Here is a 56707-nt window from a genome sequence, read left to right as displayed (position 1 = left end):
CAGGCTCGGTACCGGCGCCAAGCTCGCCGCGGCCGTCCAGTCCGGCAGCATCGACGTCGCCGGGGGCGTGATGACCGACGCGTTCAACCTGTACAAGATCAACAACGAGGCGCGTGTGATCGGCTCCCTCGTCGACGCCTACTACGTCGACATCATCGTCGGCTCGGGGATCCCGAGCGCCGGCGACTCCGCGCCGCTGGCCGAGCGGATCCAGGCCCTGCGCGGCAAGAAGATCGGCATGACCGGGCCGGGCAGCGGCACCGAGGCGCTGGTGAACTACCTGTTCAAGCAGGCGAACTTGGACCCCAAGAGGGACGGGACCCTGGTCAACCTCGGCGCCGACGCGTCCGCCGCGATCGGTGCGCTTAAGGCCGGCCGGGTCGACGCCCTGTCGTTCTTCCAGCCGATCGGGCAGCAGGCCGTGGCGACCGGTGTCGGTCGTGTCTACATCTCGCCCGCTCGCGGTGACGTCCCTGCTCTCAAGGACGTCATCCACGGTGCCCTCTTCACCACCCAGGACGTCATTGACCGAAAGGGCAAGGCCGTCGCCGCGTTCCTGCGCGCCATCGCCAAGGCCGAGCAGACCATCAACGGCGACCCGGCAAAGGCCAGCGAACTGCTGCAGCAGTACCAGAAGACGATGAACGCCCAGACGGTACAGGCACTCGTGCCGGTCCTCCAGGCGGAGATCCCGGAGGCCCCGACACCCACCGAGGCCAATTACAACGTCTCGGCGGACTTCCACCGGCAGACCGGCCTGGTGCCTACCACGCCCCCGTTTGCCGAAATCATTCCGTCGCAGTGGGTCGCCTCCGCGCTCAAGGGCTGAGAAAGAACCAGGCGCCTTCGTGCCGACCGGACCCCTCGCAAGGGTCCGGTCGGCACGGAGAGCCGGAACCAAGATCGATTTCGAGTTGGCGCGGCGCGGCAGGGATGTGCGCGTCGATCATGGGTACGGGCAACGACCGGCGTTGCGGGATTTTGCCGTGCTCGGACTCGTCCGTACCGAAGGGCGTTATCAAGATCGGCGGCATGAACGTGCGTCGGATGAGCACGTGGAAACGAGTGCGGGCACTCCACATCGGACTGATGCGGGCTCCCGCTCCCTTTCCCGCGATGATCGTGCGCGAGGTTTCATCGTCGAAGCGAAGATCACCATCGAACGCCTACACGAGGCGACCGACTCCGCATTGGATGACGGCTCCCGCGGGCCGCTGCGCAATGCATCGCCCATGTATTGACGAAAGAAGGGCACGAATGAAGTCGGTGCGTGCACCGGGGCGCAGCGATGATGTCGTCGCGTCCCTTCGCAAGGTGGTCGACGGGGATGTCGACGACTCCGAACGCCGCCAGGCCGAGTACTCCACGGACGCGTCGAACTACCGGGTGCCCCCACGGGTGGTGGTGGCCCCGCGCGACAGCGACGACGCGCTGGCGGCCCTGGACGTGGCCCGCCGCCTCGGAGTGCCGGTCACGGCCCGCGGCGCGGGGACGTCGGTGGCGGGCAACGCAATCGGCACCGGGATGGTGCTGGACTTCTCCCGGCACATGGACCGGATCATCGCGCTCGACGCCGACGCCCGCACCGCCGTGGTCCAACCGGGTGTTGTCATGTCCTCCCTGCAAGCCGCGGCCGCTCCCCACGGACTTCGCTTCGGCCCGGACCCATCGACCCAGAACCGGGCGACTCTGGGCGGGATGATCGGGAACAACGCGTGCGGCCCGCACGCCGTCGCCTACGGGCGCACGGCCGACAACATCGTCTCACTCGATGTCGTCGACGGCACCGGGCGTCGATTCCACGCCGGCGCAGGCACGCTGGAGCCGGTCGCGGGCCTGGACGCCCTGGTGCGCGCGAACCTGGCGACGATCCGCACCGCGCTGGGCCGCTTCGGCCGGCAGGTCTCCGGCTACTCCCTCGAGCACCTACTGCCCGAGAACGGCCGCGACCTGGCCAAGATGCTCGTGGGGACTGAGGGCACCCTGGTCACGGTCCTGCAGGCCACGGTGAACCTCGTGCCCGCGCCGGCCGCCCCGGTCGTCGTCGCGCTGGGATACCCGGACATGCCGACGGCCGCCGACGCCGTCCCCGCGCTTCTGGCCCACCGGCCCCTGGCGATCGAGGGCATGGACGCCCGCCTGGTCGAGGTTGTGCGCCGCCACCGCGGAGCGGGCGCGGTGCCACAGCTGCCCGCCGGTGGCGGGTGGCTGCTCGTGGAAGTCGGCGCCGAGGCCGGTGAGCGCGTCGACGACGTGCTAGCCCGAGCGCGCGCGCTGGCCGCCGACGCCGGCACCGACGCGGTGCGGGTGGTGCCCGCAGGAACCGAGGCGACGGCGCTGTGGCGCATCCGGGCCGACGGCGCGGGTCTGGGCGGGCGGACCCCGAGCGGGGCACCGGCGTGGCCGGGCTGGGAGGACGCTGCCGTCCCACCTGAGCGGCTGGGGGACTACCTGCGCGACTTCACCGCCCTGATGGCTGACCGTGGCGTAGACGGGCTGCTGTACGGGCACTTCGGCGATGGCTGCGTGCACGTGCGCCTGGACCTACCGCTGGAGACACCCGCCGGGATCGGGCCGTCCCGGGCGTTCCTCGAAGCGGCCGCGGACCTCGTCGCCTCCTACGGCGGGTCACTGTCCGGCGAGCACGGAGACGGTCGGGCTCGCTCAGAGCTGCTGACGCGCATGTACGGCCCTGAGGTGATCGGCCTGTTCGGCAAGGTAAAAGCCCTGTTCGACCCGGAGAACGCGCTGAACCCGGGGATCGTGGTGGACCCGCGGCCCCTGGACGCGGACCTGCGCCGGCCCTTCGCGCGCCCGGCCTCGCCCCGGCAGGGATTCGCGTTCGCCGAGGACGGCGGGAACTTCACCACCGCGGTCCATCGCTGCACCGGGGTGGGCAAATGCCGGGCCGACAACACCGCCGCAGGCGGGTTCATGTGCCCCAGCTACCAGGCCACCCGGGACGAGAAGGACGTCACCCGCGGGCGCGCGCGGGTGCTGCAGGAGCTGACCAACGGCTCGCTGGTCACCGCCTGGGACTCCCCGACGGTGCTCGAATCCCTCGACCTGTGCCTGTCGTGCAAAGCGTGCTCGACGGACTGCCCCACCGGCACCGACATGGCCCGCTACAAGGCCGAGGTTCTCCACCGCGCCTACGCGGGCAAAATACGCCCGCGCAACCATTACATTCTTGGCCAGCTGCCCCGCTGGTCGTCGCTGGTCACCAAGGTCCCGGCCATAGCCAGGCTGGTCAACACAGTGCTGAGGGTCCGCCCGATCGCGAGGGCGGTGCTCACCGCGGGCGGGATGGACCCCCGCCGACAGATGGTCACCTTCGCCCAAGAACGCTTCTCCGCCTGGTTCAGGGAGCAGGGCCGCGCGACCATGCCCGATGGCGCGGCGCCCGCCGTCGCCAGGCCCGCGTCCTCCTCTCCGCCGCAGCCGGTGGTGCTGTGGGCGGACACGTTCTCCGACACGATGGACACCGCTGGGGCGCGTGCCACTGCCCGCGTGCTGCAGGAGGCCGGGTACACCGTGATCGTGCCCGAAGAATCCGCCTGCTGCGGGCTGACCTGGATCTCCACCGGCCAGCTCGACGGGGCGAAGAAGCGACTGACCCACCTGCTCTCCGTCCTGGCGCCTTACGCCGCCGGGGGGATCCCTGTCGTGGGCGTCGAACCCTCGTGCACCGCCGTGCTGCGCTCAGACATGGTCGACCTCCTCCCAGACGACCCCCGCGCCCCGACACTCGCAGCCGGCACCTACACCCTCGCCGAGCTGCTCACCGCCCCCGCGCCACTGGGCCCCGGACCCCGCTGGACCCCGCCGTCGCTGGCAGGCGTCGAGGTCGTCGCGCAGCCCCACTGCCACCACCACTCGGTCATGGGCTGGGAAGCCGACGCCGCCCTCCTGGCCCGGGCGGGCGCATCCGTGACCCGGCTGGCCGGGTGCTGCGGCCTGGCCGGCAACTTCGGCATGGAGGCCGGCCATTACGACACCTCCGTAGCCGTCGCCGAGAACGCCCTGCTGCCCGCCCTGAGCAATGCCGGGCCGGACACCGTGTACCTCGCGGACGGCTTCTCCTGCCGCACCCAGGCCGACCAGCTAGTCGGTCGCCCGGGCGTCCACCTCGCCGAACTCCTCGCTCGCGGCAACTACGGCTCTACGGCCGCTACGTGAGCTCCTGGTGCTGCGTCAGGAGGTGGCGGTGCTGCGGCGACAGGTCGCTCGGCCGCGGGTGGGACTGGGCTGACCGGGCGTGCTGGCCGGCCTGACATGGCTGCTGCGCCGCCGATTGTGGGACGGGTTGTTCGTTCGGCCGGGCACCCTGCTGCGCTGGCATCGGGATCTGGTCCGCCAGCGCTGGACCTATCCGAGCCGACGCGGCCGGCGACCGGTCACCGGGGAGATCCGCGGTCTGGTGTTGCGACTGGCCAGGGAGAATTCGACCTGGGGCTACCGCAGAATTCATGGCGAGCTGCGCCGGCTTGGCTACCGGGTGGTGCCAGTACCAACTGGGTCATCCTCAACCTGGCCGGGATCGATCCCGGCTCGGAAGCGGTCGGCGGTGACCTGGCGGCAGTTCCTAGGGGCCCAGGCGCAGGGCGTCCTGGCGGTGGACTTCTTCACCGTCGACACGGTGTTGCTGCGGCGGCTGTACGTGCTGTTCGCGGTCGAGGTGGGCAGCCGGTGGGTCCATGTGCTCGGCACCGCACATCCGGTGGAGGAGTGGGTGGTCCAGCAGGCCCGGAACCTGCTGATGGACCTTGGCGAGCGAGACGACCGGTTACGGTTCCTGCTCCGGGATCGCGACACGAAGTTCAGCGCCGTGTTCGACGCGGTCTTCGCCGCCGCAGGCATCGACGTCCTCACGACACCAGCGCGGGCACCGCGGGCCAACGCGTACGCGGAGCGCTGGGTCGGCACGGTACGCCGTGAACTGCTTGACCGCGTGCTGCTCTTCGGGCGTCGCCACCTCGAGTCGGTGGTAGCCGAATTCGTCGACCATGACAACTCGCACCGTCCACACCGTTCGTTGGCACAGGCACCGCCGCTCGGACCGGCCCAACCGCCGGTCGCCATCGCTGGCCGGCGGGTGCTGCGGCGTGATCGCCTCGGCGGCATGGTCGGCGAGTACTCGCAGGCCGCGTAGGCTGACCGACTTTCAGGCACCCACAGGGCATCGCCAGCCACCCTCCGCGCTGCTGGACCGCCTCGACGAAGACCGGCATGTTCGCAGCAGCGGTGTCCTCGGTGGCGCCGTCCCGGCAGCTTCCCAAAGTCGATCACGCCCGTCACCGCACTGCAGGCACCGACATCGCGGCCAAACAAATTGCTCAAGGCGGTAAACCGTACGCGCGCGGGATGCAACTTACGGATGACGACAAGCTCGCAGGCCTGCGGAAGTCGGCAGACATCCACGAAGAGCGGAGAGACGTGTGTCTCCTAGAACCTCCATTGTCGGATTTCGACGGACTCGCCTGGTTGCCGCAGTTCTCGCCTGCGCGCTGGCTGGCACAGCCGGTGCCGTCATCGCAGGACACGAACCAGCCGCCAACGCCAGCGAACAAAAGAACGGTGGCAAGCATCACCGGGTTGTAACGTCGCCGGACGCCCCGGCCGCGATAGGTCCGTACTCCCAGGCCATAGCTGTGGGAGACACCCTGTACCTGTCCGGCCAGCTTCCCATCGACCCGGTCACGAACAAGCTCCTGGCGAATGCGTCCATTGAGGACCAAACGCGCCAGGTCTTGAGGAACCTCGATGCGGTGCTGCGGGCCGGTGGAATGACCCTGGACAACGTCGTCAGCACCACGGTCTATGTGGCAGACCTCAATGAGTTCGCCCGCTTCAACACCGCGTACGCCGAGTTCTTCGGCAGTAAGCCGCCGGCCCGGGCCACCATCCAGGTGGCGCGGGTGCCGCAGGACGCCAAGGTCGAAATCTCCGCTATCGCAGTGCGATGACTCTACCTAGAAGGGGGACACAACTATGCTGAACACCGCCAACGCCCCAGTCCCTGGGGACACGCCGCCCCAGATTTCGCGTCGAGGCCTTCTCCAGTTCCTGGGCGCCGGCGCGGGCGCCGTCGCCGCGGGTGCGGCGGGGTTGAATTTCGCCGCCGCCTCTCCCGCGGCGGCATCCCCGCTGACCGCTGCCGGGTCGTCGTCGTTGCCCCTCGCGAACGACGCGAACTTCTGGCGCCAGGTCGAGAAGCTGTTCACCCTCAACAAGAAGGTCCTCTTCATGAACGTGGGGACAGTCGGCTCCCCACCCCGCGAGGTCCTTGACGCTCTCGACAAAACGAATCGGGACGTCGCCCGTGACGCCCTCTCCGCCTACAGCGACTTCGCCGACGTCCGGGCCGTCGCGGCTCGTGGATACGGCTGCGACGTGGACGAGCTCGTCATCTCGCACAACACCAGTGACGGCATGTCGAAGATCATCGCCGGGCTGAATCTGCGCGAGGGTGACGAAATCCTGACGACCAATCACGAGCACGGAGGCGGCCTCGTCCCGATGGGCATGGCCCGGGATCGGCACGGCGTTGTCATCCGGAAGGTGGCCCTGCCCGTGGGCAACGACCAGCGGGCTGAGGACTATGTGGAGCTGTTCCGCAAGGCGATTACCGCCAAGACCAAGGTCCTCCTGTTCTCCGCTCCGACGTACAAGACCGGGACGATGCTACCCATCCCGATGCTGGCCAAGCTCGCCCAGGAATATGGCCTGACCAGCGTTGTGGACGGAGCACATATCCCCGGGATGATGAACTACAGCTTCCACGAGCTAGGCGTGGACTTCCTCGCCGGCTCCGCCGCCAAGTGGCAGTGCGGTCCGGGCGGAACGGGCGTGCTGTATATCCGCAACAAGGTCCTGTCCCAGTACAACCCGAACCCCCTGCCAGAGTTCTGGCCGGTCGTGTCCAGCAGCTATCCGGCGGAAGGCGGCGTACCGCCCCGCTCGACGACCGACAAGGAGAGCTACAACATCGGCAGTTACCTCCAGTCTGTCGGCAACGGCAGCCTGGCCTTGAACACCGGAGTCAGGACCGTCTGCGAGGTGTGGGACCGCATCGGACGACAGCGCATCGAAGACCACGTCGTCGGCCTGTCGTCGTACCTCAAGGAACTCGTCGCCGAGCGGTGGGGGGTCCAATCGTTGTACTCCCCGAAGGACGACTCTCGCCTGGTCTGCGCCCTGACGTCGTTCAACCCGTTCCGCAATCGCACCGATGTGCTCAACGCGGACAAGTCGGCCGAGTTCGTCGCGCGGATGAGCGACGAGTACGGGATCACCATCCGTAACAGCGACTTCCCCGTCATCGGATCGGCCCAGTCGCATCGCCCCGTCCGCATCTCAACGCACCTGTTCCACCAGAGCCAGGACGTTGACCGGCTGGTCGACGCGGCATGGAAACTGTCCGGCAAGATGGCCTGACAGCGGCCACGAGGCAAGGGGCGAGCGTTCGCGACGTCAGCGGGCGCTCGCCCTGCCGTGCGTCGCCGGCCCGGTGGTGGGCCGCCATGGCGCCGAACCCAGGTCAGGGTATGATCACGACACCATCGAGCCCGACCTTGCTCCCGGGGGCCACCGGCTGGTCGTACGGCGTCGGTCTGGTGTGGTGGTGATTGCTGAGAGCCCACAGCCCGACCACATCAGCCAGGGCGAAGATCAGCAATGCCAAGATGACGGTGAGCAGCCGCCGGCGCCGTTCCCGCCGCTGCCATTCGCTGCGGGCGTTGGCATATGCATCCGGGGAAGTGACGGCTGTGGTCGCCAGCACCTGGAGGGTATCCCGCAGCCGGGTCTCGGTCTCGCCGATACTCATCGGGACGCGCCCATGAGCGTAGCCAGGGCGGCCATGCCCCGGAAGATGTGTGACTTCACCGCCCCAGTGCTGATGCCCATGGCGCCGGCGATGTCAGCCTCCCTCAGATCCAGCCAGTAGCGCAGCACCAGCGCCTCGCGCTGGCGCACCGGCAGCTGCCGTAGCGCCGCCACAACCGCTCGCTGACCCTCCCGCAGCAGCACGGACGATTCTGCCGAGTCCACGACGCTGGCCTGGCCGGGGGGCAGCTCGTCTCCGGCATGACGGCGACGCACCTGCAGATGCCGGACGTGCATACGGGCAAGGTTACACACGATTGACCTCAGGTACTGTGGCGCTGCCGCCGGATCACGCAGCCGGTACCAGCGTCGATGTAGCTCGCAGAACGCCTCCGAGACCAGGTCCTCGGCGTCGTGGTCGGCGCCCAGCAGGAAGGCAAGTCGGACGAGCTGGCCGTGCAGTGAGTCGAACAGGGCGATCATCGCGGCTTCGCGTTCCACATCGTGGATGTCGAGGCCGGGACCGTCCGCCAGCGGGCCGTCCGCCGGAAGCGGCACTCCTCGATGTTCCGCGCCGGCCGTGCCGGACGGGTTCGCTCCCGAGTCGTCGGGGTTAGGGCCGACAATCTCGGATTGCGCAGGCCGGTTGCGGCGATCTGAGGTGCCGTGGCGCTGCGTTCGATCGAGGTTCATGACTGCACCGAGCGCGAGGCGGCGGCCGGCAGCGTCCGCGTACTTCGGCGACCCACCGTCCGATCCAGCCCCCGGACGGGCCCCCATCGTCGCAACAGCAGCTCGGCCACGACGACGACAGCGAGGTTGACCGCGAGCCCAAGCAGCCCCGGATACAGCTGCGTGCTGACCGGCCCGAGGGACACCAGTACGGTCGGAGAGAACCCACCGTGGGCGACCATCGCAGTGCCCGCAATCATCCCGACGAACCAGCCGGTCAGCAGGGCTAACCGATGCGGTGCCCGGGATGCGAGGCCGAGGACCAGAGCAGGCAACGTCTGCAGGACCCACACCGCACCCAGCAAGTGAAGGTTGATGGCGTTCTGACCGTGAAGGCCCATGGCGAAGCCCAAGGCGCCAAGCTTCACGACCAGCGACACGACCCGGGCCACCTTGGTCTCCTGCTCCGCGGTCGCGGTCGGGTTGACATACTCCACATACACGTTGCGGGCGAACAGGGCCGAAGCCCCGATCGACATGACGGCGGCCGGTACCAGCGCCGCCACCACCAGGGCACCCAGCACGGCCCCGGACAGCCATGCAGGTGCCAGCTCGCGCACCAGCATCGGGACGGCGAGCTCGGCCCGTCCCGGCGGCGGCACGAGGCTCATGGCCAGCGCGGCCACGCCAAACACCGCGAACAGGCCCAGCAGGCCGGTCCAGCCCAGCAGCGTCACCGCCGATCGCCGAACGACGTCGTCGCTGCGGGCTGAGAACGCGACCATCAGCACATGCGGAAACGCGAACAGCGCCAAAGCTGACCCCAGCGCCAACGACACGTACGCAGGTCCCAGCGCTGGGTCCAGCACGACGCTCAAACCGCTGTCCCGCGCGGTGATTGTCCGCTCCGCCGCGGAGAACAGCTCCCCCGGTGAACCGACCCGGATCCACACGAGCGCCGCGATCGACACGGCGGACGCCGTGACCAGGACCGCCTTTCCAATGGAGACAGCACTGGGCACGCGCAGCCCGTGCCGGTAGGTCGAGACAGCAAGTACCGCAAACACGACGGTGAGCACCAGGTCTCCAACCACACCGCCGGACTCCACCCCGAGCACGCTGAGCACCGCCTGTATGCCCAGCAACTGCAGGGCGATGTACGGCATCGTGGCCAGAATCCCGGTGAGTGCCACCGCAAGCGCCAGCCCAGGGGAGCCGTACCTGCCGCGGATGAAGTCGGCCCCCGTCACGTAGCCGTGAGTGCGCGCGATGCCGGCCAGTCGTGGCAGGACCATGAAGGCCAACGCATAGACCACGACCGTGTACGTCAGGGCGTAGAAGCCGACACCGCCGGAGCTGAACACCAGCCCGGGAACGGCCAGGAACGTGTAGGCGGTGTAGATCGTGCCGCCCAGGACACACCACGTCAACAGGTGCCCGTGGCTGCGGTCGGCCAAGGCCCAGCCGGCCAGGTCGCGTCCCGCGGGCAAGCGGCGACCCCGGCCGCGGGAGGCCACGAGGGCGACCACGGACGCCGACAGGACCACGACCGCGGCGACCGCCGCTCTCACGTCCACTTCCCAAGGTCGGCGTGACAGCAGACTGCGAACTCTGCCATGTGCTGCTCCTCCCATGCCGCTGGCGGGGTCCAGACCCGATGCGGGTAAACCTTCTGGGTTCGGACCGCAACTGAGGTGGTGAGGGAGCAGCAGGGGAGGGACGCAGCAGAGGAAGCAAAGTGATCGAGAGCTAATTAACCAGCTCGAAACTTGAGAATCAAGTGTCAGAGGTGATGGGAGAGACGTATGAACCCAGGTGAGGCGGGCGAGATGGTGGCACCCACCGCACAGCGTGCCCGCGTCTGGGCCTGTCTACAGGCGGTCGCTCTGGCGCTGCCCATGCTGGGCGCGGTGGCCACACCGGTGTTCGCCCGCGCCGAACCGCGACTCTTCGGCGTGCCGTTCTTCCACTGGTACCAGCTCGCGTGGGTCCCCTTGACGGCAGCCTGCTTGGCCTGCGCCTACCTGGCCCATCGGCGTGCCAGGCGGGCGGGTCCGCACTGAGTCCGGCCACCGCGCGGCCCGCCCCGACCATCGCGCGCATCGCACCGATTACCCCCGCATCGACGAACAGGAGCAGAATGTGCCGGCGAAGCCGAGAGCTAGAGCCAAGGACAGCAGCCCGTGGAACTGGCTGTTGTTCGTCCCGATCGTGGTGCCGTTGACCACGCCCGTGTTCAACTCGGACGGACCGCGGCTGTTCGGGTTTCCGACCTTCTACTGGCTGCAACTCGCCTTCATCATCATCGGCGTCTCCACCACGACGGTGGTCTACCAGATGACGAAGAAGCGGGGTGAGCGCTGATGTGGCGCGACCATCTCACCGAGATCATCATCTTCTGCTTGCTGTTCCTGCTGGTCAGTGCCATGGGATTCGTGGCGGCCAGGTGGCGTGCACCCAAGGATATGGCCCACCTCGACGAGTGGGGGCTGGGCGGGCGCAGCTTCGGTGGCTGGATCACCTGGTTCCTGGTCGGCGGTGACCTCTACACGGCGTACACCTTCGTGGCGGTGCCGGCGCTGATGTTCGGCGCGGGCGCGGCCGGGTTCTTCGCTGTGCCCTACACGATCATCGTCTATCCACTGGTCTTCCTGGTGCTGGTGCGGCTCTGGTCGGTGTCGCACCGGCACGGCTTCGTCACCCCGGCGGATTTCGTCCGGACCCGGTTCGGCTCGCCAACGCTGGCCCTGCTGGTGGCGATCACCGGCATCGCCGCCACCATGCCGTACATCGCGCTGCAACTGGTCGGCATCGAAGCGGTGCTCAAGACGATGGGGGTGACCGGCGAGAGCACCATCGCCCGGCACCTTCCGATCATCATCGCGTTCGCGATCCTCGCCGCGTACACCTACAAGTCCGGCCTGCGGGCGCCGGCGCTGATCGCCTTCATCAAGGACATCCTGATCTACATCGTGATCCTGGTGGCGATCATCTATCTGCCGTACAAGCTGGGGGGTTGGGGGGAGATCTTCGACGCGGCGGACGCCAAGTTCGACACCAGCCAGAACGCCGGCGACGGGATCCTGCTCAACGCCAACAACCAGTGGCAGTACATCACCCTGGCGCTGGGCTCGGCCCTCGCGCTGTTCCTCTACCCGCACAGCCTAACCGGCGTGCTGGCCAGCAAGAACCGCAACGTAATCAAGCGCAACATGTCGGCGCTGCCGGCGTACACCCTGCTCCTGGGGCTGATCGCGCTGCTCGGCTACATGGCGATCGCGGCCGGGGTGACCCCGTTGCCGGGGGCCAAGGAGGGCTCGGTGGATAACAACACCGTCGTGCCGCTCCTGTTCGACCAGCAGTTCCCGAGCTGGTTCGCCGGCATCGCGTTCGCCGCAATCGGGATCGGCGCCCTCGTCCCCGCGGCGATCATGTCGATCGCGGCGGCGAACCTGTTCACCCGCAACATCTACAAGGAATACCTGCGGCGCGACGCCACCCCAGCGCAGGAGGCGAACGTCTCGAAGATCACCTCGCTGGTGGTGAAGGTCGGCGCCGTCGCCTGCATCGTCTTCCTCGACCCGCAGTTCTCCATCGACCTGCAACTGATCGGTGGCGTGATCATCCTGCAGACGTTGCCCGCGGTGGCGCTGGGCCTCTACACCCGCTGGTTCCACCGGGGCGCGCTGATCGCCGGCTGGGTCGCCGGGATGGGGCTGGGCATGTGGATGCTCTACCAGGTGGCCAGCCCCACCCGGAAGCACTTCGGTGGCTCGGCGTTCCCGCTGTCGGAGTTCGGCTTCGACACCACCAAGACGATCTACGTAGGCATCGTGGCCGTACTGGTCAACCTGCTGGTGGCGGTGCTCGGCACGCTGATCCTGCGGGCCACGAAGGTGGCCGACGGCGCCGACGGCACCACCACCGACGACTACCACGCCGACGAGGGCGACGCCCGGCTCGTCCCCGCGCCGCGTAGGGAGGCCGGCGTGGACGCGCCCGAACCGGTGGCCTAAACCGATCGCAGGCCCCCTCCCGACCGCCGCCGGTCGGGAGGGGGGCTCACTGATCGCATACGACCACTGACCAAACTTCGGACTTACCGTCTAGACGAACGGGGTCGGGGCAGGCTGCTGCGGGTCCAGCGAGCCGTGGGGTCTGTAGGTGTTGTACTCGATGCGCCAGTCTTCGGACAGCTTCCAGTCAAGTGGGCTGCGGCGTAGATCGAAGTCGGCTGAGCGGGTGCAGCTGTCGACGTTGCGGCGCGTCGGTGACCGATCAGTGGCGGGCCTCCGGTAGACGGTTCAGCGTCAGCTCACGGCAAGGTCGATGTATGCGGGGTCGTGGTCGGACCCGTCACCGCTGATCTGGGTGCGGCGCATCACGTGCGCGGCGGTGACGGTCAGGTCGGGGGTCGTCCAGATCTGGTCGTAGAGGGCGAAGGTGGTGACGCCCTTTGCCCGGTGCCGGTGTGTCCACATGGTGGGGGACAGGTCGGCGAACTTGTCGTCGATGAGGGTCCCGTTGCGGTTGGGGCCGGCGATCGTGGTGCCCCGTTGGATGTGTTCGGTGAGGTTCGCTTCTTGCAGGGCGGCGAGGGTCGCGGCCTCAGGGGCATCGTTGAAGTCGCCGGTGATCACAACGCGGCGGGTCAGCCGCTGTCGACGCAGGATCTTGGCGATCGCCGTGGCTTGGTCGCGGCGTCGTTCGGCAATAGCTTTTCGAGCGGCTGCGACCTCGGCGGGGCTGAGGGTGTGTTCGTCGGTGATGAAGTTGCTCTTGAGGTGGTTGACGAGCACGTGCAACGGCTTGCCGTCCGGGGCGGCGATCTCGGCTTGAAGGAGGTCGCGGCCGAACACCGGTTCTCCGGTGGGGTTGGGCCAAAACCGCCAGGAGCTGATGCGGGTGATCGGGTGGCGGGAGCAGATGGCAACGTCGATGCGGCGGGGGTCGTTGCCCTCTACGACGACCCGGTAGCGGTAGTCGATGCCCAGGGGGCGCAGGTCGTCGCGGTGGAACGTGTCAAGGGCGTCTTGGTCTTCGACTTCCTGCAGGCACAGCACGTCGGCGTTCAGGGCTGCGATGCGTCGGGCGATCCACGCCCGGGCTTTCGGGTCCTTGCCCTTCACGAGTCTGCCGCGGAAGGTGCGCAGAATCCCGCTCATGTGGGTGCCGTCAGGCAGGACCACCTCGACCACTGACGGTTGCTCGCTGCTCGGCCCGCCTGTTGCGTCCGGCGTAGCGTCGGTGGCGATCTCGGCGAGCGGGGGATTGGCCACGGTCCGGGAAAGCTCTGCCTGGAACGACCAGCGGGAGAACAGGTTGTTGGCGTTGAAAGTCGCGATCCTCACAGCTACCGCCCGCTTCCACTGTCCACGGATCGGCCCTTGGATGAGGTTGACGATACGGTCCGCCCGCCCAAGTGGGCAGCAACTATCAGCAAGCCGCCAGTCCTGGAGCCCGCCGGCCCCGCCTTGGTGACCCCGTCGGGAAGACGTAGAGGTCCGTCGGTGCCTTCAAGCCGCCGCCGATTCGGATCAGCTCATCGACTCTGGCCTCGGGGGTGCTACGAACGGCGGAGTGTCCCGTAGGCCCTGAGACCCCATTGCCTATTAACCGGCATTTGGGTGAAACTTGTATGCGTCTTACGGACCTCAACGGGCGGCACGCGACGAGCGCCAACGTCCGGAGAAGCTCGGCGCCCGAGCGGCTACAGGTATCGGCAGACCTGCTCGGGTGGGCAGGTGTCCGGTTCGGCGTCGGTGGCGGACTGGTGAAGCTGAGCCACGGTGGAGCGTAGGGCGTGCAGGTCGGCCAGCTGGGCGTCGATGGGCGTCGAGCCGTTGGGCGAGCAGTTGGCGTCCATGTCCGCAGGGGGCGTTGCCGGCGTCGCGGACGGCAAGGATGTCGCGGATCTGGGCGAGGGTGAATCCGGCGGCGCGACCGCGGCGGATGAAGTCGAGCCGCGCGAGCGCCCGGTCGTCGTAGTCGCGGTAGCCGTTCCCGCAACGTCCCGCAGGTGGGAGCAGGCCGCTGGCTTCGTAGAAGCGTAGCGTTTTGGTAGTGGTGCCGGTTTCCTGGGCGAGTTCCCCGATCCGCATTCGTGGCCTCCTGCCGTCGCGCCTTGACCTTCCCCTGCACTGGAAGGTCCAGTCTGGTACCGGTAGAGCCGTAACGGCCAAGCGGTGTGCGTCATGCCACCGGTCACCAGACGGAAAGGGGCTGTGATGACTGCAGCAGCAGAGCGCCAGCTGGCTGTTGAGCTTCGTTCCGTGCCCGAGTGTCCGAACCTTGGCCCTGCTCGGCAGGAGCTGCGCGCCGCGCTGGCCGACGTCGGGCTGCCGCTGGATGTTGTCACCGAGGTGGTGGGGGACTATCCGTCACCGTCGATCTTGATCAACGGTTTAGACGTGATGGGCAGCACCGGTGACGGGTCGGCGGCCTGTCGCCTGGACCTTCCCACAGGCGAGCGCATCCGTGCTGCCTTGCACCAGGCGATGCGCGCCGAACCCGCCACCGCCGCAGCCGAGTCGAGCCCGGTGGATTGCTGCGCGCAGCCGGGCAACGCTATCCGGGCCGACCGACCTCGCCGCGCCGAGCATCTGCCCGACCGGCTCCGGCAGGTGCACCAGACGATCCTCCGCCACTTCTCCACTACTGGAACCGTCCCCACGGACGCCGACATCCGCACTGCTTTCGGCGCCCCGGACCTGGACACCGCGAACGCGCTGCGCGAACTCGCCCGGGAAGACCTTGTCGCTGTCGACAGCGCCGGGCGTCTGGTCGCGGCCTACCCGTTCTCCCCAACGCCAACCCCGCACGTGGTCTCATTCGGCGATGTCGAGGTGTTCGCGATGTGCGCCATCGACGCGTTGGGCATGCCGTTCATGCTCGGCACCGACGCAACGATCACCTCCACTGATCCGCACACCGGCCAATCGGTCCGCGTGACCATCACCAACGGTGCCGCCACCTACGAGCCGGCCGAAGCGGTGGTCGTCTACGCAGCCACCGGAGACGCTGGTCGCTCCGCGGACACCTGCTGCTCCACCATCAGCTTCTTCACGAGCGCGCCCAACGCTCAAGCGTGGATCACCGCCCATCCCAACCTGGCCGCCACTGTTCTCGACCAGGACCAGGCCGTCACGCTCGGCCGCGACATCTTCGAACCGCTGCTCGCCTAAGGCCGACAGCACCATCGCCACCCGCCGCCGCCGGACCCGACACGAGGTGCATCGATGCAGGGCTCCGCGAGAAGTCAACAGTTCACCGCCACGGTCACCGGGGCCACACGCGGCCGTGTCCTGATCCCGGTCCCCTTCAACCCGGACACCGTCTGGGGAGCCAAGCCCGCCCACCACATTCGCGGCACCGTCAACGGCATCGGTGTACGTGCCGTGGTGGAACCAGCAGGCGATGTCTTCGGGTTCACCCTCGGCCCGGCCTGGCTACGGTGCTGCGGCTTGGCCGCCGGCGACACCGTCTCCGTGACTATCGAGCCGGAAGGCCCCCAACGCGGCGACCTCGCCGAAGACGTGGCCGCCGCGCTCGACGCGCAACCGCAAGCCGGCGCGTTCTTCGACTCGTTGGCTCAGTTCTACCGGCGCGCATACCTACGGCGGATCGACGCCACAAAACGCCAACCCGAGCAACGGCCCCAACGCATCGCCGAAATGATCGAACTCCTGAAAGCCGGGCACAAGGAACGCCCGTGCCCTTAGCAACCCGGATTGAGGGGTAGGGTCTGTCAAGAAAACGGTGTAACGCGGGTTGTTGAGGACTACTTGCGGGCTGCGGTGAGTCGGCCTTCGAAGGCCATCTCGACGGCGTTCAACGCTGGCTTCCAGCGCATCGTCCAGCGTTTGCGGCCTTGCCCGGTCGGGTCCAGGCTCATGACCGCGAGGTAGACACATTTGAGCGCGGCGGCCTCGTTGGGGAAGTGTCCGCGGGCGCGGACAGCTCGCCGGATCCGGGCGTTGACGCTCTCGATGGCGTTGGTGGAGCACACGACGGTGCGGATCTCGGCGTCGAAGAGCCTGTCGCAGAATGCCGATGGCTGGGCGGAGCAGGCTGGCTTGATCGCGCCGTCGGCCGGGGCTGGCCCCCGGGGCTGGCGCGTCAGGCTGCTGCGGTGTGGATTTTGCGGATGTTGTAAGCGGCGGCTGCGAGGTTCAGTTCGCTTCGGGCGGCCGCGATTCCTCGTCGGGAGAATCTGTCCAGGATGGTCTTGAGGGTTCCGATGCTGGGTTCGACGGTCGCGCCGCGTCTCTTGTAAGCCTTGGCGCCTCCAGGGGTCCTGAGTCGGTGAGCCATCGCCTCTCGTGTAGTCGCGCCAACAGGCGGCGGACCATCGGTAGGTGAACGCGACGCCGCCGTGGCCTGCTCGCGGCTCTTGCCCAGGGCGATGAGCCGGTCTGGTCCGGGCGCATTGAGGTTGCTGTTGCTGCAGTAGCCGGCGTCGGCCAGTACGACTCCGATCTGATGATCGGGCAACCCGGTTGCCTGGTGCACCGCAGCGGCAGCGGCGACCGCGGCGGTCATCATCGGCACGAACGATCCCATGTCGTTGGGGTTGCGGTTCACATCGACAGCAGCGATGACGTGGTCGCTGGTGACCGCGACCTGCGCGTTGTAACCCTGGAGGAACCCGCGACGGGTAGGCATCACCCGCGAGTCCGGATCGGTGATGTTCGCAACGGTCTTCGGCAGAGATTTTGCGGGAGCCTGGTGATTGCCAGCCGCGGTCGCCGCGGTTTCGGCTGCAGCGACGACCCGGCGGGCTCTCACGATCCGGGTGTGTTCTTCGGTCGGGACAGGCGGCGCACCCATCGGCTTCTTCCCCGCAGCGATCAACGCGGCCCTGCGGTCGAGCTTCGCTTGATGGTCGCGCAGTTCGCGCTCCAGATGCGCCCTCGCCTCAGCAAGCCGCAATGGCCCATCCGGGATCCGGCCGCGCACCGGCTGACCAGCTGCAGGCCCGCTGCGCGGGCCTGCTCGACCAGGCGGCTGACCAGCTCGGCGTCCACGCCGTCCGCCGGCTTACCTGCCGGGTTGCTCTTCTTCGCCACCGCAGAAGTATCCACGGCTATCGTCGTGTCGGACATCAGGTGCTGCTCCTTGATCAGGAGTTTCACCTTCTTCTTACAGACCCCTCGGACGCTGACATGTCCGCTCGTAACCGCAAGTAGCGGACGTGGTGTCGCCACCGGTGATGTTCGTAGGCGGTGTCAACGTCGATTTCCGCGACGAAGATGGGACTGACGGGGGCGTACGGGAGAGGTTGGGGCCGGTCAAGTTGCCCGGTCCACGCGGCGGGTAGAGGTTGCGGCCACGGGTGTGCCCCCGTCGGGTCGACGGGCATGAGCAGGCCAGCCAGTTCGGCGCGCTGTACCGGTCGTAGCGGGCTGGATCGGCCGGTGTAGCGGAGCCGTCCGTGCTGGTCGCAGCGGCCCAGCAGGAGGGTCTCGGGGTTGTTGATGCTGGGGGAGACGCCGCCGATGATGGCTTCGGTGGTGCGGTAGGCCCGGACTTTCCGCCAGCCACGCCGGCCCGGCTCGTAGCGCCCGTCGAGGCGTTTGATCACGACGCCCTCGATGCCCGCGGCGGTCCAGGTGGTCAACCATTCGGCGGCTTGGTCGAGGTCGGCGGTCTGTGGGGACAGGGTGAGTTGGGCGGGTGCGTCGGCGAGCAGTTGTGTGAGCAGGGCACGTCGTTCGTGCAGGGGTCGGTCCAGTAGTGGTCGGCCCGGTGGGGCGCTGAGCAGGTCGAAGACGACGTAGTGCGCGGGGTGGGGTCGGGCGATGTCGGGGAGCTGCGCGCCGGCGGTGATTCGTCGCTGCAGGTGGGCGAAGTTTGGTTCGTTCGCCTTCCCACACCACGAGCTCGCCGTCGAGGACGGCACCCGGCTCGACGGCTGCGGTGACGGCTCGGGTGATGTCGGGGAAGTAGGTGGTGATGTCCCGGCCGGCTCGGGACTGCAGGTACACGCCGTCGGGCCGGCGGAAGGCCAGTGCCCGCCAGCCGTCCCACTTCGGCTCGTAGGCCAGATCCGATGCCTCAGGGACAGCATCGACGGCTTTCGCCAGCATCGGCGTGAGCGGCGGACGCAGCCCTTCGGTGGTGCCGCCACGCCGGCGGGCCGGAGTCACCGCAAGACCGATCCACGACATCGAACTCGAATTTCGCTCACCTCCTCTCTCATGGTTGAGGCGCGCACAGGGGTGGCGCTGGAAGATGCCGAACGGTCGATGGCGGTAGCGGAACGAGAAGCAGGGCGAGGTCCCGCCGGGTGCGCCCAGCTCGTGTCTGCAGGCCAGCGAAGCGCTTCGAAGTTTCGTAGCTGCTTCCTCGCCTCTTCACAAACACGCCCTTCGATGGCCATGATCGTCAGAGACGGTTGCCGTCCACCCAGCCGAGGAGGCCCCCATGCGGGTAACCCAAGTCTCAGCCCGTTTCCCACGCGTCACGCGTTACGCCGCCGCAGTCGTCCTGGCCGCGCTCGCGGGCGCCGGTCTGGTCGGCGTCAGCGCGCAGCCGGCGTCGGCCACGCCTTCCGGGATCCCGTCGAAGGCGACGGCGCAGTCGCAGCTCAACGCCCTGACCGTGGCGGCGCAGGGCTCCACCAGCGGCTACTCGCGGGACCTGTTCCCGCACTGGATCACCATCAGCGGTAGCTGCAACACCCGCGAGCAGGTCCTCAAGCGCGACGGCACCTCCGTCGCCGTCGACAGCTCCTGCGCGGCGACCTCGGGCCGCTGGTACAGCCCGTACGACGGCGCGACCTGGACGGCGGCCTCCGACGTCGACATCGACCACGTCGTGCCCCTCGCGGAGGCGTGGCGCTCCGGCGCCAACTCCTGGACGACCAGCCGCCGGCAGAGCTTCGCCAACGACCTCACCCGCCCCCAACTGATCGCGGTGACGGACAACGTCAACCAGTCCAAGGGCGACCAGGACCCCTCCACCTGGCAGCCGTCCCTGTCGTCGTACCGGTGCACCTACAGCAAAATGTGGATCACCGTGAAGTACAGCTGGGGCTTGAAGCTGCAGTCGTCGGAGAAGTCCGCCCTGCAGAGCATGCTCAACACCTGCAGCTCCTGACACAGTCCCTCGGCCGGCGGGGCGTCCTTCAGAACGCTCCGCCGGCCGGACTATGCCTGCTGTGGCGAAGACGGTGCGCTGTCGCCAGCCTGCTTGCGCCACTGGCCGCCCGCGTCGGCGGCCAGGAGGCGCTTGACCATCGCCAGAGCATCCGCCTCCGTGTCGAACTCCCAGCGCAGCACCCGGCCGTTCTCGCTGTCGCCAGCGCGAGCGACGACCTTCCACCGGACCTCACGGGTCAGCCACACATCCCGGCGGCCCAAGCGCCCCCAGATGCCGTTCCACCAGCGTCCCGCCACGTCCTCCACCAGCGCATCGTACAAGTGTTCGATCGCCGGTGGGTGCGGGGTGGCGACGTCGCCAACCTTGAGAGCCTCACGTCAGCGTCGACTCCACGATCACCCGTGCCCACCAGCATGCCGCCGGCGCCCGGACCCGGCCGCAGGAGCAGAAGGAGCCGCCCGGCGGCGTCGAGGACGAACCCGCCGACCACGCCCTGGGTCGTTCCCGCGGCGGGCTGACCACCAAGCTGCACCTGGGCGGCGAGCAAGGCCAGAAACCATTCGCGGTGGTGGTGACCGGTGGGCAGCGCGGTGACAGCCCCCAGTTCACCCGGGTCCTGGCTCGTATCCGGGTGCCGCGGGCCGGGAGTGGGCGTCCGCGGACCCGCCCGGACCGGGTCCTGGCCGACAAGGCGTACAGCTCGGCCCTCAACCGCGAGCACCTGCGAAAGCGCGAGATCAAGGCGACGATCCCGATCAAGGACGACCAGGCCGCCAACAGGTGCAGGAAGGGGTCGAAGGGCGGTCGGGCACCGTCCTTCGACCCTGAGATCTACAAGCAGCGCCACGCCGTCGAGTGCGGCATCACTCGGCTCAAGCGCCACCGCGGCCTGGCCACCCGGTACGACAAGCTCGCAGTCCGCTACCAGGCGACCATCCACGTCGCCGCGATCAATGAGTGGCTGTAGCACTGCGAGCCATACCCACCGATTGGAGATGTGCCCGTAACGCCAGCGTGAGTTCGCTCTTGTGCTCGTCGCCCACGCGCAGTTCGCGTGAGGGATCCAGGTACCCGAACACCCCACCGCCACGCCGATCGTCAGGAAGATCGGCCATCCGCGGGACGACATGGAAGTGGACGTGGCTGACGCCTTCCTTCTCAGCGGACTGCACCACGTAGGTCTTCATGCACCCAGTCACCGTCCCCAACGCACGAGACAGGCGCACCTGCCAGGCGCCGAGGTCCGCAGCTTCGGCATCGGTCAAGTCGGCGATGGACGTGACATGCCTGCGTGGGATGAGGACCAGCCATCCGGGCAGTGCAGTGTCGATCGCATGCGCCACCCGCCAATACTCATCTGCAGCGATCCGCTCCCACTCCGGCAGCACGTCAAACCGGTCATTGTTGTCACACACCCAACAGTTCATGATCGGCACAGTAGACAACAGCGGGTCAATGCAAGAGCTCGACGACTTCTGAAACGCGACCTAGCCTAGGCCGGCGCGGAGCAGGCCACCGGGGCGGCGAGCCCGGTGCGGCGAGCCGCGCGACGCCGCCGAGCGCGGCGGTCAACCCACGTCTAAGTCGCATGACATGCCTCTTGATCAATGCGCCGGAGGCTAGCAGTTAACTTTGTTAAATGTGAATGCGCAGTAATCTGTCAGCACTTGGTTCACGGCGTGAAGCAGGCCGCCGGGGCGGCCGGGAGAGGATGGCGGCGGACGTGGACGCCAGACGCACCACCGTGCGCGACATGCGTCGTGCCAACCGGTCGGTCCTGCTGACCCGGATCTGGCTGGACGGCCCGCTGAGCCGCCCCGAGCTGGGGCAGTCCACGGCGCTGAGCCTGGCGAGCGTGAGCAACCTGGTCGGCGAGATGATCGCCGAGGGCCTGGTCGAGGAGGCCGGGTTGGTCGAGTCCGACGGTGGCCGCCCGCGGGTGCTGCTGCGGGTCGCCCCCGGCTACGGCTACCTGGTCGGAGCCGACGTCGGCGAGACCCGGGTGCAGGTCGAACTCTTCGACCTGGCGATGACCGCCCTCGCCAAGGCGGAGTACCCGATCGCCGCCGCCGAGCCCGACCCTCGGCAGGTCACCGGCCACCTGCTGCACGGTCTCACCGCGGTGATCGAGCAGGCCGGCATCGACCCGGCGGCGGTGCTCGGCTTCGGCGTCGCCGTGTCCGGCACCGTCGAGCGCGCCGCCGACGCCGTGGTGCACGCGCAGACCCTCGGCTGGGACGGCGTGCCACTCGGCGCCATGCTGCGCGCCGGCACTGACATCCCGGTGCACATCGACAACGGCGCGAAGACCCTCGGTCAGGCCGAGATGTGGTTCGGCGCGGGCCGCGACGTCCGGCACGCGGTCGTTGCCCTGGTCGGCTCCGGCGTCGGGGCCTGCGTGATGGCCGACGGCGTGGGCTACCGCGGCGCGCACAGCAGCGCCGGCGAGTGGGGGCACACCACCATCGTGTACGGGGGCCGCCGCTGCCGCTGCGGCAACCTCGGCTGCCTCGAGGCCTACGTCGGGGCGGAAGGGGTGCTCGACCGGTTCCGCCAGGCCAACCGCGGTCGCCCGGCGACCGGCGGCGACGAGGAGACCGCCTTCGGCGAACTGCTGCGCGCCACCAGCCGCACCGCCGCCAAGGTGCTCGACGAGACGGTCGGCTACCTCGGCGCCGGGGTGGCGAACCTGGTGAACCTGTTCAACCCCGAGCGGGTGGTGCTGGGCGGCTGGGCCGGCCTGGCCCTGGGCGAGCGCTACCTGCCGCAGATCCGCGAGGTCACCGCGCGGCACGCGCTGCGCCAGCCGTACGCCCAGACCTCGATCGAGCTGTGCCGGCTCGGACCGGACGCGGTCGCGATGGGCGCGGCCACCCTGCCAATGGCCCGGCTGCTGCGCGACGGCGGCGTGCCGCGCGAGCCGGCCGCCCGGGTGACCTTGGCGCCGGCGCGGCCGGCGCAGCGGCCCTGGTCGCGGACCCGCTGAGCCACCAGGCCCGCGGCGGGAGTGCCGCCGACCCGGCCCCGGTTCAGGACGGGAGGGCTTCTGCTGGGCCCACCTCGGCCTTGTCCGGCGGCAGCGGGCTCGCCCGTGGCGGTCACCACAAACGAGGCGAAATATCGACCGACCGCATCCTTGATGATTGTCACCCTGGACGGGCTGGCAGGCGGATGCCGGCCAGTGCGGCCGCCCGGGAGATCCCGAGCGGCCGCCCCGAGCGGCCGGGTCAGCGCTCCCCGCGTACCCGCCGGACGGTGTCGCGGTACCACTGCGCGCTGCGCTTCGGCGTACGCCGCTGGGTGTCGTAGTCCACCCGGACGATGCCGAACCGCTTGTCGTAGCCGTACGCCCACTCGAAGTTGTCCAGCAGCGACCAGGCGAAGTAGCCGCGCACGTCCGCGCCGGCCTGCCGGGCCCGGGCCACCGCCCGCAGGTGCTCGGTCAGGTACGCCACCCGGTCGTCATCGGCCACGAACCCGTCGGCATCCGGCTTGTCGTCGAAGGCCGCCCCGTTCTCGGTGATCACCAGCGGCACGCCCGGATAGTCCCGGTGCAGCCGGACCAGCAGCTCGGTGAAGGACTCCGGCACGATCTCCCAGTCCATCGCGGTGCGCGGCAGGTCCCGGCGGATCACCCGGCGCACCGGCTTGCCGTGCTCGTCCCGGTCCCGGCCCTGCTCGTCCACCCCGGAGTGGACCTGCCCGAAGTAGAAGTTCACGCCGAGCACGTCGATCGGGGCAGAGATGACCTCCAGGTCGCCCTCCTGCACCGGGACGCGGACCCCCTCGGCGGCCAGGTCGGCCACCACGTCCTGCGGGTAGGAGCCGCGGAACACCGGATCGAGGTAGAGCCGGTTACCCAGCCCGTCGGCGGCCCGGGCGGCGTCCCGGTCGGCCGCGCTGTCGGTGGCCGGGTCGGCGGTGGACAGGTTGACGGTCAGGCCAAGCTCGATCGGGGTGGCCGCCGCCGCACGCAGCCGCTGCACCGCCAGCCCGTGCCCGAGCAGCAGGTGGTGCGCCGCGGCGATCCCATCGCCCAGGTTCCGCCGGCCCGGGGCGTGGTTGCCGTACGCGTACCCGAGCATCGCCGAGCACCACGGCTCGTTCAGCGTGGTCCAGGTCTTCACCCGGTCGCCCAGGGCGCCAAAGACCAGCTCCGCGTAGTCGGCGAACCGGTAGGCGGTGTCCCGGTTCGGCCAGCCGCCCGCGTCCTCCAGCTCCTGCGGCAGGTCCCAGTGGTAGAGCGTCACCCACGGGTCGACCCCGCGGCCCAGCAGCTCGTCCACCAGGCGGTCGTAGAAGGCCAGTCCGGCCGGGTTGGCCGGCCCGCGCCCACCCGCCTGCACCCGCGGCCAGGCCACCGAGAAGCGGTAGGTGTCCAGGCCCAGGTCGGCGATGAGCGCGACGTCCTGCGGCATCCGGTGGTAGTGGTCGCAGGCCACGTCGCCGTGGTCGCCGTTGGCCACCGCCCCCGGGACCCGGCAGAAGGTGTCCCAGATCGACGGCGTCCGGCCGTCCTCGGCCACCGCGCCCTCGATCTGATACGACGAGGTCGCCACCCCCCACCGAAAGGTCGGCGGGAGGGTGTCGATCGGGTCGGCCTGCCCGGTGGTGGTCGGGCGGGTGAGGTCGGTGTCCATGGTTCTCCTCGCGGTTGCGGGTAGTTCGGTCGGACGAGGGAGGTCAGTGGGGGACCGGCGTGGCGCCGGGGTGCAGCCAGCAGGCGACGGCCCGGCCTGGGTCGCCGCCGGGTGCTCCCAGTGCCGGCACCTTCTTGTCGCACGGGTCGAACGCCTTCGGACAGCGCGGGTGAAACGCGCAGCCCTCCGGCATGGCCCGTAGGTCCGGCGGGGAGCCGGGGATGCCGGTCAGCTCGCGGCGCGGGCCGCGCAGCGCCGGGAAGGAGTGCAGCAACCCCTCGGTGTACGGGTGCAGGGCCTGCCCGTACAGCTGCGCGGCGGGCGCCTCCTCGACGATCCGGCCGCCGTACATGATGGCGATCCGGTCGGAGAACTCGACCAGCAGCGACAGGTCGTGGGTGATGAACAGCACCGCGAAGTCCAGCCGATCCCGCAGCTCGGCGAGCTGGCCGAGGATCTGCCGCTGCATCACCACGTCCAGCGCGGTGGTCGGCTCGTCCATGATGACCACCTGTGGCTCCAGCGCCAGCGCCATGGCGATCATGACCCGCTGCCGCATCCCGCCGGAGAGCTGATGCGGGTAGCTGTCCAGCCGGTCGGCGGCGATGCCGACCAGGCGGAGCAGGTCCCGGGCCCGGGCCAGCCGACTCGCCGCCGTGCTCCGCGGCTCGTGCGCCTTGATCACGTCGAGCAGCTGGGTGGAGACCTTGTGCACCGGGTTCAGCGAGTTCATCGCGCCCTGGAACACGATGGAGGTCTCCGCCCAGCGGAACTGCCGCAGCTGGGCCGGGCTGAGGGTCAGCACGTCGACCGGCGGGCCGTCGACCGGGTGGTAGACGACCTGGCCGCCGCTGACCACGCCGGGCGGCGGCAGCAGCCGGGTCAGCCCGTACGCCAGGGTGGACTTGCCGCTGCCGCTCTCCCCGGCCAGCCCCAGCACCTCGCCCCGGTGCAGGGTCAGGTCGACGTCGCGGACGGCGTGCACCGCCGCGTCGCCGAGCCCGTAGTCGACGCGCAGTCCACGGATCTCCAGCACCGGATCGCTCATCGCACAACGTCCTCTCGGGTGGTGGCAGCCCGTGGCGTCGGGACGGACGGGGTCGGGGCCAGCACGGGGGTGAAGCCGACCCGCATCCGCACGCTGCGGCCGTCGGCGGTGCGGATCCGGGTCCTGCCGGCGCTGCGCAGCCGGGGGCTGACGAACTCGTCGATGCCGAAGTTGATCAGGGCGAGGGCGGTGCCGAGCAGCGCGATGGCCAGCCCGGCCGGGACGAACCACCACCAGGCGCCCTGCGCGAGGGCCTGCTGGCCCTGGGCCCAGAACAGGATGGTGCCCCAGTTCCAGGACGAGATCGACGAGATGCCGATGAAGGCAAGGGTGATCTCCGACATGACGGCGAAGATGACGGTGCCGACGAAGCCGGACGCGATGATCGCGGTGAGGTTGGGCAGGATCTCGAACAGGATGATGCGCCACGTCCGCTCGCCGGTGGCCCGGGCCGCCTCGACGTAGTCGCGGCGCCGCAGGGACAATGTCTGGGCGCGCAGCACCCGGGCGCCCCACGCCCACGAGGTGCAGCCGATGATGAGCGCGACCAGGGTGTCGCTGGCCTGCTCGACGATCGACGTCACGATGATGATCAGCGGCAGCGCGGGGATGACCAGGAACACGTTGGACAGGGCCGACAGGCCCTCGTCGGCCGCGCCGCCGATGTAGCCGGCGGTCACGCCGATGAGGATGGACAGGATCGTCGCCAGCACGCCGGCGACCAGTCCCACCACCATGACGCTGCGCGCGCCGACCAGGATCTGGCTGAAGATGTCCTGACCGAGGTGGGTGGTGCCGAACCAGTGCCGCAGCGACGGCGCCTGGAGCACGTCGCCGCTGCGCGCGTCCGGGTTGTACGGCGCCACCCATGGCCCGATCACCGCGAAGAGGCAGTAGATGCCCAGGATGACCAGCCCCGTGGCGGCCTTGGCATTGGCGATGAACCGGAACCGGCGCCGCTTCGCCCGGCCCGGCGCGGCCGACGGCTGGGCCATCGCCCCCTGACCGGGGATGACCTGCTCGATGCTCGACGGTGAGATTGTCATCGCTCAGCTCTTTCGGGTCCGCGGGTCGAGAAGCAGGTACGCGACATCGGCGAGCAGGTTCGCCACCAGCACGGAGATCGTGATGATCAGGAAGATGCCCTGCATCAGCGGGTAGTCCTTGGCGCCAACGGCCTGGAAGAGCTGGTAGCCGAGCCCGGGGTAGGAGAAGACGATCTCCACCAGCAGCGTGCCACCGACGATGAACCCGAGCGACAGGGCGAAGCCCGAGACGTTGGGCAGTAGCGCGTTGCGGGCCGCGTAGCTGAGGGCGACCCGGCGCTCGGACAACCCCTTCGCGTGGGCGACCGTGATGTAGTCCTCCGAGGAGACGGTGACCATCATGTTGCGCATGCTGAGGATCCATCCGCTCATCGAGGAGACCAGGATGGTGGCGGCGGGCAGGATGCTGTGCTGGATCGCGCTCGGGATGAAGTACTGGTCGAACGCCGGCACCAGGCCCGCCTCGTAGCCGCCGGAGGACGGGAAGAAGCTTCCCGGGCCGGCGAACAGGGCGATGGCCACGAGGCCCAGCCAGAAGTACGGGATCGAGGACAGGAACGTGGTGGCCGGCAGCAGGCCGTCGACCCAGGAGCCGCGCCGCCAGCCGGCGCCGACGCCGAGCGCGGTGCCGAGGAGGAAGCTGATGATCGTGGTGATGCCGACCAGGCCGACCGTCCACGGCAGGCTGTCGCCGATCACCGTCGACACCGGCGCCGGGAAGAAGGTGAACGACAGCCCCAGGTCGCCGTGGAGGAGCTGTCCCCAGTAGTGCAGGTACTGCTCCCAGACGTTCTCGTTCGCGTCCAGCCCGAACAGCACGCGCAGCGACTCGATGGCGTCGGCGCTGATCCGGCCCTGGTTGCGCGAGATGAGGGACTGCACCGGGTCGCCCGGGACCAGCCGCGGGATGAAGAAGTTGAGCGTGATGGCCGCCCATGCGGTGAACAGGTAGAAGGCCGTGCGCTGCAGGAGGAATCTCATCGTGTCTCCCCCAGGGCGGCGGTGTCGTCCCGCTCGATCGCCGCCGGGGGCGGTGGCACGGCCGGGTCGGCGTCGGGCGCGGCGGAGCCGGGAGTGTCGGCGGCGACGGTGGCCGGGTCGTAGAGCCAGCAGGCCGCCCAGTGGTCGAGCCGGTCGCCGATGGTCAGCCGTGGCGGCAGGTCCACCGTGCAGCGCCGCATGGCGTGCGGGCACCGGGGGTGGAACCGGCAGCCGGCGGGCGGGGTGATCAGGCTCGGCGGTTCGCCCTGACCGCGGTCCTCCCCGGCGGCCGCGTCGACGCCGGCGCCGTCGCCGGTGATGCGCTCGGGGTCCGGCGCCGAATCGGTGAGCAGCCGGGTGTACGGGTGGGCCGGGTTCTGGGTGACGGTCTCGCTGTCGCCGCCCTCGACCATCCGGCCGGCGTACATCACGATCGTCTCGTCGGCGAAGTAGCGGGCCGAGGCGATGTCGTGCGTGATGTAGAGGATGGCGATGTTGAGCCGATCCTTGAGGTCCTGGAGCAGGTTGAGCACGCCGAGGCGGATCGACACGTCCAGCATGGAGACCGGCTCGTCGGCGAGGAGCACCTCCGGGTCGGCGCCGAGCGCCCGGGCGATGGCGACGCGCTGCCGCTGGCCGCCGGAGAGCTCGTGCGGGAAGGCGTCCAGGTAGCGCTCGGGCGGGGTGAGGCTGACCCGGGTGAGCAGCTTGCCGAGGGCCGCGTCCAGCTCCTCGGCGCCACGCCCGGCGTTGCCGTGGATCCGCAGCGACCGGGTGAGGTGGTAACGGACGGTGTGCACCGGGTTCAACGACGCGAACGGGTCCTGCAGGATCAACTGGACCCGCCGCACGTACGACCGGAACGGACGACCGCCGCGCACCCTGGTCGACGTGCCATGCAGGCGGAGGTCGCCGGCGGTGCGGGGGTAGATCTGGGCCAGCAGCCGGGCCACCGTGGACTTGCCGGAGCCGGACTCCCCGACCAGCGCGGTCACCTGGCCGCGACGCAGCGCGAACGATACGTCGTCGACGGCGTGCACGACTGCCGGCGTCCGGGAGAAGAGGTCACGCAGCCGCCTGCGGACGGGGAAGTGCTTGGTCAGGCCGACGGCCTCCAGCACCACCTCGTCGGCCGGCGCCGCCGCGCTCTCGCTCAACGTCATGCCGAGTTCCTGTCTGAGCGTGGGGTGCGCCTCCCCGGCCGGCCGGGAGCCGGCCGGGGAGGCGGTTGGCGAGGTCAGCCGTTGGCGGGCTTGAGGTGCAGGACCACGTCCAGCGCGTTGGGCTGGGTGGGCTGCATGGCGCCGTACGGGTTCGAGTCGTCCGGCCAGCCGGTCCAGTTCTTCGTGCTGTACGCGCCGCCGATGTTGTCCGCGCCGACCGGGATCATCGGCATCTGGTCGACGAAGACCTTCTGCAGAGTGTTCATCGCGGCGGTGCGGGCCGCCTCGTCGGTGGCGTTCGCATACTCCTTCAGCGCCTCGGTCGCCTCGGAGTTGTTGAAGCGGCCGAAGTTGCCCGCGGGGGAGGCGGTGCCGATCGGCTTGAGCTGCTGGCCGTCCATGACGGTCCGGTAGATGTCGTACGGCGTGGCGCCGCTCTCGGTCCACCGGAAGGTCGCCTCGAAGTTGCCCTGCTCGACGTTGCGGAACCAGGCGTCCTGGTTGGCCTTGTCGACCGTGGCCGCAATGCCGATCTTCGACAGGTTGTCCTTCACGATCTCGAGGCTCGTCTGGTAGTCGGACCACCCAGCCGGGTCGGTCAGCTTGACCGTGACGGCCTTGCCGGTCTTGTCCTTGAGGGTGTTGCCGTCGAGCTTGTAGCCGGCGCTGGTGAGCAGCGCCTTGGCGCCGTCGACGTCGACCTTGTGCTCCTGGCCCTTGAACTCCGGCGCGATGAACGAGTCACCGGCCGGGCTGGGCAGGCCGGTCACGCTCTTCACCTGCGGGTGGAAGTAGCCGGCCTCCGCCGTGGTGAAGATGTCCGCGCGGTCGATGACCATGTTCATGGCGCGACGCAGCGCCGGGTCGTCGAACGGCTTCTTCGTGGTGTTGAGGTAAAGGCCGTGGATGCCCAGGACCGGCGGGGCCCACACCTTGTGGTGGTCCTGGTCCTTGGCGACGAAGACCGCCTGGTAGTTGGGAATGAAGACGAAGCTCCACTCCGACTCGCCGTTGGCCAGGGCGGTGGTCTGGGCGCTGTTGTCCGTGTAGGAGGTGTAGCGCAGTTCCTTGACCTTCGGCAGGTCCTGCCAGTAGCCGCTGTCGCGCACCGCCAGGGTCATGCTGGCCGGGGTGAACGACTTCAGGGTGTACGGGCCGCTGCCGACCGGCTGCTTGACGGTGTCGGTCGTCGGGTCGCCGATCTTCTCCCAGATGTGCTTGGGCACGATCGGCACCCGCCACAGCACCTTCTGCTGGTTCACGAACTGCGGAGTGGCCATCTTGATGGTGACCTCGTTGCCGCTGGCGGTCGCGTCCGTGTAGGGCACGCCCTGGTCGTTGAGCGCCGGGTACTTCTTGACCAGGTTGTAGGTGAAGGCGACGTCCTCGGCGGTGACCTTCTGCCCGTCCGACCAGGTGGCGTTGTCTCGGATAGTGACCTTGACCGAGGTGTAGTCCGACGACCACTCGGCCTTGGTCGCCAGCCACGGCTTGAACGGGTCGGCCGGCTTCACCGGGTTCCACATCATCAGCGGCTCGAAGATCTGCCAGCGGTAGCCCAGCGAGGCCGCGGCGGACGTGGTGAGGAACGGGTTGTTGTTCTCGGCCTGCGGGCCGTTCGGCATGCCGACGTTCAGCACCGTCGCCGCCTGGTCGTTCTTCTTGTTCGCGTTCGGGCTGTCGCCGCACGCGGCGACGCCGGTGGCCATCGCGCCGGCCAGCGCGACGGCGAGGAACTGCCTTCTTCTCATGGAGGTCTCCCTCGGTGCTCCCGCAATCCTCGAGCGGGATGTGGTGGATGGAGGGTGTGCGGTGTTGCCACCGGTGGGCGCGGTGCTCCCGCCGGTGCGGGTGGTGGATAAGCGGTGGCGAGGTCAGGTAGCGCCGGTCGAGGCGCGAACGGTGAAGTTGGTGGGAATGACGGTCGGGGTGTCCGGCAGCGGCGTGCCGGCGAGGTGGGCGATGAGCGTGCGGGCGGCGGCCGCCCCCATCTCCCGCAACGGCTGACGGACCGAGCTCAGCGGTGGGTGGGTGTGCCCGGCCAGGGGCAGGTCGTCGAAGCCGACCACCGCCACGTCGTCCGGGACCCGCCGGCCGGCGTCGCGCAGCGCCTGGAGCGCCCCGGCGGCGGAGAGGTCGTTGTGCGCGAAGACGGCGTCGAACGGCACGCCGTCGGCGAGCAGGCGTTCCACCGCGACCCGCCCGCACTCGAAGGTGAAGTCGCCCTCCACGACGAGGGCGGGGTCGATGGGCAGGCCGGCGTCGGCGTAGCCGTCCGCGAAGCCGGCCAGCCGCTCCCGGGTGCAGCCGAAGCGGCTCAGGCCGGTGACGACCAGCGGCCGCTTCCGCCCGTGCGCCAGCAGGTGCGCCGCCGCGGCTCGCGCGCCGGACTCGTTGGTGGTGCGCACCGACGGGAAGCCGGGCTGGTGGCCGCGGTCGTCGATGAGGATGACCGGCAGGCCGCGCTCGTGCAGCTCGGTGATGTAGTCGAGGGTGCCCTCCGGCTCGACCACGAGTAGGCCGTCGAAGGACTTCGCGGAGACCTGGGAGGCGAACCGCCGCATCGACTCGTCGCCGTGGGTGCAGGTGAACAGCAGCATGCCGTACCCCTCGGCCTCGACCACGTCGGCCGCGCCCTGGAGCACCTCGCCCATCCAGGGCCAGGTCAGGGCGGGCACCAGCATGCCGACCACCCGGGTACGCCCGCGGGCCAGGCCGACCGCGCGGGCGCTCGGCACGTACCCGAGGGCGTTGATGACCGCGCGGACCCGGTCGGCGGTGCGGACGCGCACCTCGCCCTTGCCGTTGAGCACCCGGGAGACCGTCGTCTTGCTCACTCCCGCGCGGGCGGCCACGTCGGCGATGGTGATCGGCACGTCACGCTCCCGGGTCGAAGGGGTGAGGGGGTTGTGTCGGAACCGGTTGCGGAACCGGTTCCGTCGCAGTCAACCGAAGTGGCGGCGGTCACGTCAATAACGGACGGGTAACGAAACATGGCTAAGTTCGACACCTGAAAAAAGTGCCCATGGACAGCGCGGCCGATCCAGGGTGTGGCCAGCGTCGATGCGAGGAAGCCGGGTCGTCAGTGGGGAGTGCCGGCGCCTACGGCTCCGTTGCGCTGAGCGTTGGGAAGATCGAGGCTGGCTTGAACAGCGACGTCATCGGCCCGAACTGTCGCGGTCCGCTGGTATCTGCGGTTCAACCTGTCCTATCGCGACGTTGGGGAGTTGCTGGTCGAGCGCGGCGTGGAGTTGATCACGTCACCGTCTACCGGTGGGTGCAGCGGTTCACGCCGCTGCCGGGCGACGCGGCCCGCTTTGCCGGCACTCGCCAGGCGACAGGTGGCTCGTTGATGAGACGTACGTCAAGGTCAACGGAGTTTGGCGGTATGTGTACCGCGGTCGACCAGTACGGGCAGGTCATCGACGTGCTCGTCTCGGCCCGCCGGGACGCCGGCGCGGCTCGGCTGTTCTTCCGCCGGGCGCTGTCGACATTGAAGGTGACGCCCGCGGAGGTCGTCACCGACGCCGCTGCGGTCGACCCCGGCGTGCTGGGTGAGCTGATCCCGTCGGCGTGGCACCACGTCGAGCAGTACGCGAACAATCCGATAGAGGCTGATCACAGCCACAATCCTTCACGAGTACGAACATGCCGCGTGACCTGGGCGGACGAGGTTTCCGGCAAGGGCAGGGTCAGGCGGGCCGGGCGCGGGCGTAGACGTCGCCCGAGTTGGCCTCGTGGGGCAGCGCCCGCAGGTACGCCGCCACCTCGCCCGCCGGCCGCCAGCCATCGAGGGCGAACGCCATCTCGTCGCCGAGCGCCACGGTGAACCTGGTGAAGCCCAGCCGGGTGAGCCGGTCCAGGCAGTGCGCGGCCAGGTCCCGTTCGATGGTGGTGAACTCGAAGGACAGCGCCGGCACCGGGCGGCTCAACCCGGCCAGCACGGCGTCCTCGAATCCCTCCACGTCGATCTTTACGAAGCCCGGCACGCCGTGCGCCGCGACCAGGGTGTCGAGTGTGGTTCCGGCCACCTCGATCTCGACGTCCCAGATCTCGTCCTCCCAGCCGCCGGCCCCCTCGGCGGCCTGCAGGAAATCCGCCGACGCCGTGGAGATCGTCGGGTTCGCCGAGTTGACGTGCAGCCGCACCGGCCCGGTACACGCCCCGCACGCCGCCTCCACCACGGTCACCCGGTCGTCGTTCGCGTAGAGGGCGCGCAGGGCCCGGGTGCAGAGCGGTTGCGGCTCGACGGCCACCACGCGGGCGCCGAGGCGCCGGAAGCTGCCGAGCCGGTCGCCCACGTGCGCGCCGACGTCGAAGACCAGGTCTCCTGGGCGGATCAGGGGCGCGTAGAACGCGTCCATCGCCGCCTCGCGGGCCGGGTCGCCGTAGTACGCCTCCAGGGAGCGGCGCAACCCGGACAGGGTCGGGTCCGCCTTGAGTGCCTCCACCGTGCTGAGGTCATCGACCACTGGTCTGACCGTAGTCGCGTCCGGAGCAACGCGAGGGCGATTCGCGTCCATTTGCGGGTACCCCTGGATACCCAGCCTCCTAGGACGGCGTAGACGGGGGGCCGTAACCATCGCTTGGCGACGGATTGGATCGCCGTTGACGGCCCGCGCGAGTGCGCGACGTCCAGCGGTCATCCAGCCAGATCACCGCGCCGGGCGGGACGGTACCGGCGTCAAGTAGGACCTGCAGCGCATCGTGCTCGATTTCGGGTACGACCACGGGTCGCCGGTCGTACAGGCCGCGGGCGGCCTCAGCGGCCGACCGGGACTTACCTGCGGCCGAGGGGCCGTGTACCAGCACGATCGAATGCGCAGCCAGCACCGCGCGCAGCTGAGGGTCCAACTGGTGCCGCGCAGCGTAGGGAAGCTGTTCCTCGGAGCCGTCCGCGCCGTGGCGCGGACGCCGGACGCCGAGCACTTCCAGCGTGGTCTCGCCTAGCAGCGGCAGTCGACCGCCTTGGGCACCCCGCGCGAGCCGGTCAACGGTCGCCTGCCGGGTGCGGGTCTCGGCCTTGAGCGCGTCAACCTCCGTTCGGCGAACGTCGGCGGCTGCTCGGGCCCAGCGCCACACCACGGCGCACCCGGCGGCGACCATCATTACCACCGCCACAAGAGCCCCGATCACCTGGGCTGAACAAGTAGCCGAGTTGAGGACGCGACCGACATCAGGATTCGGGCATCAATCGAGACCTGAAGGAGCGAATAACGCCAGGAAGGTCACCGTCGATGTCAAGGCTTAGGGCCGCAACGGCAATCAAGACTGGAGCGCAACGGCTCGCAGGGCGATGTCGATGGAGGCTTGGAGGTCTTCGCAGCTCGCGCCGGCGGCGGCGTGGACGGCGTGGCCCTCGCTGAGCGCCGAATCGTGCCAGCGCCCTGGCATCCATGCCTTCCGGGAGGTCTCCTTCCTTCGCCGCGCGGGACAGTCGTTCTTCGGGGGCGGACTCGGTGGCGGCCAGGATCTCGGAGATGCGGGTGTTCTCCGGCGAGCAGGCATAGAAGCCCAGGCCAGCCAAGTGGCAGGGTTTGGAACCCCACAGGTAGCCCCTGTCGGCGGCAAATCGCCGGTCCGGCGGGCCCGCGTCGCGATCGTTGTTGGACCCCGCCGCGGCAAACAAGCTACACCCGTCGCGGAGCGGTGAACTCGCTCGACCCGAGTGCCCCGCGACCCGGAGGGCAAGGTCTCGCCGGGCGCCATTCGGGGTAGCGCGGCTCTCACGGGACCCGCTACCCTCCGCCCTCATGGCTACCTCCAACAAGATCAGCGAGTGGCGGACCAAGATTTTTGTCTGGATCGGCCTGCCCGTCATCGCCATCGCGGGGCTGATGTTCGGCGCTTTCGATCTGGTTCCGACATGGCAGGCAAAGGCCGGCCAGGGTACGCCGGGCACCTTCACCGCGGTCCGCGAGGACTGTGGGCGGCGCAGCTGCACCTGGTATGGCGACTTCGCCGCTACCGAGGGTGGTGGCCAGCGGACCGACGTCATCCTCTACGACGAGCCCGACGGGCTGGCGGCAGGCGACACCGTTCCGGTGCGCGACACCGGTGCACGCAACGGCGTCTTCGCCACGGCGGGTGGATCCACCTGGCTGCTGCTGACGGGGTTCGTCGTCGCGGGCGTGATCGCGGCCGTGGCCTGGGTCATCATCCTGGTGCGAACGGTCAGCCGCCGACGCGCGCCCGCCCCAGCCGTCTGATATCTGCTCAGCTCATCCCGGCTGGAAGGTCGCTCCCGTCGATTGGGAGCGGCCTTCTCGTTCCAGCTCGCTCAGATCAACCACATGTCACATCCGGCCTGGTATCCCATGTACGGCTCGAACACGGAAAGGCAGGCCAGGGCGGCTCCATCCTCGCCCACGCCGCCGCGCCCGCCAACGCCGACATGAGCAACTCGCCTGACGCGGTGCACCACACCGCGCGGCAGGACGGTCACACCCTTGCCAGCCATGCGGCGCCGAGCAGCACCGAACTCGCGCGTGTCACGGCCGGCCGGGAAGACACCTACACCGTGCAGCGTGGGGACACCCTGTCCGAGATCGCCGAGCGGTGCCTGGGCGACGCCCACCGCTGGCCGGACATCTTCGCCCTCAACCGCGTGGACAGCGGACAGCAGTACCGGCGCGAACCCGACCCGGGGGAGCAGGTTGGGAGCAACAGGGTGCGCTGAACGGCCCTGAACTGCGCCGAACGGCGTCGAGCGGCGGCACCCACCCCTGCCTGCGGCTCCTCGTTTCCGCAGGTCAGAGTCGGTGCAGCCGTCCTGTCTCACACCGTAGAGGTCACTGGCTCGATCCCAGTTTCGCCCACCGTGAATATATGCAGGTAGCGAGCCCGTCATCGGAACCACCGGTAACGGGCTTTCGCGCTGTTGCCCTTCAATTGGGAGCAGATTGGGAGCACGCAGCTTCGTGGCGGCGCCGGCCTACGCCCAGCCGGCCTCACGGTGAACCGCTTTGCCGTTGAGGGATGTTTAGCTGCAATCGCTGCTACCGCCCGGCACTTTAGCGGCCAACCGGCAGTGGCCGCGACGTGCCGCGTGACAAGGCGGTTGCCGCGGTGCGCGAGGTGACGACCGACGCGTGGTTGCTGGGCACTCAGGCGGGCGTGGCCATGGCCGACCCGCAGGGCATCAGCGGCGGGACCGTGGAGCTGCTGGAGGCGGCCAGCGCCGACATGCAGGTGGCCGAAGAGCACGCGGCGCAGGTGCGGGCACGCCCACGACCGACCCGCGATTCGGCACCTGCAAAGAGGCCAACACCGCCGGCTACGGCCCGTACTACCGCGGCCTCGACCCCGAGTACGCCTGGTACATCGACCGGAACAAGGACGGCGTGGTGTGCGACTGATAAGTCCGCAGCCCCGGCGGAACGGAGCAACCGATCATCACTTGCGCCCACCACTACGCCCTGCCGCTCCTGGCCATACCCGGCCAAGGTCGCGCACGGTGAGTGCGGCGAAGGCGGCGAAGGGGGCAGCGCCGGACGACTGTAGATGTAACGCCCCACATTCCCGCGACGCCTGTAGATGATGGAAAGGTCGGGTGCGCGGCCTGACGAACGGGCGGGACCGCACCACCTCCGCGATCTCGCCCGGTACCTGGTCCGAACAGCGCACCATGAAGCCCGTCGGGAGATATCCCTATGGCGAATTCGACACCTCGTACCCCGCCGCCGCGCTGGCCGGGCAGCCGCAACGGCGTTGCCGCACCTGCCGTCTGGAACCTGCCAACCCAGCCACTTCCTCAACAGCCGCAACGCTCAGGCGAGTGGTGGCCCTATGCGGTGTTCGGCGCAGTGACCCTACTGCTCGGGTGCTTGGCGATGGTGGTCGTCCTGCTGGCCAGGTAGCCCGCGGGGCGCAGTTTCTTACTGGGCCGGAGGCTGAGGTGCTCGGCCGCTTCGGAGTGTGGGACGGGAGCCGCTACCACCTGCGGTTCTCGGACGGCCCGCAGCCGGTATAGCACCCCGTGGGATCACGGGCGCCGACGGCATCCCGTCCACGGTCGGCCCAGCTGCGAGGACGGGCGAGGCGGTGGTCGCGGTATACCCCCGGTCATCTCCCGCCGTTCTGACCTGGGCGGCTCCGCGTCAAGAACCAGGGAATTCAGCCGCGGGGATGGACTGGCTGATACGGAAGGCCGCTCTGCTGGTGGTCAAACCACCTCACTGTCCGCCGGCCCGCCGCGGTGCCGCCCAAAGGGCGCAACTGGGGCGCACAGGCGACCTGATGGTGGTGCGGCCGGCCGCCAGATCCGTGAATCCGCGGCCGGTAACGTCCAAGAGCGAGGAACCTAGTCGCGGGGCCGTCCGTGCTGGAGGAGATCAAGCGGACAACTGCGGAGGCCACCACGAAGCTGATCTCCGTCGACCCCACACTGCGGCATAACTGCCACGCAGCGCGGCGGCTGCTCGACGACGCCGGCGCAGCGCGCAGAACGTCGACTGCCCAGGCGCCATCAACTGCCCGCGGGTTAGGAGCCGGCGCCCGTCGGGCTGAGGAAGACGAACCGGATCGCCGGGTTACGCGCGGTGAGCCGTCGTCTGGCGTCGTCGGCCAGGTCCTCGATGTCGGCCGCCCTGACTTGGTCGGCAAAGTCGATCTTCGCGACAACGAGAATGTCGTCGGGACCGAGCTGCAGGGTCAGCAGGTCCACGATGCCTTGCACGTTTGGCAGGGCGGCGAGTTCCCGGCGAATCTCGTCCTGAATTGGCTCTCTTGCTGGCCGGCCGACGAGCAGGGCGAGGTTGTTGCGGGCCAGAATGGTGGCCACCACGAGGAGCAGTACACCGATGGCGACCGATGCGATGCCATCCCAAACCGGGTCACCGGTCAGCTCGGCGAGCCCCAGGCCTGCACCGGCCAACCCCAGGCCGATCAGGGCGGCGATGTCCTCCAGGAACACTGCCTTGATGGCGGTGTTGGGCGTGCGCCGCAGGACCCTGGCTGGACTGATGCCCCAGCGTTTGGCCCGGCGCCGTACCTGCCGCACCGTGCGCGTCAGGGACACCGACTCCAGGACGAAGGAGGCGATCAGCACCGCGTACGAGACGATGTAGTCTCCAGTCTCCTTGTTCGTTGCGATGACGTGCACGCCGTGGGTGATGGAGAAGCCGGCGCCGCTGACGAAGGTGAAGACCGCGGCGAGCAGGGCCCAGATGTAGCTCTCCCGGCCGTAGCCGAAGGGGCGCGCGGGGTCGGCCCGGCGGCCGCCACGACGCAGCGCCACGAACAGCAGCACCTCGGTCGTGGTGTCGGCGAACGAATGCGCGGCTTCCGAAAGCATGGCCGCCGAACCCGCCAGCAGACCCGCAACCACCTTGGCCACGGCGACAGCGACGTTGACGGAGCCGGCCACGATCACCGTGCGGACGCTCTGCGACTGCCCGTCCGATTCGGCCATGAAGCCAGGCTATGGGCCGGGTGTCGGCCGGGCGGACAAACCGACAGGCACCGCGGTGTCGTGGACCACCAGCCGCCGGCTGAGCCTCGGCAAGGGAGTGTGTCGATTTCCGTGTTTGGGCCTGCGGTGTGATCGAGGTTGTTAGATGGCGATCCGGTCGCCGTAGGCGAGGATCAGGGCGTTGAGGGCCTTGGCCCAACCGTAGACCCGGCCGGTGATGCTCCCGCCGCCCTTACGTTTCTGCTGGACGACGAGGTAGAGGACCTTCATCGCGGCCTGCTCGGTCGGGAAGTGTCCGCGCCGTCGGGCGGCTTGCCGGAACCGGGCGTTCAGGCTCTCGATGATGTTGGTGGTGTAGAGGACCTTGCGGACCTCGTGGTCGTAGTCCAGGAACGGCACGAACTGCGCCCAGGAGGTCCGCCAAAGCCGGATCACGGCCGGATACTGGGCGCCGAAGTCGGCGGCGAACGTCTCGAAACGGGCCTCCGCAGCCGTGACGGTGGGGGGGTGTAGATCTCCCGTATTGCGGGGGTGATCTTCTGCCAGTCCTTGCGGTTGGTGAAGCGCAGGCTGGCCCGCACGAGGTGCACGACGCACTGTTGGTGCACCGCCTGGCCCCACCAGGGACACCCCGTCGGCCTTGGCCCGCTCGACCAACTGCTGCGCGAACTCCACCTCCGCCGCCGTCGGCTGCGGAAGTGGAGCAGCGTTCTTCTTGTCTGCCGTGACGTGGTCCTTCCCGGACAGGATCAACGTCCTGTCCAACGGACCACACCCAGGTCAAACACGGAAACCTACGCAGTCCCGGGTGCCGTGACGAACGAACGTCAGATAGCCAGCCGGCGGGCGATGACAGGGGCCACGATTGCGGCAGCGACCAGGTGTGCGAGCACGAGCGTGCACTCGATGGCGAGATTGGCGTTGACCAGGAACGGTGGTACGAGCGACAGCGCGGTGAGTGCCACCGCGGTGCTGACCCAGGTGCGTGCCGGCTGGGACGCCCAACGGCGGATCGCCAGGGCGATGAGGATGCCCACAACGCCGAAGATGAACGTGAGCTGCGTGAAGCCGACCAGCGGAATCGACGCGCCGCTTTCGGGTAGCTCGAAATCGACGCCGACGGCCATGGCGGTGGCCGCGACGGCCGTCACGGCGACGGCGGCGGCAGCCGCTGCGGCCAGGCCCGGCAGGAACAGGCGGCTGCGCTGCTGGCTGTGGGTGCTGAGCTGAACGTTGGGGCCGGTGGAGGTCATGAGCATCCTTTCCATCTGTCGGCATTCTCGGTGCCGGCTCAGGCGTGGCTGGGCCGGATGTTGTGGTTGAGGTGAAAGATGTTCTGCGGATCCCAGACGGTCTTCAGGGCGGTCAACCTGGCGAGCTTGGCGGCCGGATATGCACGGCGTAGCCCGCGTTGCCCCTCGTCGGCGGCGAGCGAGTTGACGTAGACGCCGTCGGCGTACGGGTCGAGCGCCGCTCCGGCAGCGCGCGCCGCCGCCATCCGGGTGTCGTCCTCGGATGGCTCGGTCCAGCGGGAGCCGGCGCTGAACTCGAACGTGGTGCCGCGGTGGCTGAACGCGGCGTCGGCGTCCGCGACGTCGGCGATGGCGCCGCCGTGCGCCTGCAAGCCGACGCCGGGCAGGTAGGTGCCGGCGTGCAGGTCCGACGCGCCGCGCAGCAGTAACGCCTCGATCGCGGCGGTGGGGAACTGCCGCAGGTAGTGCGCGCTGGAGTACCGGCGGTAGGCGTGGCCGCCGGTGGTGTCGTCACGTTGCTGGAGTTCGAGGTACGACGGCGTGGTGACCCGCTCGGCGACCGGGTGCCCGAGCGCGCGCATCGCCGGCAGCAACCGGCGACCCTGCGCCGCGTCGCCGACCCAAACGAAGCCGACGGTGGCGATCGGGCCGATGGCCGTACTGTGAACATCGGCGGTGAAGGTCGCCTGCCGCGGTGCGACGGCGTTCAGGTCCCGCCAGCCTTCGAGCACCGGCACGGCGTCCTCGGCGCGGAAGTCGAACTCGGCGACCAGGGTCTGCGTTCCGGTGTGATGCAAGTCGAAGTCGAAGTCGGTGACGATGCCGAAGTTGCCGCCCCCGCCGCGCAGGCCCCAGTAGAGGTCGGGGTTCTCGGTTCGGCTCGCGGTCACAACGTCCCCGTCGGGGGTGACCATCGTGTAGGAGACGACGTTGTCGCAGGCCAACCCGTGTTGGCGGGCGAGCCAGCCCATGCCGCCGCCAAGGGTCAGGCCGCCGACCCCGGTGTGCGAGACGTTACCTGCGGTCGTGGCGAGGCCGTATGACTGCGACGCCCGGTCGAGTGCGCCGAGCAGCGCGCCGCCCTGGACCCGGGCGCGCCGCCGGATCGGGTCGACCCGAACGTTGTTCAACGGGGTCAGGTCGATCATCAGGCCGTCCGCGGGGACGGCGAGGCCGGCCACGTTGTGCCCGCCGCAGCGCACCCCGATCTCCAGGTCGAGTTCGCGAGCCAGGCGCACCGCGGTCACCACGTCGGTGACGCTCGCGGCCCGCGCGATCATCCGCGGACGGCGGTCAATCATGGCGTTCCAGATGGTGCGGGCCGCGTCGTAACCCGGGTCGCCCGGGGTGAGGAGGCGGCCGTCGAAGCGTGCGCTGGTCACTGTGGTCATACGTCTGAGCCTGACGGAAATCGGTACACCCGGTAAGGTCCGATTGCATGGGCCGAATCAGGACCAATTCCAGCACGGCGCAGGACCTGCTCATTGATGTCGACCGGTCCGCGGCCGAACCGCTGCACCGGCAGATCGCCGCCTCGATCCGGGGCAGCATCCGGGCCGGCCGGTTGCGTCTCGGGACGTCCCTGCCACCCACCCGCACCATCGCAGCCGATCTGGGAGTGTCGCGTGGCGTCGTGGTCGAGGCCTACCAGCAACTCGTCGCCGAGGGCTACCTCACCAGTCGGGCTGGCGGCTACACCCAGGTTGCGGTCGAGCCGGTTCCGCCGCCAGCGGATCGCCGCGCCGGGGATCGGTCGGCGGCCCGGATCGACTTCGGGTACGGCCGCACCGACGTGTCGTCGTTCCCCCGGGCCGCCTGGCTGCGTTCGGTGCGTACGGTCCTCACCACCACGCCGAACGAGCGCTTCGCCTACCTCGACGGGCGTGGCGTGCCCGAACTGCACACGGCCCTGACCGACTACCTCAACCGGGTCCGCGGCACATTGGCCCGCCCGGAGAACGTCGTGATCTGCAGTGGCTACGGCCAGGGCGTCGCGCTGCTGATCCAGGTGCTCGCGGCGCGCGGCGCCCGCCGGCTGGCCGTCGAGGACCCATCCGCGGACGACGACGCCCGCCGCGTCGCGGCCGCTGCCGGCCTGGAGGTGATCGGCGTCCCGGTCGGGCCGGACGGCATTCTCGTCGAGGAGCTCGAACAGACCGACGCGGACGCCGTCGTGCTGACGCCCTCGCACCAGTGGCCCACCGGCGGGGTCCTGTCGGCCACCGCTCGAGCCCGGGTGATCGGCTGGGCGCAGCGTCGCCGCGCCGTGGTGATCGAGGACGACTACGACGCGGAGTACCGCTACGACCGCTCGCCCGTCGGAGCCATGCAGGGGCTGGCGCCCGACACCGTCGTGTACTGCGGCACAGCGAGCAAGACCCTGGCGCCAGGGCTGCGCCTCGGCTGGCTGCTGGCGCCGTCACACCTGGTTGACGAAATCGCGGCGGCCAAGGTTCTGGCCGACCGCGGCTCTCCCGTCATCGACCAACTGACCTTCGCCGACTTCCTTACTCGCGGCGAATTCGACCGGCACCTGCGGCGAATGCGCCCGGTCTACCGCCGCCGCCGCGGCGCACTCCTGGCTGCGCTGCGCACACGGCTGCCCGACCTGGAGCCGGACGGTGTCGCGGCGGGCCAACACGTCGTAACCTGGCTCCCGCACGACCTCGACGAGGCTGCGGTCGTGGCTGCCGCCGCCCGGCACGGACTGGTCGTGCAAGGCGTCTCCCGGTACCGATTGAGCCCTGCCGGACCCGGCGGGCTTATCTTCGGCTACGCCACCCTCACCGAACGCGCCATCACGAACGGAGTGGAAGCCCTTGCCGACGCGGTCGCAGAGGTCCGTGCGCACATCTGACCCGAGCCGTTCGCTACGGAGCATGACGGAGGTTGTGGTGTGGGATGTCCGCCCGTGCCGCGAACCGAGGGCTACGCATTGGCACCGCCGAACTCGTTGATGGTGGTCGCAGTGTCACGCCCCGGTCTTGCACCATGATGAGGGTCCGGTCAGCCTCATCACGACGGCTGCGCTGCGCCGGCTGACGGAGCTCAGCGGCGGCGAACCTGGCGGCATGGGCGTCGACCCGCTGCGGTTCCGGGCCAACCTCCTGATCGACATTCCCGGCAGCGGCTTCCCGGAAGAGGGCTGGCCGGGGCGGCGGCTGCAGGTTGGCCCGGACGTCGTCCTGCGGCCGGTCCGGCCGCTCACTCGGTGCGTGATGATCGACATGGCACAGGATCGGGCGGTCGAGCGGAACGATCTGCTCAAGACCCGCCACCGAGCTTCTCGGCCCGGACCGGCGGGCGGCTGGGCTCTGGAAAATGACGCGAAAAGTACCCGCGATGTTACGAGACTGTTTCCAAGATTGCCGGCAGGTAAAAGTTTCTCCAGGAAGATCGCCGCCGCTCCTACGTTTCGGCCACCGCCACCCCGCCGTGGCGGCCGGCACCGAATGTGGAGGACGACGTGCCACGACCGAAAACACCCCCGCCCGGACGGATCAGGCGCGCCCCGGTGAGCGTGCTGGCCACCGTCGCGCTGATCGCGGCAGGGCTGGCGACCGCGCCAGCCGGTGCCGCAGTGGCGGCAACGCCGACCAGCAGCGGACCGACCGCCCGCTACCTCGTGCAACTCGCCGAGCAGCCGTTAGCCACCTACACCGGCGGCGTAGCCGGACTGGCCGCCACCAAGCCGACCGGCGCCGGCCGGCTCGACCGCAGTTCCCACGCCGCCACGGCGTACCGGGAGCACCTGCGTCGGCAGCGCGACACGGTACTGGCCGGCGTGAAGATTCCCACCAGCCAGGCCCGGGCCGCCTTCGACACCGCCTTCAACGGCTTTGCCGTCGAGCTGAACCACTCACAGGTGGCCCGGCTGCGCGCCACCCGGGGCGTGACCGCGGTGTATGAGGACCAGAAGGTGCACGCCACGACCTCGCACACCCCCGACTACCTCGGTCTGACCGGGCAGGGCGGCGTGTGGCAGCAGCAGTTCGGCGACGTCGCCCACGCCGGTGAGGGCGTCATCGTCGGGGTCATCGACAGCGGCTTCTGGCCGGAGAGCGCCAGCTTCGCCGCGCTGCCCACCCCGCGCCCGGACCAGGCAACCATCGACGCGAAGTGGAAGGGCACCTGCGACGTCGGTACCGAGGCGCCGGTCACCTGCAACAACAAGGTGATCGGGGCCCGCTGGTACAACTACAGCGGGCTGGCCGATGTGTTCTCCGACGAGTACCACTCGCCCCGCGACCGCAACGGTCACGGCACCCACACCGCGAGCACCGCCGCCGGCAACCACGGCGTACCGGCTTCGGTCGGCGACCAGTCCCTGGGGACGATCTCCGGCATGGCGCCGGCCGCGCGGCTGTCAATCTACAAGGCCCTCTACGACACCGGCGCCGGCTCGGCGGCGGGTAGCAGCATTGACATCGTGCACGCCATCGACGACGCGGTCGCCGACGGCGTCGACGTCATCAACTACTCCGTCGGTGACGACAACGAGAACTTCACCGCGATCGAGCAGGCCTTCTTCAACGCCGCCGCCGCTGGGGTGTTCGTCTCGGCCGCGGCTGGCAACGCCGGCCCCGAGGCCGGCACCGTCGACAACTCGACCCCCTGGGTGACCACGGTTGCCGCGAGCACCACGGACCAGCAGTACAGCCGGACGCTCACCCTCGGCAACGGCACGACCGTAACCGGTGTGGGCGTGGGCGGCACCGCCGCCGGGCCGGCACCACTGGTTTCGGGGAAGGCCAGCGCGCTGCACCCCGACACCCCGCAGAACGCCGAACTCTGCACCGACGGCGAACTCGACCCGGCCAAGGTCACGGGCGCGATCGTGTTCTGCCGGCGGGGGGTCATCGACCGGGTTGCGAAGAGCGCCGCCGTGGCGAAGGCCGGTGGTATCGGCATGGTGCTCTACAACGACGCGGCCAACTCACTCGACCCTGACCTGCACTCGGTGCCCACCGTGCACATCTCCAACACCGACGCCCCGGCCGTCGCCAGCTACCTCGCGGAGGGCAACCCGACGGCGACGATCTCGGCGGGCCAGTTGACCGCGGTCGAGGCGCCCCAGATCGCCGGGTTCTCCTCGGCGGGGCCGTCGTACTTCAACGGCGGCGACCTGCTCAAGCCGGACATCAGCGCGCCCGGCGTGGGCATCGCTGCGGCGTTCTCCCCGGCGCTCGGCGGGCAGGACTTCGCTCTCGAATCGGGTACGTCGATGGCGGCCCCACACATCGCCGGCATCGCCGCGCTGCTGCGGGCCCGGCACCCTGACTGGTCACCGGCGGCGATCCGCTCGGCGCTCATGACGACCACCGTGGACACCACCGACAAGGGCAATCCGATCAAGCTCGGTGACGCGGACGCCACGCCGTTCAACTACGGCGCCGGTGAGGTCCGCCCGGGCGGCGCGTTCGACCCGGGCCTGGTCTACGACTCCAACCAGCAGGACTGGCAGCGATACCTGTGCGGGCTGGCTGCGAACGGCGCCCAGGTACCCGACGACGACTGCGCCACGACCGGTGCGATCGAGACGAGTCAGCTCAACTACCCGTCGATCGCTATGGGCAACATGGTCGGAACCCAGACCGTCACCCGCACCGTCACCAACGTCAGCACCAAGAAGGGCACCTACACCTCATCGGTGCGGGCGCCCGCCGGCTACCGGGTCAAGGTCACCCCGGCCAGACTGAACGTGCTCCCGGGCCGGACCGCGACCTTCAAGGTGCAGATCACCAACGAGGCCGGGGCGGTCGACGCCTGGGTTGACGGCTCCCTGACGTGGCGGGACAAGTCCCAGCACCAGGTCACGATCCCACTGGTCCTGAAGAACACCGGGCTGGTCACGCCCGACCGGATCGCCGGCACCGGCACCTCCGGCAGCTTCTTGATGACCGCGCAGGTCGGCTACCGGGGCACCCTGGCCGCGCAGCCGATCGGGCTGACCGCCGGCACCAGCACCACGACCACCCTGCGCGGCGACGCGCCGATCTGGGACTGGAACTCGCCGGACAACCTGCCGGTCCCCATGCCGGCGTCGCTATACCGGGGCACGGTGCACGTACCCGCCGGCACGGTCAACGCGCAGATCGTCGTCACCGGGGAGAAACCGCTCTGCACGGACATCGACTGGAGCGCAGACCCGCTGCCGGCGTGTGGCGACTTCATGTTCTATGTCTACGACAGCACCGGCAAACTCGTCGAGTACAAGTACGGCACCGGAGACGGCGCCAACATAGTGCTGCCCGGCGCCGGCGACTACACCCTGATCATCGAGCAGTTGTACACCCTCAACACACCAACTGGTCAGGGCGTCAACACGTACACCATCACCACCCTGCTGCCCGGCGCGCCCGGCACCTCGGTGGGCCGGTTGACCGTCAATCCCAAGCAGGTCAGCGTGATGGCGGGCGCGACGGTGAAGCTGAGGCTGAGCTGGTCCGGGCTCACCCCCGGTCGCCGGTACATCGGCGTGGTGGTGCTGAGCAACGGTAAGGAGCCGTTGAAGACCCTGCCGATCACGGTGCGGTCGTAGCTCCTAATCCCCGCGGCCGGACGGGCCGGCGGTGTGCCACAGGTCACCGCCGGCCCGCCCGGCCGTCCACCGGATCAGGTCCGGATGATTGGCTGCCCGCGCGAGCGGCGACGGGCGATTTGACGGGCACGACACGCGGGGCGGGTTCGAGTCCCTGGTCCGCCCTGGACGCCTGCGCGGACCCATCGAGTTCGTCGGCCGGGCGGCCGAACTGGCGACGCTGCGCCGCCTCATCGAGACGCCACCCTGTGTGGTCCTGCTGGAGGGCGAGCCGGGCATCGGCAAGAGCCGGCTTGTCGCGGAGCTGCTCACCGGCTACACCCGACGTCGGTTGGTCGGCGAGTGTGACGACGTGCCGGAGCCGTTCCCGCTCGGTGCCCTGCTCGACGCCATCCGGACCGGTGCCGACGAGCTGGGCCCGGTCAACCCGGTAGCCGGCGCGCTCGCCCCGCTGTTGCCCGAACTGGCCGACCGGCTGCCCCCCGCACCGCCTCCGCTGAACGACCAGCCGGCCGAGCGGCACCGGCTGCTCCGTGCGGTCGCCGCGGTGCTCACCGCGCTCACGCCCGCCGTGCTGGTGCTCGAAGACCTTCACTGGTCCGACCCGGCGACCTGCGAGTTCCTCGCCTACCTCGGCGCCCACCCGATCGCCCACCTGGCCGTCGTGCTCACCGCCCGGCCCCCGGCCCCCACCGGCGGCACGCCCATCCACGACGCGCTGGCCCGCACCCCGCCGGGGGCGGTGCGGCGGATCGCGCTACCACCGCTGAGCGCCGGCGACGTACGCGAGCTGGCCGCCCGTACCTTGCGGCTGGCCGACCCGCCGCACCGGCTCACCACCACGCTGCTGAACCGCACCGCCGGCATCCCGTTCGTGCTGGAGGAGGTACTGCGTTCCCTCGCCGAACGGGGCGGCGATCCGCTCGCCGACGACACGGTCCCCTTCGTACTCCGGGACGTGCTGCTCTGGCGGCTGCGCTCGCTCGACGAATCCACCCGCGCGGTGCTCGGCGCCGCCGCGGTGCTCGGCCTGGTGCCGGACAATCGAACCCTCGCCGCAGTGCTCCGCCTCCCCGGCGACGCGGTCCGCGCGGCGCTGGACGCAGCGCAGCACGCCGGCCTGCTGCACGAGGCCACCGACGGGCTGCGGTTCCGCCACGACCTGGCCCGCCAGGTGGTGTACGACCTGCTTTCCCCTGGCACCCGGCAGTGGCTGCACCTGCGTACCGCCCGCGTGCTGGAGCAGTCGCTTCCCCGGCCGGTGGCGCAGCTCGCCCACCACTACCGGCTCGCTGGCAGCGGCGCCGACTTCGTCCGCAACGCCGAAGCCGCCGCCGACCTGGCCACCGAACGCGGTGATGACGCCACCGCCGCCCGGTTCCTGCTGCAGACCATGGACCTCGCCGAGCTGCCTCGGCCGGTGCGCGTCCGGCTCGCCGCGAAGCTGGGCCGCTCAGCCATCGACGGCCTCAGCCAGGCACCCGTGATCCCGGTCCTGGAGCGGCTGCTCGCCGACCGGCACCTGCCGCCCGGCGCCCGCGGCGAACTGGGCCTGGTGCTCGGGCGGATGCTGCGGCAGCAGGGCGAGGAGCTGCGCGGGTACACCGAGATTGAACGGGCCGTGCCGTACCTGCGCGCCCCACGACGCCGGGCGCAGGCGCTCGCGGTGCTGGCCGCGCCCGACACGGTGGTCGGCCGGCACGTGCGCGACCATCTGGCCCGGTGCGCGGCGGCGGCGGAGGAAGCGGCGGCCAGCGGCGACCCGGTCGCCCACCTGGAGGTGCGGATCGCCCGCGCCTCGCTGCTGCTGGAGCTGGGTGACCCGACGGCCTGGCTGGTCATCGACGAGATGCGCGCCTCGTCGGTCCTCGCCGACCGGCCCCGCGAACACGTCCGCGCCTGCCTGAACTGGGCCCAGGGCGCCCTGCACGCCGGGCACCTGGACCGGGCCTCGGCCCTGGCCTCAGCCGCCCGGCGGCTGATGGAGGCGACCGAGTACGAGCGGCTGCTCGGCCTCGTGGAGGTGACCGAACTGGCGCTCGACCGGGCCGCCGGGCGGCTTGACGGGCTGGCGGACCGCCTCGCCCGGCTGGCCGCCACCCCGGAGCGGATCCCGTTCGCCGGGCTCGACGTCCGCGCCGAACTCGCCACGGTCCTGGCCTGCTCGGGATCCCCGGCCGCGGCGGAGCGCCAGTTCCGGGACGTGATCACAGAGGCCCGGCGGGTCGGCGCGATCCTGCCGCTGGTGCAGGCCAGCTCGGGGCTGGCCCGCCTGCTGCTGCCTGACCGGCCCGACGACGCGGCGCGGCACGCGCTCGACGCAGTTTCCCTCGTCCGGGACAAGGGCATCTGGGCCTGGGCGGCGGAGGCGGTCCTCGTGCTGGCCGAGGCCGCCGTGACCACGGGCGAGCCGGGACGGGCCGCGCCGATTGTCACCGAACTCGCCGCCGGCATCGAGGGCCGTGACGCGCCGGTCGCCCTGGCCAACCTGCGGCGCTGCCGCGAACTGGTGCCTGCCTGACCGCTACGGCGCGGTTGGTCGGACCGCGCCGTCGAGCTGTGCCGCGACCACGGGGGAGCCCTGCCGGAGCCGCCCAGGGCGCGCACGGCGTTCGGCATCTCGGCGAGCCGTACCGGATTGGTCTCGTGGTGTTCGATGTGAGCGATGTGGCGGTGCCTGAGCTCGGCGAGGTGGGCGACGATCAGGCCGGCGCCGACGAAGTCGTCGTCTGCGACGGTGTCGTAGACCGCCGTGTCCGTGCCGGCCGAAGACGACGCTGGGTATGGTGCGCCGCCGTGCCCGTCCGGGAGACGAAGGCCAGGTTCTGGCGTGGCTACTTGCGGACCCGGCCGCCGTCGAGGCGCACGTGGCCGCGCTGGTCGACACCGCCACCGACGTGCTCCGGTTCCTCGTCGCCCGTTCGGGCGGTGAGTCGCTGATCGACCGGCCCCGCATCGCCCCGGTGTCCCGCCCGCTGCGCCGGGTGCTCCTGGCCGCCCTCAACCGGATCGGCGCGGTACATCTGGTGGAGGACATGCGCCGGCACCGCCGGGCGTGGATCGTCGCTGGCGAGCGGCTGCACCCGGGCGAGTACGCCCACCGGTGGCCCGCCGTCGCGCTGGCGTTGGCCGTTCTGCGCGACACCAAGCTCAACGTGCACCCCTCCGCCCCAGGACGTCGGCGCATCACCACCTACTGCGGCGTGCCCAGCAATTCCGTTTTGACGCCGCGGCGGATCAGCAACAAGGTTGGCGGCCAAGCGGCGAAGAACCCGATGATCAACCCGACCTGGATAATGAGCCAAAACACCGGACTACTAGGCCGCAGGGTCTCGTGGAAAACAAGAAAATGCATTAGCGCCAGCCAGCCTAATAGGGCGAACTCGAAGACGGACACGGTCAGCAGGTCGGTCCTGAAAAATTTCCGCATTGCGGCCCACGTTCTTCGACCACCTGTGTGAGCCGCAGCAGAGTAGCGAAATGCAACGCCTACGGCCACTGCGCCTATATAGTCGCCGACGACTTCGGGCCACAGTGTGCTGCCGAATATCTCGAGGCCAACGCCGTAGGTGATAGGCGTAGCAATGATGACACCCAGAGTACAGTGCGTCGCACAATGATAAGTTACAATTATCGTAGGAGCATGTCGCGACATCCTGGGCGGTTTGCCGTGCCGGTTCAGCCACCGGGGAGACTGGGGTCTACCCCACTTTCTGTAGGCCAGGACGGCTGCTGGGCCAAGGTAGAGGGCGGTTGCCGGCCAGACTATCTCCATGACCTTGACCGGCTGACGATATCCAAAAACAAGTTGGTCAACAACGACAACGGCGGTGCTGGCCAAACCCACAAAGAGCACAGCCCACGAAAGCATCATGAGCCACGTCGGTTGCACAATCATCTCCGTTCGCTCTAGGGCACTCGACAAGAACCGACTCAAAGCGCATCCAGTACCGGCCGACCTGCTCGACAGCTTCCTCGCCCACACCGGCCTGACCCTCGAACCCAACTCAACCTAACCATTCAAGATCCGTAGTCACGACCCGAAACCCAGGCTGGAATGCCTCAAGGTCGACGGCGGCGTCACCGCCAACGACCTGTGCATGCAACTGCAGGCGGAAATCCTCGGCGTGCCGGTCAGCCGCCCGGTGGACGCAGGGTGATTGCGTAGTCGGTCGGCGGGTGCCCTGAGCTGGGGAATCCATGGGATGAGTGGCCTCTGTGGAGGCAGGAAGAGCGGGTGAGGTCGCGTCGGTGATCATGGAGTTCTCTACGCTTCACGACCCCGAGGATCTCACCCGCCGATGTCATCATGCCCGATCCCCGCACTGTCCGGCCTCGCCGGCAGCCCTGACACCAGACCACGGTTGGTCACTGAGAGTGAGACAACGGGACTGCTTCACGCCTCGGCGGCGGTCCCGGATCCTCGAGATCCACGTGGAGTGCGTTACCCGCTGTCGGGCCTGCTCGCGGTCGCGGTGTGCGCCGTCCTGGCGGGCGCGTCGTCGTTCGCCGCGATCACCGACTGGCTGCATGATCTGGACGAGCAGGCCCGCGACCGGCCTGGCTTCAGTCGTCAGGTGCCCGCGGGTACGACCGTATGGCGGTTGCTGACCCGCCTCGACGATCAGCTGCTATCCACCGTCCTCGCGGGCTGGCTGAAGGTCCGCGCCCGGCCGGTCACACCCCTGCCATGCAGGTATCGGACGGTGATCGCCGTGGACGGCAAGACCCTACGTGGTGCCCGCCGCCGCAACGGCGGCCAGGTTCACCTGCTCTCCGCTCTGGACACCAGCACCGGCATCGTCCTGGCCCAGGTCACCATCACCGCGAAGAGCAACGAAATCCCCGCGTTCAAGCCGCTGCTCGACGCGGTCGAGAACGTGCTGGGCAGCCTGACCGGCCTGCTGTTCATCGCCGAAGCCCTGCACACCCAGACCGCCCACGCCGACGAGATCGCCGCCCGCGGCGCCCACCTGATGATCCCGACCAAAGGCAACCAAACCACCCTGTTCAAGCAGCTCAAGCACCTGCCCTGGCCAGACGTCCCGACCGCCGCCGCGACACCGGCCACGGCCGCCACGAGACCCGCACCGTCAAAGCCATCACCGTCGCCACCCCCGGCGCAATCAGGTTCCCCCACGCCCAGCAGGCCGTCCGGATCACCCGCACCCGCACCACCAGCAACGGCAAGACCAGCCGCGAAACCGCCTACTACACGGTGTCCCTACCCGCCGACCAGGCCCAACCCGCCGACCTGCAGCACTGGGCCCGCCTCGAATGGCACCTCGAAAACCTGGTCCACCACGTCCGCGACGTCACTTTCCGTGAAGATCTCCACCAGGCCCGAACCGGCACCGGACCTGCCGTCCTCGCCACCCTGCGTAACACCTCGATCGGCTACCACCGCACCAACGGCCGACACCAACATCGCCCGCGCCAACCGCCGCCCACACGACCTCATCACCGCGGTGACCAGCGATTACCCGACAACGCAATGACCCTGCCGGTGGACGGTCCAGCTCACCCTCGACTGGGTCGAGGTCGACTGACCGCACCCGGCTTCCGCAGGGTCACTGTCAGCGCCCGGTGGATTGACCCGCGCCGAGCAGCCGCTTGATCTCTGCGGCGGGCCGGATGGGCCGGTGCGACGGCCAGGAAACGCCGCAGCGTCTGCTCCGCCTCGGCCGACCGGCTGTTCCGCTGCGCCAGCCCCAGCACCAGCAGGCTGTCGGGGGAATCCGGCTCGCGGGCCAGGACCTCTCGGGCGGTTCGTTGCGCGCCGCCGCCGTCGCCGGCCCGCAGCAGCGCGAAGGCGAGCCGCAGCCGGATCCCATCGTCGGCCGGTCCCGCAACGCCTCCTGGTACATCTGCGCCACGGCGTCGTACCGGTTCTGCGTCTCGAGGTCGTGGGCGAGCTGGAGGGCGACCGCGACCGGGTCGGCCGGGGCCGGCCGGGCGGGCGGGTCGAGCCGGTCTGCGACGACCGCGACGGACGCCACCACGCCCACCGACGCCACCCGCCACACCCGCCGCGCGCCCCGGCCGTCCGGTTGCCAGGGCGCGGCGGGACGGGCCCTGGCCCGGTCGGAACTACCTTCCTGACCGCCCCGGGCGAAGTCACAGCGAGCCCGATGGAAGAGACGCATGAGATGCGGCCCGCCGGGCAAGATCATACAACAGGGATCTGCTGCACGAACGGATCTGTTGAACGAAGGGTTGATGGCTTTACCGTTTCCGGTTCGACCGCAGCGCGTGCCGATGCGTGGGCGGTTCGGCCGCGGAGTCGTCAGTGGACGCGGTGGTCCTGGATCGTGATACGCGGGCCGAATCGGGGTTTGCGGAATCCGCTGGCGGAGATGAGCCGCACGATTCGCTGCCGGTGCCCACGCCACGGCTCGAGCAGCTCGAGCATGCCGTCATCGTCGACGGGGCTGCCGGTGAGCGCCCAGCCGACCTCCTTTGCGAGGTTGTAGTCGCCGACGCTCACCGAATCCGGATCGCCGTGGGACCGCTGGGTGGTTTCGGCCGCTGTCCATACGCCGACGCCGGGGATGCTGCGCAGACCGGCGCCGACGCGCTCGTCGCCGGCGTCGAGACTTGCCAGACGATCCACGGAGGCGGCGACTCTGCTCGCGGCGATGGCTGTGCGGGACTGTGACGGCTGTACACCGGCCCGGTGCCAGGCCCAGGATGGGATGAGGCTCCACTCCTGCGCGCTCGGCGTGACTCGCAGACCGTGCGGCGCCGGTCCCGGCGCGGCAGAGCCGTAGCGGACGACGAGGTAGCGCCAGGAATGGTGCGCCTGCCGACCGGTCGTCTTCTGCCCCAAGATGGCAGCGACGAGCGCGGAGAACACGAGTCCAGTTCGAGTGAGGTGCAGGCCGGAACACCGGCGGCGTACCTCAGCGAGCCGCGCGTGACCGGAGAGGTCGAGCCCGCTCCAGTCGTCGCGCGCGCCAAGCAAATCCGGTACGGACGTTCGCGCCCACTCGGCGCCGTCTCCCCACGCCCGGATCCGGAACGCACCCCGATCCGCACCCGCCCCCATCTGGACGTGCAGCGTCGCGGGGCCGTCGGGGGTGCGCACCGCGCGCCAGAACCCATCCGGCGTTGAGAGGAACGTGGGGTCGCCGTCACCGGAGAAGAGCGGCCGCACCGTCGCCCGCAGGTCCACCTCGTGGCGAGGCCGGTACACGTCCTCGTGGACGAACTCGGGGTCCGCGTCGAGGGGCATGATGTGAGCGTTGAGTCAGCGAGGGTAGCTCAGCCGAGGTCGCGTTCGAACGCGGTGAGCTGCTCGTCGTCCTGGCCTCCCACGGGTTCGTGCTTGGGGTACGCGCCGGAGCCGGGATGGATCTTATCGATGAGGTCGGTGTACTCCGGGTGGCGGGCAATGAACTCACCCACGACCGGGCAGATGATAGTGATTTTCTTCCCGCTCTCGCGGATCTCGTCCAGGACGCGAGAGACGAGTTCCGTGGCTACCCGATGGTTGCGGTAGGCGGGATCGACCCAGGTCGTCAGCAGAACGACACGGCCGCCCACGAACCGGTACGGGAGCTCGGCGATCGCTTCGGCACCGAGGGTGGCGATCCATCGCCCGTGCTCCGCGTCGTTGATGACATCGAGCTCCCAGCTGGACTCCACCTCGCTAAGACCTGACTTGTCCAAAGCGGCGATGATCGCCGCGTTGTTCTCTTCACGGGCGACCGCCTCGGCCTCGAGATTGATCGTCATCGTCACACTTTCTGTCGGGGAGCTAATAGGTGGGTTTAGGACCGGTGTGAACCCTTTGGTCACTCCCGGGTGCGCAGGGTCGATGAGGTCGGCGTACTCGGGGTTGTGCTCGATGAAGGTGCGCACGATCGGGCACAGGATGGTGACGGTCTTGCCTTGCGCGCGTACGTCGTCCAGGACGCGTCGGATCAGTTCGGTGGCGATGCCCTGTTTGCGGAACTCGGGGTACACCAAGGCGGCCAGCAGCACGAGTCGGTCGTCGCCGGCGACGTTGTAGGTCAGCCCGGCGATCTCGCGGTCGCCGACGATGGCGTCGTAAATGCCGGCTTGCTCGTCGTTGACGACGGCGAAGTCGAATGCGGGGGCATGGGGATCATCGAGCACCTCGTCGATGAGGACGGCCTGGTCCTGACCGAGGGTGCCTTCCTCGTCGGGGTGTCCGGCCTCGTCGGGGTACTCGAAGGCGTAGCGGGTCGGCTCAGCTGGGCCGGTCATGGGGGTGCCCCTTCGTTAATGGTCATCAGATCGGTCCCGGGTCGCGGCGATAGTCGTACTCGTCCAGCCGCCTGTCGTCGACAAAGGCGTAGGCGCAGCTATCGACGTACTTCTCGCGATCGATGGGCGTCGACGAAACGGTCAGCGCCCCGCTCACGGCCGAGTGAGGTCCGGATGACGGCGAGGTTCGTCACATGATTACTCACCGTGCTGGCTGTTCTCGGCCGTGTCGGTCTGCGCGTTGCGTGCGGCGATGGCGGTGAACAGGGTAGCGATGAGGGCAAGTGCACCGTAGCCGAGCGCAATCTGCGGCAGCGAGAAAGTGTGGGAAAGTCGGCCGGCGATGAGGGCCGGGATCGTAGCGCCGCTATAGCAGAGTAGGTAGATTACGCTGAGGATCGGTGCCCGCTCGGCCAGTGTGCTTCCGTGCAGCAGACCGCGAGTGGCGGCGCTGATGGCGATCCCTTGAGCGGCGCCGGCGACGATCGTTGCGGCGATGAACAACGCCAGTGTGCCGGTGGCGATCGCTGTGATGATGCCGATCATTCCGGCTAGGAAGGCGATCATGCCGAGACGTTGAGCTGCCGTTGTTGTGAACCGGCCGCCGAGGGGAGCGCCGAGAACGCTGGGACCCATGTAGGCGGCGAACACCAATCCGACGATGAGCGGGCTGCTGGTGTGGAGCTGGTCCTCGACCAGCGCAGGCACGAACGCTTGGTAGAAGGCCCCGGCCGCCCAGGTGGCCAGGAACACCGCCGCCGCGACGGGGAGCAGATGCCTGACCCGGGCCGGCACGTAGACCCGAGGTCGCAGCGATCGCCAAGCACCCGGCATCCGAGTCACGGTCTCCGGGCTGACGGCAATGAGACCGACAGACAGGAGGAGAAGGCCGATGACAACCAGGAAGATGAGGTCGCGTGGCCACGGCCCGAACTGAACCAGGGCGCCGGAGGCGATGGCGCCGACGGCGAGGCCAAGCATGACTGTCTGGCTGGAGGCGACAGAGGCCAACCACGCAGGCCTGGCGGGTGCGGCGTCGACGATGTACGCAGTGAGGCTGCTACTGGCCAGCCCGGCACCAAGGCCCATCAGGAGCCGGCCGGTGATCAGGATGCCGATGTCGTGCACGTTCAACAGCAGCACACAGCCCAAGAGGAGCAGGACGAGGCTGGCGATCGAGGTGGGCCGTCGGCCCAGATGATTGGACAGTCGCCCCAGCACCAGCAGCGTGGTCAGAGTGGTGGCGGAGTACGCGACGACGGTCATCGAGATGCCGGCGTTGGTGAACCCGTCCTCGGCCCGATAGATGTTGAACAGCGGGATCGTCGAGCCCACAGCGGCAAACGAGGCCACCAGGGAGACCACCGCAGATATGAAGGTCAGCCGGAGCGTTCTGCCCCGGCCGGCCACGTTGGTCACTGGTGCCGTGTTGAGCATGGAGCTACGCATTTCTGTTGTCCTGAACTATCCCTTGGTTCCCGTGTGGTCCCTACCCGAGTGTCTCGCGACCAGGAGCCTCGTTCGACCGGCGTCAGGCGCCCGGAGCGATCGCGCAGGCTGAGACGCAGACCCAGGTGCCCTCACGCTTCTGGTACACGTCCGTGTACAGAGCTTCTTGCTCCGCGCCGTCCGCGATCAGGGTGTAGGAGGCGCGGCCGTGGATCAGAGCAACGTCGCCGAGGATGCGGATCTTGGCCTCACGCAGCGCGAGATCCTTGAAAGGGCGCGGCTTAGCGATGTACTCGAGGTACTCGTCGCGGTTGCGGGTGACACCCGGTGTCTGCACGATGAAATCCTCAGCAAGAAACTCACTGAAGCGCTTGGCATCGCTGGCCTGGTCCGCATTGTTGTAGTCAAGGTTGAGCTGCTCGAGGATCGCCAGATCTTCGGTGGACTGCGTGGTGTCATTCATTTTCTTGCTCCTTCTGTGTGTGGTTCGACGTTCGCTGTAGGTGGGCACAACGAACGGCGTCATGGTCCGACTGTTTAGTGTCGGTTTGGGCGCCGCCTTACCTCAATGTCACGATCTCGCCCCGTTGTGCGGTTCATCGGCGACGAACGTGAAGCCGCGGGTGGTCATCCGTGCGCCGACGCTCAGTGGCCGAAAGGACAGCTCGGGCGGACACGATCCCGATCGGTTTCCATCAGCCGCGACTTCCTGTAGATCCTGGTAGTGACGGTCCAGATACGCGGATCCAGCAGCAGCCGAGCCGCAGTCTGAGTGGAGGCTGTGGCCGGGCGTATCACCCCGTGACCGAGTACCTACGCAGGCTAGCCTGCGCGGACTAGATGGTCCAACCTGTCGCTCGTGGCCAGAACCGCCCAGACCTCGTGAACCATCACCTCGGGGTGTTTTGAGCTGTGCTTAGAGACGGTTAGGACCAAGACGCCCCCAGCTGAACTCGCTCCACGCCAAACCCAGAGACGGACTCATCAGTCCGTTAAGGCTAGGGTACGCCGTCGTTCACGCATCTGGGCGGCGACGGTGTAGCGGAGTCGTCCGTGCTCGTCGAGGCGGCCCAGGAGGAGCGTCTCCGGATTGGCGAGGCTGGGGGTGACGCCGCCGATGATGGCCTCGGTGGTGTGGTAGGCGCGGTACTTCTGCCTTATCTGCACCGTCAGGCCAAGGGAAGTGACGGGTGCCTGCGCACGAGCCACCTTGGCGCCTCGTCACGTCGGGTAGCGCGCGGATCGCGGCAGACATCCCAGGATTCAAAATGTCAAGCGGCTGCTGTGCTGTGGTGAGCCCAGGCCTTGTGTTCGTCGTAGATTGAGCGGGTCTTGAGGCA

Annotated in this window: 51 protein-coding genes and 7 pseudogenes (1 of these 58 cut by a window edge); 25 read left to right on the top strand and 33 right to left on the bottom strand. The window is 69.2% G+C overall.

Translation table 11 applies throughout. The features are described 5' to 3' along the window. The 6 genes from ACFYPS_RS31485 to ACFYPS_RS31460 form a co-directional block, all read left to right on the top strand. Positions 1-829, top strand: partial view of an ABC transporter substrate-binding protein gene (locus ACFYPS_RS31485; protein WP_354967898.1) — the 3' portion only. It extends 236 nt beyond the left edge of the window; only the last 829 of its 1065 coding nucleotides appear in the window; its start codon lies off the left edge, out of view; it ends in the stop codon at positions 827-829. 428 nt (positions 830-1257) lie between these two features. Beyond that, positions 1258-4179, top strand: coding sequence for an FAD-binding and (Fe-S)-binding domain-containing protein (locus tag ACFYPS_RS31480; protein WP_387329230.1), 2922 nt, complete (start codon positions 1258-1260; stop codon positions 4177-4179). Positions 4180-4258: 79 nt separating this feature from the next. Next, on the top strand, positions 4259-5152 hold the full coding sequence (locus ACFYPS_RS31475) for an integrase core domain-containing protein (protein ID WP_387329227.1): 894 nt from the start codon (positions 4259-4261) through the stop codon (positions 5150-5152). 77 nt (positions 5153-5229) lie between these two features. Further along, entirely contained in the window at positions 5230-5601 is a 372-nt protein-coding gene (locus ACFYPS_RS31470; protein WP_354967917.1) for a hypothetical protein, read from the top strand. Beyond that, complete coding sequence (locus ACFYPS_RS31465; RefSeq protein WP_354967915.1) at positions 5532-5966, top strand: RidA family protein; 435 nt, start codon at positions 5532-5534, stop codon at positions 5964-5966. The genes ACFYPS_RS31470 and ACFYPS_RS31465 overlap by 70 nt, the downstream gene beginning before the upstream one ends. A 25-nt stretch (positions 5967-5991) precedes the next feature. After that, on the top strand, positions 5992-7437 hold the full coding sequence (locus tag ACFYPS_RS31460; protein ID WP_387329224.1) for an aminotransferase class V-fold PLP-dependent enzyme: 1446 nt from the start codon (positions 5992-5994) through the stop codon (positions 7435-7437). Positions 7438-7540: 103 nt separating this feature from the next. Here ACFYPS_RS31460 and ACFYPS_RS31455 read toward each other — a convergent pair whose 3' ends face one another. The 3 genes from ACFYPS_RS31455 to ACFYPS_RS31445 are packed head-to-tail and all read right to left on the bottom strand — an operon-like array spanning position 7541 to position 10070. Beyond that, positions 7541-7828, bottom strand: coding sequence for a hypothetical protein (locus tag ACFYPS_RS31455; RefSeq protein ID WP_354967903.1), 288 nt, complete (start codon positions 7826-7828; stop codon positions 7541-7543). Continuing rightward, positions 7825-8520: an RNA polymerase sigma factor gene (locus tag ACFYPS_RS31450; RefSeq protein WP_387329221.1), complete on the bottom strand. Its 696-nt coding sequence runs from the start codon at positions 8518-8520 to the stop codon at positions 7825-7827. Before ACFYPS_RS31450 ends, ACFYPS_RS31455 begins: the two co-directional genes overlap by 4 nt. After that, entirely contained in the window at positions 8517-10070 is a 1554-nt protein-coding gene (locus tag ACFYPS_RS31445) for a sodium:solute symporter (RefSeq protein WP_354967905.1), read from the bottom strand. Before ACFYPS_RS31445 ends, ACFYPS_RS31450 begins: the two co-directional genes overlap by 4 nt. Positions 10071-10304: 234 nt before the next feature. On the opposite strand from ACFYPS_RS31445, the gene ACFYPS_RS31440 reads away from it, so the two are divergent. The 3 genes from ACFYPS_RS31440 to mctP all read left to right on the top strand — a co-directional run bounded on the left by ACFYPS_RS31440 (position 10305) and on the right by mctP (position 12515). Beyond that, on the top strand, positions 10305-10562 hold the full coding sequence (locus ACFYPS_RS31440; protein ID WP_354967906.1) for a DUF3311 domain-containing protein: 258 nt from the start codon (positions 10305-10307) through the stop codon (positions 10560-10562). Between the two features lie 79 nt (positions 10563-10641). After that, on the top strand, positions 10642-10863 hold the full coding sequence (locus ACFYPS_RS31435; RefSeq protein ID WP_354967907.1) for a DUF3311 domain-containing protein: 222 nt from the start codon (positions 10642-10644) through the stop codon (positions 10861-10863). Next, positions 10863-12515: a monocarboxylate uptake permease MctP gene (gene mctP, locus ACFYPS_RS31430; RefSeq protein WP_354967908.1), complete on the top strand. Its 1653-nt coding sequence runs from the start codon at positions 10863-10865 to the stop codon at positions 12513-12515. Before ACFYPS_RS31435 ends, mctP begins: the two co-directional genes overlap by 1 nt. Positions 12516-12809: 294 nt before the next feature. On the opposite strand, the gene ACFYPS_RS31425 is transcribed toward mctP, so the two are convergent. Both ACFYPS_RS31425 and ACFYPS_RS31420 read right to left on the bottom strand, forming a co-directional pair. Beyond that, a complete protein-coding gene (locus ACFYPS_RS31425; protein WP_354967909.1) occupies positions 12810-13850 on the bottom strand; it encodes an endonuclease/exonuclease/phosphatase family protein in 1041 nt (346 codons plus the stop codon). Positions 13851-14209: 359 nt separating this feature from the next. Further along, positions 14210-14600 (bottom strand): annotated as a pseudogene (locus ACFYPS_RS31420) (heavy metal-responsive transcriptional regulator). Positions 14601-14726: 126 nt separating this feature from the next. Between ACFYPS_RS31420 and ACFYPS_RS31415 the strand changes: the two are divergent. After that, on the top strand, positions 14727-15683 hold the full coding sequence (locus ACFYPS_RS31415) for an alkylmercury lyase family protein (RefSeq protein ID WP_387329217.1): 957 nt from the start codon (positions 14727-14729) through the stop codon (positions 15681-15683). Positions 15684-15737: 54 nt separating this feature from the next. After that, positions 15738-16220 (top strand): YdeI/OmpD-associated family protein, encoded by a 483-nt coding sequence (locus ACFYPS_RS31410; protein ID WP_354967911.1) that lies wholly within the window; start codon positions 15738-15740, stop codon positions 16218-16220. A gap of 59 nt (positions 16221-16279) precedes the next feature. Here the strand turns inward: ACFYPS_RS31410 and ACFYPS_RS31405 are convergent. The 4 genes and pseudogenes from ACFYPS_RS31405 to ACFYPS_RS31390 all read right to left on the bottom strand — a co-directional run. Then, a pseudogene (locus tag ACFYPS_RS31405) lies at positions 16280-16531 on the bottom strand (transposase); the annotation flags it as partial. Positions 16532-16617: 86 nt separating this feature from the next. Further along, positions 16618-17328, bottom strand: coding sequence for a transposase (locus ACFYPS_RS31400; protein WP_387329214.1), 711 nt, complete (start codon positions 17326-17328; stop codon positions 16618-16620). 20 nt (positions 17329-17348) lie between these two features. Further along, positions 17349-17633 carry a hypothetical protein gene (locus ACFYPS_RS31395; RefSeq protein ID WP_387329211.1) on the bottom strand — a complete coding sequence of 95 codons (285 nt, stop codon included), beginning with the start codon at positions 17631-17633 and terminating at the stop codon, positions 17349-17351. After that, positions 17630-18587: pseudogene (locus ACFYPS_RS31390) on the bottom strand (ATP-dependent DNA ligase). The gene ACFYPS_RS31395 and the pseudogene ACFYPS_RS31390 overlap by 4 nt, the downstream one beginning before the upstream one ends. A gap of 337 nt (positions 18588-18924) precedes the next feature. Between ACFYPS_RS31390 and ACFYPS_RS31385 the strand changes: the two are divergent. Further along, a complete protein-coding gene (locus ACFYPS_RS31385) occupies positions 18925-19599 on the top strand; it encodes an HNH endonuclease family protein (protein ID WP_387329208.1) in 675 nt (224 codons plus the stop codon). A 50-nt stretch (positions 19600-19649) separates the two neighbouring features. Here ACFYPS_RS31385 and ACFYPS_RS31380 read toward each other — a convergent pair whose 3' ends face one another. Then, positions 19650-19907, bottom strand: a complete 258-nt coding sequence (locus ACFYPS_RS31380) for a hypothetical protein (RefSeq protein ID WP_354968638.1) — start codon at positions 19905-19907, stop codon at positions 19650-19652. 71 nt (positions 19908-19978) lie between these two features. Between ACFYPS_RS31380 and ACFYPS_RS31375 the strand changes: the two are divergent. Next, positions 19979-20569 (top strand): annotated as a pseudogene (locus ACFYPS_RS31375) (IS5 family transposase); the annotation flags it as partial. Here the strand turns inward: ACFYPS_RS31375 and ACFYPS_RS31370 are convergent. Then, positions 20553-21029: an HIT family protein gene (locus tag ACFYPS_RS31370; RefSeq protein WP_387329205.1), complete on the bottom strand. Its 477-nt coding sequence runs from the start codon at positions 21027-21029 to the stop codon at positions 20553-20555. The pseudogene ACFYPS_RS31375 and the gene ACFYPS_RS31370 overlap by 17 nt on opposite strands. A gap of 296 nt (positions 21030-21325) precedes the next feature. Here ACFYPS_RS31370 and ACFYPS_RS31365 point away from each other — a divergent pair, with 296 nt between their 5' ends. Next, the gene (locus ACFYPS_RS31365) at positions 21326-22588 is read left to right on the top strand and encodes an ROK family protein (RefSeq protein ID WP_387329202.1); all 1263 of its coding nucleotides are present in this window, start codon (positions 21326-21328) and stop codon (positions 22586-22588) included. Positions 22589-22829: 241 nt separating this feature from the next. Here ACFYPS_RS31365 and ACFYPS_RS31360 read toward each other — a convergent pair whose 3' ends face one another. The 7 genes from ACFYPS_RS31360 to ACFYPS_RS31330 all read right to left on the bottom strand — a co-directional run bounded on the left by ACFYPS_RS31360 (position 22830) and on the right by ACFYPS_RS31330 (position 31356). Next, positions 22830-24242 (bottom strand): GH1 family beta-glucosidase, encoded by a 1413-nt coding sequence (locus tag ACFYPS_RS31360; protein WP_354968641.1) that lies wholly within the window; start codon positions 24240-24242, stop codon positions 22830-22832. A 43-nt stretch (positions 24243-24285) separates the two neighbouring features. Next, positions 24286-25290, bottom strand: coding sequence for an ABC transporter ATP-binding protein (locus ACFYPS_RS31355; RefSeq protein WP_387329199.1), 1005 nt, complete (start codon positions 25288-25290; stop codon positions 24286-24288). Then, positions 25287-26336, bottom strand: a complete 1050-nt coding sequence (locus ACFYPS_RS31350; RefSeq protein ID WP_387329196.1) for an ABC transporter permease — start codon at positions 26334-26336, stop codon at positions 25287-25289. Before ACFYPS_RS31350 ends, ACFYPS_RS31355 begins: the two co-directional genes overlap by 4 nt. Positions 26337-26339: 3 nt before the next feature. Further along, positions 26340-27317: an ABC transporter permease gene (locus tag ACFYPS_RS31345; RefSeq protein ID WP_354968644.1), complete on the bottom strand. Its 978-nt coding sequence runs from the start codon at positions 27315-27317 to the stop codon at positions 26340-26342. Beyond that, positions 27314-28480 (bottom strand): ABC transporter ATP-binding protein, encoded by a 1167-nt coding sequence (locus ACFYPS_RS31340; RefSeq protein WP_387329191.1) that lies wholly within the window; start codon positions 28478-28480, stop codon positions 27314-27316. Before ACFYPS_RS31340 ends, ACFYPS_RS31345 begins: the two co-directional genes overlap by 4 nt. 74 nt (positions 28481-28554) lie before the next feature. Next, positions 28555-30231 carry an ABC transporter substrate-binding protein gene (locus tag ACFYPS_RS31335; RefSeq protein WP_387329189.1) on the bottom strand — a complete coding sequence of 559 codons (1677 nt, stop codon included), beginning with the start codon at positions 30229-30231 and terminating at the stop codon, positions 28555-28557. A 123-nt stretch (positions 30232-30354) separates the two neighbouring features. Beyond that, entirely contained in the window at positions 30355-31356 is a 1002-nt protein-coding gene (locus tag ACFYPS_RS31330) for a LacI family DNA-binding transcriptional regulator (protein WP_387329186.1), read from the bottom strand. Between the two features lie 288 nt (positions 31357-31644). Between ACFYPS_RS31330 and ACFYPS_RS31325 the strand changes: the two are divergent. Further along, positions 31645-32135 (top strand): annotated as a pseudogene (locus ACFYPS_RS31325) (IS6 family transposase); the annotation flags it as partial. 37 nt (positions 32136-32172) lie between these two features. On the opposite strand, the gene ACFYPS_RS31320 reads toward ACFYPS_RS31325, so the two are convergent. After that, complete coding sequence (locus tag ACFYPS_RS31320) at positions 32173-33003, bottom strand: FkbM family methyltransferase (protein ID WP_387329183.1); 831 nt, start codon at positions 33001-33003, stop codon at positions 32173-32175. A 28-nt stretch (positions 33004-33031) separates the two neighbouring features. Continuing rightward, entirely contained in the window at positions 33032-33586 is a 555-nt protein-coding gene (locus ACFYPS_RS31315; RefSeq protein WP_387329180.1) for a hypothetical protein, read from the bottom strand. A gap of 647 nt (positions 33587-34233) precedes the next feature. Here ACFYPS_RS31315 and ACFYPS_RS31310 point away from each other — a divergent pair. The 3 genes from ACFYPS_RS31310 to ACFYPS_RS31300 all read left to right on the top strand — a co-directional run bounded on the left by ACFYPS_RS31310 (position 34234) and on the right by ACFYPS_RS31300 (position 35838). Then, positions 34234-34689 carry a hypothetical protein gene (locus ACFYPS_RS31310; RefSeq protein WP_387329177.1) on the top strand — a complete coding sequence of 152 codons (456 nt, stop codon included), beginning with the start codon at positions 34234-34236 and terminating at the stop codon, positions 34687-34689. A 185-nt stretch (positions 34690-34874) separates the two neighbouring features. Continuing rightward, positions 34875-35159: a LysM peptidoglycan-binding domain-containing protein gene (locus ACFYPS_RS31305; protein ID WP_354968651.1), complete on the top strand. Its 285-nt coding sequence runs from the start codon at positions 34875-34877 to the stop codon at positions 35157-35159. 412 nt (positions 35160-35571) lie between these two features. Further along, complete coding sequence (locus ACFYPS_RS31300) at positions 35572-35838, top strand: excalibur calcium-binding domain-containing protein (protein ID WP_387329173.1); 267 nt, start codon at positions 35572-35574, stop codon at positions 35836-35838. A gap of 1124 nt (positions 35839-36962) precedes the next feature. Here the strand turns inward: ACFYPS_RS31300 and ACFYPS_RS31295 are convergent. The 4 genes from ACFYPS_RS31295 to ACFYPS_RS31280 all read right to left on the bottom strand — a co-directional run bounded on the left by ACFYPS_RS31295 (position 36963) and on the right by ACFYPS_RS31280 (position 40536). After that, complete coding sequence (locus ACFYPS_RS31295) at positions 36963-37892, bottom strand: cation diffusion facilitator family transporter (protein ID WP_387329171.1); 930 nt, start codon at positions 37890-37892, stop codon at positions 36963-36965. Between the two features lie 141 nt (positions 37893-38033). Then, on the bottom strand, positions 38034-38438 hold the full coding sequence (locus ACFYPS_RS31290) for a transposase (RefSeq protein ID WP_387329266.1): 405 nt from the start codon (positions 38436-38438) through the stop codon (positions 38034-38036). 281 nt (positions 38439-38719) lie between these two features. After that, a complete protein-coding gene (locus tag ACFYPS_RS31285; RefSeq protein ID WP_387329168.1) occupies positions 38720-39145 on the bottom strand; it encodes a DUF6069 family protein in 426 nt (141 codons plus the stop codon). Positions 39146-39183: 38 nt separating this feature from the next. Continuing rightward, positions 39184-40536 carry an FAD-binding oxidoreductase gene (locus ACFYPS_RS31280; protein ID WP_387329166.1) on the bottom strand — a complete coding sequence of 451 codons (1353 nt, stop codon included), beginning with the start codon at positions 40534-40536 and terminating at the stop codon, positions 39184-39186. A gap of 47 nt (positions 40537-40583) precedes the next feature. Here ACFYPS_RS31280 and ACFYPS_RS31275 point away from each other — a divergent pair, with 47 nt between their 5' ends. From ACFYPS_RS31275 to ACFYPS_RS31260, 4 genes are all read left to right on the top strand, one after another. Further along, positions 40584-42002 carry a PLP-dependent aminotransferase family protein gene (locus ACFYPS_RS31275; protein WP_387329163.1) on the top strand — a complete coding sequence of 473 codons (1419 nt, stop codon included), beginning with the start codon at positions 40584-40586 and terminating at the stop codon, positions 42000-42002. Positions 42003-42129: 127 nt separating this feature from the next. Continuing rightward, positions 42130-42663 carry an MOSC domain-containing protein gene (locus tag ACFYPS_RS31270; RefSeq protein WP_387329160.1) on the top strand — a complete coding sequence of 178 codons (534 nt, stop codon included), beginning with the start codon at positions 42130-42132 and terminating at the stop codon, positions 42661-42663. Further along, on the top strand, positions 42612-45686 hold the full coding sequence (locus tag ACFYPS_RS31265; RefSeq protein ID WP_387329157.1) for a S8 family serine peptidase: 3075 nt from the start codon (positions 42612-42614) through the stop codon (positions 45684-45686). Before ACFYPS_RS31270 ends, ACFYPS_RS31265 begins: the two co-directional genes overlap by 52 nt. Before the next feature lie 88 nt (positions 45687-45774). After that, positions 45775-48207 (top strand): ATP-binding protein, encoded by a 2433-nt coding sequence (locus tag ACFYPS_RS31260; RefSeq protein WP_387329155.1) that lies wholly within the window; start codon positions 45775-45777, stop codon positions 48205-48207. Between the two features lie 313 nt (positions 48208-48520). Here the strand turns inward: ACFYPS_RS31260 and ACFYPS_RS31255 are convergent, their stop codons facing one another. Further along, entirely contained in the window at positions 48521-48847 is a 327-nt protein-coding gene (locus tag ACFYPS_RS31255) for a hypothetical protein (protein WP_387329152.1), read from the bottom strand. Positions 48848-48879: 32 nt separating this feature from the next. Further along, positions 48880-49341 carry a DUF4396 domain-containing protein gene (locus ACFYPS_RS31250; RefSeq protein WP_387329263.1) on the bottom strand — a complete coding sequence of 154 codons (462 nt, stop codon included), beginning with the start codon at positions 49339-49341 and terminating at the stop codon, positions 48880-48882. A 397-nt stretch (positions 49342-49738) separates the two neighbouring features. Here ACFYPS_RS31250 and ACFYPS_RS31245 point away from each other — a divergent pair. From ACFYPS_RS31245 to ACFYPS_RS31235, 3 genes and pseudogenes are all read left to right on the top strand, one after another. Continuing rightward, positions 49739-49840: pseudogene (locus tag ACFYPS_RS31245) on the top strand (FGGY-family carbohydrate kinase); the annotation flags it as partial. Between the two features lie 147 nt (positions 49841-49987). After that, positions 49988-50653, top strand: a pseudogene (locus ACFYPS_RS31240) (ISAs1 family transposase); the annotation flags it as partial. 65 nt (positions 50654-50718) lie between these two features. After that, positions 50719-51303 carry an ISAs1 family transposase gene (locus tag ACFYPS_RS31235; RefSeq protein ID WP_387329260.1) on the top strand — a complete coding sequence of 195 codons (585 nt, stop codon included), beginning with the start codon at positions 50719-50721 and terminating at the stop codon, positions 51301-51303. On the opposite strand, the gene ACFYPS_RS31230 is transcribed toward ACFYPS_RS31235, so the two are convergent. From ACFYPS_RS31230 to ACFYPS_RS31200, 7 genes are all read right to left on the bottom strand, one after another. Continuing rightward, a complete protein-coding gene (locus ACFYPS_RS31230) occupies positions 51263-51703 on the bottom strand; it encodes a hypothetical protein (protein WP_387329150.1) in 441 nt (146 codons plus the stop codon). The genes ACFYPS_RS31235 and ACFYPS_RS31230 overlap by 41 nt on opposite strands. Before the next feature lie 269 nt (positions 51704-51972). After that, on the bottom strand, positions 51973-52920 hold the full coding sequence (locus ACFYPS_RS31225) for a DNA-3-methyladenine glycosylase family protein (protein WP_387329147.1): 948 nt from the start codon (positions 52918-52920) through the stop codon (positions 51973-51975). Between the two features lie 29 nt (positions 52921-52949). Beyond that, complete coding sequence (locus tag ACFYPS_RS31220) at positions 52950-53918, bottom strand: GNAT family N-acetyltransferase (protein ID WP_354968674.1); 969 nt, start codon at positions 53916-53918, stop codon at positions 52950-52952. 25 nt (positions 53919-53943) lie between these two features. Next, a complete protein-coding gene (locus tag ACFYPS_RS31215) occupies positions 53944-54075 on the bottom strand; it encodes a hypothetical protein (RefSeq protein WP_387329145.1) in 132 nt (43 codons plus the stop codon). A 41-nt stretch (positions 54076-54116) separates the two neighbouring features. Further along, complete coding sequence (locus ACFYPS_RS31210; protein ID WP_387329142.1) at positions 54117-55337, bottom strand: MFS transporter; 1221 nt, start codon at positions 55335-55337, stop codon at positions 54117-54119. Positions 55338-55449: 112 nt separating this feature from the next. After that, the gene (locus ACFYPS_RS31205; protein WP_354968671.1) at positions 55450-55830 is read right to left on the bottom strand and encodes a nuclear transport factor 2 family protein; all 381 of its coding nucleotides are present in this window, start codon (positions 55828-55830) and stop codon (positions 55450-55452) included. Between the two features lie 521 nt (positions 55831-56351). Then, positions 56352-56534, bottom strand: a complete 183-nt coding sequence (locus tag ACFYPS_RS31200; protein ID WP_354968670.1) for a hypothetical protein — start codon at positions 56532-56534, stop codon at positions 56352-56354. Positions 56535-56707: the final 173 nt, after the last annotated feature.

Source organism: Micromonospora sp. NPDC005087 (assembly GCF_042872965.1).
Taxonomy (GTDB): Bacteria; Actinomycetota; Actinomycetes; order Mycobacteriales; family Micromonosporaceae; genus Micromonospora.
Note: the sequence above shows the minus strand (reverse complement) of the source record. Positions and strands in the feature narration are given on the sequence as shown.

What these genes read in the sequence shown, in the direction of transcription:
- ACFYPS_RS31385 (WP_387329208.1), top strand. Translation starts at nt 18,925, where the DNA reads ATGCGGGTAACCCAAGTCTCAGCCCGTTTCCCACGCGTCACGCGTTAC.
- ACFYPS_RS31315 (WP_387329180.1), bottom strand. Translation starts at nt 33,586, where the DNA reads ATGGTCGCCGCCGGGTGCGCCGTGGTGTGGCGCTGGGCCCGAGCAGCC.
- ACFYPS_RS31360 (WP_354968641.1), bottom strand. Translation starts at nt 24,242, where the DNA reads ATGGACACCGACCTCACCCGCCCGACCACCACCGGGCAGGCCGACCCG.
- ACFYPS_RS31280 (WP_387329166.1), bottom strand. Translation starts at nt 40,536, where the DNA reads ATGACCACAGTGACCAGCGCACGCTTCGACGGCCGCCTCCTCACCCCG.
- ACFYPS_RS31355 (WP_387329199.1), bottom strand. Translation starts at nt 25,290, where the DNA reads ATGAGCGATCCGGTGCTGGAGATCCGTGGACTGCGCGTCGACTACGGG.
- ACFYPS_RS31295 (WP_387329171.1), bottom strand. Translation starts at nt 37,892, where the DNA reads ATGGCCGAATCGGACGGGCAGTCGCAGAGCGTCCGCACGGTGATCGTG.
- ACFYPS_RS31455 (WP_354967903.1), bottom strand. Translation starts at nt 7,828, where the DNA reads ATGAGTATCGGCGAGACCGAGACCCGGCTGCGGGATACCCTCCAGGTG.
- ACFYPS_RS31470 (WP_354967917.1), top strand. Translation starts at nt 5,230, where the DNA reads ATGTTCGCAGCAGCGGTGTCCTCGGTGGCGCCGTCCCGGCAGCTTCCC.
- ACFYPS_RS31205 (WP_354968671.1), bottom strand. Translation starts at nt 55,830, where the DNA reads ATGAATGACACCACGCAGTCCACCGAAGATCTGGCGATCCTCGAGCAG.
- ACFYPS_RS31345 (WP_354968644.1), bottom strand. Translation starts at nt 27,317, where the DNA reads ATGAGATTCCTCCTGCAGCGCACGGCCTTCTACCTGTTCACCGCATGG.
- ACFYPS_RS31220 (WP_354968674.1), bottom strand. Translation starts at nt 53,918, where the DNA reads ATGACCGGCCCAGCTGAGCCGACCCGCTACGCCTTCGAGTACCCCGAC.
- ACFYPS_RS31310 (WP_387329177.1), top strand. Translation starts at nt 34,234, where the DNA reads ATGGCTACCTCCAACAAGATCAGCGAGTGGCGGACCAAGATTTTTGTC.
- mctP (WP_354967908.1), top strand. Translation starts at nt 10,863, where the DNA reads ATGTGGCGCGACCATCTCACCGAGATCATCATCTTCTGCTTGCTGTTC.
- ACFYPS_RS31480 (WP_387329230.1), top strand. Translation starts at nt 1,258, where the DNA reads ATGAAGTCGGTGCGTGCACCGGGGCGCAGCGATGATGTCGTCGCGTCC.
- ACFYPS_RS31320 (WP_387329183.1), bottom strand. Translation starts at nt 33,003, where the DNA reads ATGGACGCGAATCGCCCTCGCGTTGCTCCGGACGCGACTACGGTCAGA.
- ACFYPS_RS31410 (WP_354967911.1), top strand. Translation starts at nt 15,738, where the DNA reads ATGCAGGGCTCCGCGAGAAGTCAACAGTTCACCGCCACGGTCACCGGG.
- ACFYPS_RS31440 (WP_354967906.1), top strand. Translation starts at nt 10,305, where the DNA reads ATGAACCCAGGTGAGGCGGGCGAGATGGTGGCACCCACCGCACAGCGT.
- ACFYPS_RS31250 (WP_387329263.1), bottom strand. Translation starts at nt 49,341, where the DNA reads ATGTCGCGACATGCTCCTACGATAATTGTAACTTATCATTGTGCGACG.
- ACFYPS_RS31350 (WP_387329196.1), bottom strand. Translation starts at nt 26,336, where the DNA reads ATGACAATCTCACCGTCGAGCATCGAGCAGGTCATCCCCGGTCAGGGG.
- ACFYPS_RS31460 (WP_387329224.1), top strand. Translation starts at nt 5,992, where the DNA reads ATGCTGAACACCGCCAACGCCCCAGTCCCTGGGGACACGCCGCCCCAG.
- ACFYPS_RS31305 (WP_354968651.1), top strand. Translation starts at nt 34,875, where the DNA reads ATGAGCAACTCGCCTGACGCGGTGCACCACACCGCGCGGCAGGACGGT.
- ACFYPS_RS31225 (WP_387329147.1), bottom strand. Translation starts at nt 52,920, where the DNA reads ATGCCCCTCGACGCGGACCCCGAGTTCGTCCACGAGGACGTGTACCGG.
- ACFYPS_RS31335 (WP_387329189.1), bottom strand. Translation starts at nt 30,231, where the DNA reads ATGAGAAGAAGGCAGTTCCTCGCCGTCGCGCTGGCCGGCGCGATGGCC.
- ACFYPS_RS31370 (WP_387329205.1), bottom strand. Translation starts at nt 21,029, where the DNA reads ATGAACTGTTGGGTGTGTGACAACAATGACCGGTTTGACGTGCTGCCG.
- ACFYPS_RS31415 (WP_387329217.1), top strand. Translation starts at nt 14,727, where the DNA reads ATGACTGCAGCAGCAGAGCGCCAGCTGGCTGTTGAGCTTCGTTCCGTG.
- ACFYPS_RS31285 (WP_387329168.1), bottom strand. Translation starts at nt 39,145, where the DNA reads ATGACCTCCACCGGCCCCAACGTTCAGCTCAGCACCCACAGCCAGCAG.
- ACFYPS_RS31400 (WP_387329214.1), bottom strand. Translation starts at nt 17,328, where the DNA reads ATGGGTGCGCCGCCTGTCCCGACCGAAGAACACACCCGGATCGTGAGA.
- ACFYPS_RS31340 (WP_387329191.1), bottom strand. Translation starts at nt 28,480, where the DNA reads ATGACGTTGAGCGAGAGCGCGGCGGCGCCGGCCGACGAGGTGGTGCTG.
- ACFYPS_RS31450 (WP_387329221.1), bottom strand. Translation starts at nt 8,520, where the DNA reads ATGAACCTCGATCGAACGCAGCGCCACGGCACCTCAGATCGCCGCAAC.
- ACFYPS_RS31275 (WP_387329163.1), top strand. Translation starts at nt 40,584, where the DNA reads ATGGGCCGAATCAGGACCAATTCCAGCACGGCGCAGGACCTGCTCATT.